Raw genomic sequence first — 57,671 nt, 5'->3', positions numbered from 1 at the left:
CGATAGCTTTGTAAATGAGGACTATCAATCCTATGAAAAAAGCAAGGAAGACCCAAATGTCCTAGTCTTTGTCACATCGCATATTATCCCTGTGGATGCGAGTTTCGTGCAGAATAAAAATCCGCTAATTATCTCCATCCCGCAAGACGCGCTAAATCCTGACACGAACGCGAAAGTGATTTCAAAGGGCATGTATGACAAGGGCAACTACACGATTTTTCGCTCAAATGACGATGGTATCACATTTTACCGCTACACGAAAAATAAGACTAATCAATACGCGCGAATGGCGCCAAATATCTACGAGGTTACGCACTATGGTGGGCAGCTTTATAAAATCGAGCCTACGCCGCCAAATGTGACGGAGTGTTCGCTTATTATTTCGCGCACTTTTGAGGCGGCAAGGACAAGTAGTGCGCAACTTATGCTGAATCTAGATTCAGTGCCAAATCGCGGCATTGCCAAGATTTTACTTGAATGCCCAAAACTGCCTGATTATTAGTAAAAATAATTCTAAAATCTTAACACACTTCTTACATTTCTCCTAAATTTTATATTAGAATCTTCTCTTTAAAAGGGGTGGTGGGTGGGCATTTGGGAAATTTACAAAGCAAAATATAGAATCTAAAACCCAAATTAGATTATGTTAATAAAAAATTATTTGGATTTTAACCTACTTTTTAAGACGTGGGTAGAATCTAGATTCTATAAAATCTTAATCGCCCACCCACCATATCAAAAGGAAGATTCTAACAAAGGAAAGAATATGCGAAGTGATATTATTAAAAAGGGGTATCAAAAAGCCCCGCACAGAAGCCTTTTACGAGCCACAGGGCTAAAGGACGAAGATTTTGATAAGCCCTTTATCGGCGTGGCAAATAGCTATATTGACATAATCCCGGGGCATTTTTTCCTAAATCATTATGCGCGAATTATCAAGGATGAAATTAGAAAAGCGGGCGCTGTGCCTTTTGAGTTTAACACAATCGGCGTGGATGATGGCATAGCGATGGGTCATAATGGTATGCTTTACTCGCTCCCTAGCCGCGAGCTGATTGCGGATTGTATAGAATCTGTGATGAACGCACACGCGCTTGATGCGATGATTTGCCTGCCAAACTGCGATAAAATCGTGCCTGGTATGCTTATGGGTGCGTTGCGTGTGAATGTGCCGACAATCTTTGTAAGTGGCGGTCCTATGCGGGCTGGGAAGCTAGATGATGGCACTATCCTTGATTTAAACTCGGCGTTTGAAGCGGTTGGTGCGTTCGCGGAAGGGAAAATCACAGAATCTAGGCTGCATGAAATCGAGTGCAAAGCCTGTCCGGGCGGGGGCTCTTGTAGTGGAATGTTTACTGCAAACTCTATGAATACGCTCTGTGAAGCAATGGGCGTAGCCTTGCCCGGAAATGGCACGATACCGGCTTTAACGCCAGAGCGTGAAGAATTGCTAAGAAAAGCGGCAAGGCGAATCGTGGAGATTTCGCTAGATTCTAATCTCACTGACAAATTTAGATTCCGTAATATTTTAAATGAAAAAGCCGTGCATAACGCATTTGTGGTTGATATGGCAATGGGCGGTAGCACAAACACGGTGCTACACATGCTAGCCATTGCGCGTGAAGCCGAAGTGCCTTTCAACTTAGAATCTATTAATAAAATCGCGCAAAATGTCGCTCATATCGCTAAAATCGCCCCTGCGTTAAGTAGTGTGCATATGGAAGACATTAATAAAGCAGGTGGCGTAAGTGCCGTTATGAATGAAGTCGCAAAAAGAAATTCGTCATTGCGAGACTTTAGCGAAGCTAAAGGCGTGGCAATCCACAAAGATTCTATATTACACCTTGACGCTTTAACAATCACCGGCGAGACTTTGGGCGATAGAATCAAAAATGCGGACATAAAAGACTCTAGCATTATCCACACAAACGAAAACGCGTATTCGCCCTTTGGCGGCTTAAAGATTCTATATGGCAATATCGCTAAACAGGGTGCGGTGCTAAAAGTCGCGGCTGTGGCAGATTCTATGAAAGAGTTTAAGGGAAGTGCGGTATGTTTCAACTCGCAAGATGAAGCCTTAAAAGGCATCGCAGGGGGCAAGGTCAAAGCTGGAAATGTGGTCGTAATACGCTATGAAGGACCAAAGGGCGGACCTGGAATGCAAGAAATGCTAGCACCCACAAGCTTAATTATGGGAATGGGCTTAGGCGAAAGTGTGGCGTTAATCACAGATGGGCGATTTAGCGGGGCGACAAGGGGTGCGTGCATAGGGCATGTAAGCCCTGAGGCAGCTGAGGGGGGTGACATCGCATTGATTGAAGATGGCGATATGATTGAGATTTCGGTATCAAATGGGAGTTTGGAGTTGCTTGTAGATTCCGCGACTTTAGAATCTAGGCGTAAAAAATGGCAGCCTATAAAAAAAGAGATAAAAAGCAAGTGGCTAAAACGTTATTCGCTTTTAGTAAGTAACGCCGCTAATGGCGCGGTGTTAAAAACGGAATTGTAGAATCTAGATTCTAAAAATAAAAAGGTAACACGGACAAATGGACGCATTTGACTTAATTCTTAGCATATTTATCGTGCTTGTGGCACTTATTATTTCCGCGGTGGGACGCGAGATTATGAGTGGGCTTATGGCTGTGCGATATGGCGATGAGACGCCGCGACTAAATGGTCGCATTACCTTAAATCCGCTGAAGCACATTGATATTTTAGGCTCGATTATTATGCCTCTCACTCTGCTTTTGCTTGGTGCGCCCTTTTTGTTTGGCTATGCAAAGCCTATGCCTGTTGATTTTTCAAATATTGCTAAGGCTAGTGGGTATAAGGGCTGTTTAAAAGTCGCACTGGCTGGGACTTTTTTTAATTTTTTTATGGCGTTTTTGTGCGTTTTAATCCTTAAAATTGCCTTAATGTTTGGAATCTTAACGCAAGGTAACCCCATTTCGCAGTTCATTTTCACGCTTTTTTACACAAATATCGTCCTTGCTATCTTTAATCTTTTGCCTTTGCCGCCCTTAGATGGTGCGAAGATTCTGGCGTATCTTGGGCTAATTTTTAACATTAGCATTTTTGCGAAATGGTATAATAACCTTGAAAAATATGGTATGATTTTGCTTTTACTTGTCGTGCTGCTGCCGCCGACACAGAGCTTTATTGCGAGTAGTATTAAATTTATTAGCATTTTATTTTTGCAGATTTAAAGAAGGGAAGTGTATGATTTTTATTGCAAATGACCACGCGGGTGTGAGTTTGAAAAATGCGATAATTACGCACTTTGGCTCGCGTTTTGAGATGGAAAATTTGGGCGTAGATTCTATAAATAGCGTTGATTATCCTGACATCGCGGCGGCTTTGTGTGAAAAAGTGGCTTTGGATTCTAAAAATCTTGGGATTTTAATTTGTGGTAGCGGAATTGGAATGAGTATTGCTGCTAATCGGCATAAAAATATCCGCGCTGCGTTGTGTCTAAACTCGTTTATGGCGGAGTTTGCAAGACGTCATAATGACGCAAATGTGCTGTGCTTGGGCGAGCGCGTAGTAGGCGTGGGCTTGGCTTTAAGCATTGTGGAGTCTTTTTTAGATTCTAGCTTTGAGGGCGGTCGGCATAAAAGGCGTGTGGATAAGCTTGGTGAGTTATAGATTCTATAACTTTTAGAATCTTTTATTCTAATTATCATAAGGATAAAAAATGTATGAAAGCACTTTTGTAAATTGGTTTTTGGTTACTTGCTTTATTTTATTTTGTTTATTTATGGTCGTCACATCATTTTACTATCGCTCAATGGCGCAAAAAGAAAAAAAAGATAGCGCACACATGAAATACACGCTAGTAGAAACCGAAGTGCTAATCCAAAAGCACCAGCTATCACTGCAGCGAGCACTAGGAAATATCGATATTTTAACAAAAGAGCTAAACACATTAAAAGGCGAGGTCAAAACGCTCAAACAACGCAACTCGCAATATAGAATCGAAACAGATAACTACAAAAGCCGCATAAAAGACTTAGAGCAGAAAATCGAAGCGCTACTATAATGTTAGAATCTAGATTCTATCAACACAGCAAAAAGGCTGGTGGGTGGACGACTAGGCGATTTGAAAATATAGAATCTAACTTTAAATATTTTTTATTTATTTCCATCTCACCACCCTAAATGTTAAAAAATATAGATCTAGATTCTGTAGATTGAGTGAAAATAAATTTAGAATCAAGAATTTTATAAAAGCCTAATTGCTTTCTCAACACCACTTAAGTTTAAAAATATAGAATCCAAATGTATAGAATCAATAAAAATCTATTTATTCTATTTCTTTATAATTATCTATTTCCCCGTTTATAAAGGTTTTTTCTCTTTTTAATTTATTATTTATATATATTTTCTCTACCCAGTTTAGATTGTTTGTAAAATTATATTTCGTGGTTTCTAGTAAGTTGTAGTCGTTATATTGAGCGATTTCGTATTTTATCCAACTGCCTACTTTTTCTTTAGAATCAAACTGCCCTTGTGAATATTTAGCCATTGCTTTGGCTTTATTTTTATAGAATTCTTTTGGTATTTCGGCATTTTCTAGCTCTTTTACGTAAGATTTTACACATTTATTTAGGCTTTTTTCATCATACTCACATCCTAAAAAGTCATATTCGCCATGATAGTCTTCATAAGAAATTATTTTATTATCTTTATAATTGCTAACTACAAGCTTAAGATAATTATCACCTAATTCTTTCAAATTTTGAAATTTATTTATCAAACTACCATTAATATTGCTATTTTTATCAAAAGGTATTTTCGTAATATATAAATGAGTATTAACCACCAAATTATCTCCAAGCCAATTCTCTAAATTACCAACAGGCTTCCCATTTTTAAACTCACCTATAAGACCACCGCCTATATAACCATAATCTGTGTGTTTAATATGATAGATTTTTAGCTTACCATTTAGCTTACCATTTATTATTTCCACTTCATTTAGGAAATCACTCTCATCTATAAATTTACTAATGAATTTCTGTTTGCCATTTAGCCTACCATTAGTGTAGTTTAGCTCTACTAATAATCTACCATCGCTAGAATACATACTTTGCGTGCCGTGATTTTTACCATTTAGACAATTTGATGTGAATACTAGCTTATCTTTTTCATCATATCCTTCCGTTGTGCAGTGCGTATTTTTGCAGGTTGTTTTTTTATTTATCTTGTTAGTCTCATCTTCTGTGTTAGTCTCATCTTCATATCTAATAATAAAGGCTTCATTATACATATTTATAATATTAAATAGCAATGAATCGCTTGGAGTTTTCTGGCATTGCGAGATTTCTATCAGCTCTGGCACTCCATTATCTGCTAAACACTCATAGCTAATATCATCAAGCGAATTTTGTATGCTTTTAATAAATTCATTATCACGCATTTCAAAGTCTCTTTGCAATTCCCATTTGTCAAAATCTATAGGAAATGGGCAGTTTTTTTGCTTTAGATTGTTTGTCCCCGCATTTAAAACACAAAATACTAATATAAAAACTAACACAATTTTTTTCATTTATATGCCTTTGAATTTATAGAATCTAGATTCTATCATAATATTATTTTTAAAAAAAGGGTGGTGGGCGGGCGATAGGATAAAAATTATAGAATCTAGATTCTATAAAATATTTTCTAACCTTAAAGTGCGCGAATAGATAAAAAAATATTTATAAAATCTAGATTCTATTATCTTGCATAATTTTAAGATTCTAAAAATCTTGTTTTAAATTTTTTCTTCGCTTAAATCCTAATCGCCCGCCCACCACCACCCTTTTTAATGGATTTTATAGAATCTTTTATAAAATCTACACAAAATATTTGTAGAATCTTAACATTTTATTTAAAGGTGGAGAATGGAAATCTAGGCTATACTTTTAAGTTTCACAAGCCCATTGATGGTGGCATTAGCGGCGAGCTAGCCCTTTATTGCGAAGTGTTATAGATGGTAGTAGGAATTTAGAATCTAGTCCCCATCGTAAATTCAAAATAGCTTGGGTAGTTTGTTAGATAGTTGCCAGATGCGCGGATATTTCCAGCTGTGCCATAGCTAAAGATTTTATTTGGTCCTATGCCCTGCGGGTCAGTTGGTCCATACCACACCATAGGGAAAACTATGACAATCGGTCCCATAGGGCTAACCCACTCAATTGCAAAGCCAGCCGCGCCGCGTTGCAAAATGCTAGTTTGCCCGCCAAATGTGCCATACGCTTTGAAATTTGCCTGATTATTACCGCCATGATAGGTTAAGATTCCATAATCGATATAAAAACTAACGCGCATTTTCGCACTAGGAATAAGCCCATAACTAAGCTCAATTGAATTTGTAAAAAGTCCATCGCCCCCAACACGCAGTCCATCGCTATCTAGCGGCGTAACTGAATAGCTAGAATATCCACGCAAAGTGCCTACACCCCCCATATAAAATGTATCATTCAAAGGCAGAAAATGTTCGCGATTATAGCGGAAAAGATATCCCCCCTGCACTTTATAGCGGAAGATAAAATCAAGCTTTATCCATTTTTGCAAATCCACATAGAATCCACTTTTGGCATAAAGCTTAGTGTAATACACATCACCGCCTATACCTGCGATATTTAGGCTTAAAGTAGTCGAGTTCCCATTTTTAGGGAAGTAGTAGTCATCTGTGTTATCAAAGACTAGGCTAGGCGTAATGGAGCTTTTAATGGGCGCATTAGTCCAGCCAGAGTAGCTACGATTCCAAAGCCCTTGCGTTTGATAGTAGAAATCTTCTCGCGTGGTGCAGTTTGGCGGCGTTTGATTTGGGGCTAGTGGATTATCCGCACTTGTCCCTTGCCCGGTGCATTGTGTAGGCGTAGTTGCATTTGGATTATAGTTATTATTTGGCAAGGTATAGTCGATATTTCCACTATCATAATACTTTTGATACTGCGGCTGAGATGTGCCGGTATAAAGGTTATAAAAGTTAAAAGTATCTGTTTTATTAATATCATAGCCGACATTAAATCGCAGGGTCGGCAATAATAAACGCCCAACGGTAAAGCCACCGCCGATACTTTGCTGTGTATAAACATAATTTAGATAGCGACTATAATAAATGTTAAGAGATAAGCTCCACTTAGAATCTAAAATACGCGGATTTGTCAAAGTAAGGTTAAACGCCTGTTGCGTTGGTGCAAAAAAGTTAGTCGCCCCACCACGATAATATGAAAAATCCCCCCCAAAGCTAACATTTGCATAAAGACTAGCTCCAAAGCCACTACCAAATAAATTTCGCTCATTAATACTCGCATTTACCATTAGCCCATAAAAGCTACCATACCCCACGCCAAAGCTAAGTTCCCCTGTGCGACCTTCACTGACATTGACTACCAAGTCCATCGCCTCATCGCTTATACGCTTTTCATCAATTCGCACATTCTCAAAATAGCCGATACGTTTCAATGCAATCTCACTTCCTTGAATCTTGCCAAGTGAATACACATCGCCAGGGGCTATTAGAATCTCACGTCTTATGATTCTATCGCCTGTCCTAGTATTCCCTGTTATAAGCACATCATTTATATGCACTTTTTTACCAAAGTCTATGTGATAGATTATCGTTACTTCTTTATTTTCAGCGTCTTTCTTAAGGTCTGGATTTACCGCGACATACGCATATCCTAAGTCGGCGACTTTAAGTTTGATGGTTTGTGAATCATCACGCAAATTTTGCACATTTACTAATTCGCCGATTTTCGCACTTAGATTCTTACGCAGCTGCTCATCGGTAATTAAATCGCGGTGCTCATCATCTATCACAAATTCAATTCCTTTAACCTTATATTGTTCGCCCTCATCTACATTGTAGTATAAAATCGCCTTTTTATTCGTAGGATTGACAGATAATAGCGGATTGCTTACATTTGCGTCCAAAAAGCCATTTCGCATATATGAATCTTGAATACGCAAGGGGTCAAGCTCAAGTTCTGCTAGCATTAGCTTACCAGCATTTAAGCCCGGTAACCAGCCCATAAAGTCGCGTTGTTTATTAGCGGATAAAGATTCAATCTTTCGCTTTTTTAGTTTTGATGCGCCCTCATAGTAGCTTTTTTCTATGATTATAGAATCTCCGCGATTAACATTAAAAGTGATAGCCACAGCGCGACCTTCACTAAGCTCTTTTATCTCAGGCTCAATCACGCTGCCATAATAGCCCTTGTATTCAAGCATTTGCTTTAGCACATCAAGGGCTTTTTCCATTTTTATCTCATCAAAAGTATCGCCCTTTTTAATGCCAAGCTGCCCATAAATCGTATCTTTTTCACTTTGCGTGCCATAGCCTTTTACCTCCACACTAGCCACAGCCGGCTTTTCACTCACATAAAAATTTAAGATTCCATTATCAAAAGTAGCGTAAATATCGCTAAAATAGCCCTGTTTAAAAAGGGCATTTATTCCATTGTCAATTTTTTCAGGATTTAAGCTTTCGCCTGGCTTAATATTTATAATATCAATGGCTAAAGATTCCGACATATAGGTGATATTATGCACTTTTATGGCTTTGATATTCTCGGCATTTAGAATCTGCCCACACAAAAAACTAGCAAAAAGTATAAAAATAAATATTCTCAACTTTAATCCCAAATCATTTAAATTAACTAAAATCGATAATTATATCAAAGAAAGATAATGTTTGTGTAACAAACAGCGTGTAAAAATAAAAATTTATAGAATCTATAAAGCAAAACATTTTGATATTTGTAGTTTGTGGATAATTTGATATTGCAACGTTTTGGAATCTTGTATTTATCTATGCAGGTTTTGGAGCGGCGTTGCCACCACTTGCGATAATTTTTGCGATTTTATCAAAGTCCATGTGCAAGGCGAAATTCTCTTGGAATCCTAAAAAGTGAAAAAACTTATCAGTAGTCGTAAAAATCTGCCCTAAAGTCTGCATTCTATCCTTTCGCATTAGCTCTTCTTTAAAATATTTTTCAACCTCAGGCAAGTTTTTATCAAAGTCATCAGTGCCGGGGAATCTAGCGCCATTTGAGAAAATAAGGCGAATTTTATTGCACTCCACGCCCTTAGTTTTCAACAAATATAAAGATTCTAACCAAGTCGTGCTACTAGGCTCAATTGATAAAAGGCGGATTTTATACTTTAGCAAATCCTTTTCATAATTCGTATTATCCGTTACGATGCCAACTAAGCCCTCTTCTTCATATTCCTTATTAAACTTATCAATTTCCTTATTTATAATGTTTAAAGTTTTATTAATACTATCGCGTTTTACCTTGTATTTTTGCTCCAAACTCAAATCGCTAGTATCTAAAATCGCCTTTGATAACGCCACGTGCAGCCCACATTTATCCTCACGGCAAAAGTCCAAATATCTATAAATATTATTCAAAATATCATCAGTGTGCGTATTCCAGTCAGGTAAATAAAAGGCAAATGGCGCTTCAACTTTTGCTGGATTTTTCAAATAATCTGCCACAATGCTACGCAAATACACATAGCGATAAGAATCAGTCATTCGATATATCGTCTTATCATCGATAGGCACAACCTTATTATACCACTCAGGCTCGACTTTTACCACGCTATTTTCCCACTCCACAGGGCTTTTTACAAAGATTCTATTATGCTTTATAGGACCTGCCACAGAGTTACTCATCTCAATAAAAGGCATCCCCGGGTCGCTAGGCAAATAGCGATAATGCCCATCAAAAGACATGATGTATTCAGGTGTTTGCGAGCAGAAATGCTCAAGCATTTTCTTAAATGGAATCTTGCCCAACACAAATGGCTCAATCTCGGCATAATCGTATTCCACGCTCTCATGTTGCGACAAATATTGCAAAAAAGTCTTTGCAAATAAACTCGTGCTTGCAGATGATAAACATAATAACTTCGTAGCCATCCTAAACTCCCATTCTTAAAATCGTTATAAAAGCGTGTAAAGTCTTAATTATAACATTATTTTTATTATTTTTCATTTAATAATTTTACTTTACAAAAATTTTAATGTTAGCAATTTCATAATATTTTAGAAATTTTATACATTAAATTGTATTTATTACAAAAAGATTCTATAGATTTATCAATTTTTGTAATATATTGCTATAATTCTAGCTTTTAAATATAAAAAATATAGAATCTTTTAGAATCTTTAGGAGAAAAAATGTCTAGCAAGAAAAAAAGTGCCGATTTTTTGATTGATTTACCGATGGTTTTTTCGGTTGTTAGCATTGATGATTTAGTGAAAAGCGCCAATGATTTTTATGGACGAAATATTATTTTACCAAAGGCTGGTAGCGGCTTTGATAATAGGTCTGCAAATGGGCAGTTCCACGAGTTTCATTTATATAAATTAACGATTAATAAGCTAAGTGAGGATGAAAAAAGCTTTAAGAAAAATGTGGGCGGATTTGAGACGATTATGGAAAAAATGGGCGTGTATAACAATTTGTATGATATTATGAATGAAACGCAGTCAGTGACGATATTTTCTAATGTCGATGACGCGGATATTTTCCTAAAAGCATGGCTAAAATTCCACACAGAATCTAAAAGCAAATCCGCATATATTTATAGCGAAAATGAAATCGAAGGCTTAGAAAAGTTATAGATTCTATAATTTAATAAAAAAGGAAAAATATGAAAAAAAGTTATTTGCGAAAGGTTGGCGATGCGGCGGTGCTAGGCGGGGTTAGTGCGGTGCTTGTGACAGGTTTGCTAGGCTGCAGCGATAGTGGTAGCGACAAAAATGCGGCGATAAAAGAGGCTGCAAAACAGCAGGGCGTAATGGTGAAATTGCAGGAGCAAGAGGATGGCAGCTACAAAATCCTTGATGAAATGCCCACAAGTGATGGTAGCACGACTATTGTGGTGCGTAATGTGAATGGCGAGGAGCGCATTTTAAGCAAGGAGGAGGTCGATGCGCTCGTGGCTGAGGAGGCAAAAAAAATTGATAATGGCACTAGCACGCTAACTAGTGGCGATGGCGGTGGGCTAGGCATTGGCGGGGCGATTTTGGCGTCTGCGGCGGGCGCGCTAATCGGTAGCTATATCGGTAATAAGCTGTTTGGTAATTCAAATTTTAAAGCGGCGCAACAACGCGGTTATAGCTCGCCATCTGCCTATCAACGTTCACAAAGTATGGGGGCAAATCGCGCTACTTCAGCTCCTTCTAGCACGGCGCGTAGTGCTACGCCATCAAATGCAAAAAGTGGCTTTTTTGGTGGCTCTAACGCTGGTGGTTCTAGTAGCTCGAGCGCGACTAGCGCTAGTAGTTAGATTTTGATTGTGTAAAAATTTTTGTAAGTTTAAAAATATATAATTTGCTTACCTATCAATTTGTAAGTATACTTAAATGGATAATATTTTGTGTTTAGATTGCTTACGCAAATTTACTAGCCAAATACTCACAAAAGGGGAGTTGCGCGATAACATCATACACATTTTCCTCTTGTATCACCATGCTAATATCAAGTATCAAATCATGGCAAATCTTAGAATCTAGCACAATGATAGGGTTAATAGATTCCACGCCGCACAGGGCATTTCTAAGCTCTAGCTCACGCGCGTAAGTGGGCGGATTTTTTAGCATATCTTTCACGCTCAAAAAGCTAGTATTTAGCAAAAAATTTAGTGTCAAAATATCGATAAACACGCTATCATCGCGTTTGCTATAGCCAATTAAAATTTCGCTATTTTCCCTAAATTCACGCTCTTTCTCACTCAAAAACTCCAAACGTTCCGCTAAATTCAAATCCTGCAACTGCGAATAAAACACCGCGAAAAGATTCTCCAAACTCGGCTTTATCCATAGAATCTCGCCACTTTTTGCCCTTTTTTTGCCCCCACTTCGCGCCACAATGTAGCTAGGAATGACTTCTCTTTGATGCTCTATTTTACCACTCAAAAGCCGCCACACAAGGCTTTTTTGCGTTTTTAGAATGTAGCCGCCACCCTCATTCTCAATTTTATCGCGTTTTGCAAACGTGCTAAGTCGTTGCTCACTGCTTGCTGGCATCACCTGACCGCTCACACTACTTAGCATTTCAAGTGGGATTTTGCCCTGCTTTTCACGCTGTTTAGTAAGTGCAAACTTGCAGCCACAATAGTTTTGCCGATACAAATTATCCTTTTTTGCAAGCTCATTTTGGCGATTTACGCCGCCATTTGCGCGCACATTTATTTTGATAAAATTTAAGCCATAATCACTAGCAATTTTTTCGCCTTGCGCGTATAGAATCTCTTGCTCTTTCATAGGGCTACTAAGCAGCGTTGTGGTAAAGTTTTTTTCTTTTTGCTCTAGTGCGACCTTAGCAGATTCAATCAAACGCACATCAAAGCACACATTGCAGCGCGCCCCCTTTTCAGGCTCATTTTCCAAGCCTTTCACGCTCTCACTCCACGCACAATCATCGTATTTTCCCACAATTAGCGGAATATTTAGCATTTCACAGCTTCGCTTCACATCACTCAAACGCAAGTCATGCTCGGCTTTAGGATGGATATTTGGATTGTAAAAAAAGCCCTTTAATTTCTCGTGTGGGTAAGCCTTTTGCAACTCTTGTAAAAAATAATGACTATCGACACTGCAACAAATATGAACTAACATTTTTATCCTTTTTTAAAATCGAAATTATAGAATCTAAATGTGAATTTATAGAATACAGATTTTATTTTTAATTATAGCGAGACTTGCAACAGCAAGTTGTTTAAAGCTATTTTAAATGATTGTCTCATTGAGTTCAATAAGGTTATAGAATCTAGCCTTTGATTTTGTTTATAATGTTTGTGGTGGATTTAGATTCTATGTAGTCGATTAGTTTTATTTCTTTTGCGTAGGCAGAGCCGGCGATTTCTTTATTTGCATAGTCTGCGCCTTTTACTAGAATGTCTGGGCGGATTTGCTTTATTAGATTTTCTGGTGTTTCATCATTAAAAATAATCACATAGCTTACACACGCTAGACTTGCTAAGATATATGCTCTATCTTGCTCGTTATTGATAGGTCGCGAGTCGCCCTTTAGCATTTTCACAGATGAGTCACTATTTAGCCCGACAATTAGCACATCGCCTAGCTTTCTAGCCTTTTGTAAATAATTTACATGTCCATAGTGTAATATATCAAAACAGCCGTTGGTAAAGACTATTTTTTTATTTTTCATAGAATCTTTTATAGAATCATAGTTTTTTATAATCTTAGATTCTATACTCCTTAGAATCCTTTTTTGCGCTAAGACATCATTTATCTCATCTAAACTAGCGGTAGCAGAGCCAAGTTTGCCGATTACCACAGCAGCAGCCGCATTTGCAAAGGTTGTAGCAGATTCTAAGTTTTCTCCCATTGATAGTTTAAAAGCCAAAGCCGCTATCACGGTATCACCAGCGCCACTTACATCATAGACTTCTTTTGCCTTTGTAGGCTTTTTATGCAAAGTGTCGTTGTCTAAATAGCCGATACCCTCTTCACTTAGCGTAATTAGCGGATATTTCACATCGCAGATTTCACGCAGTTTATGTAAAGATTCTAAAAGCGTCCTATCGTTATAAATATTTATGCCTGTGGCTTGTATCGCTTCCTTTTTATTAGGCGTTAGCAGCGTTGCGCCCTTATATTTGCTATAGTCATTGCCCTTTGGGTCACACAAAATAGGGATATTAAAGCTATTTGCTAACTTTATTAGCTTTTGGCAAAACGCATAGCTTAAAACGCCCTTAAGATAATCGCTTAAAATAACGCAGTTAAACTCGCTAATTTTCCCCTGTATAGAATCAAACATATCTTCATAGATACTAGATTCTAAACTATCACTACTTTCTTTATCAATGCGTAGCATTTGATGTTTTGCCGCCATTATACGCGTTTTAGTCGTAGTAGGGCGATTTGATTTATAGCAGTGCGATTTCACACCCTTATTATTTAGAAAGTCTTGCAGCAACGCACCCTCAGTATCATTCCCTATTACGCCATAAATGCTAACACTAGCACCCAAAGCCACAAGGTTACTAGCCACATTACACGCACCACCAAGGCTGAAACTCTCCTCATTTATTAGCACGACAGGCACAGGCGCCTCAGGGGATAGCTTATTAGCACTTCCCCATATATATCTATCTAGCATTAAATCACCGATAATTAGCACATTTACCATACTTTTCTCCCTTCTTTAATATCATTAAAAATAGATTCTATTGTTGGGATATAATCTTTGATTCCACTCTCTAAATTATACGCGGGTTTATAATTTGGCAAGAAATTTTTAGAATCTGCTAAAGTGTGATTTTGAAAAAAGGCATAATTATTTTTTATAAAACTTACTTCAAAGCCACCTATGTGTTCCTTTAGAATCTTAATAATATCATTAAAACTTCTAGCTTCGCCATAGCCTACATTATATATAGCACCGCTCTTTAGCCAAGTAGCCATTAGATTTTTAGCTAGATTTTTAAAATCTGCACCATAAATTTTACGCAAAATGCTCTCATGCAATGGCGGCTCTTTAGGCATAGATGCGTCATTAAAGACTTTGTGAATCTTTTGCCACTCTAAGCGATGCTTTTCATCATCATTTGCACCATAAGTTAGATAAATCAATTCTAAGGCTTTAAGATTAGCCTGAATCACATCTTCTATATATACAAAATCACGCATTTGCTCGCCAAATTCAAATAGCTTTACTTCCTTATTTAAAAAGGCTTGAATGGCAAGCTGCAATATCATAGACGCCGTTTTTCCTTTATAAAACTCGTTGCGTCCATAAACATTAAAATAACGCAGCCCGATTAGCCCTGTGCCACTATCTTGCAGCTCGGCTTGTGCGCGTGCATTTTCCCTATCCATACATAGCTTTGAGTAGCCATAGATATTTGCTGGATTTTCATTTATACCAACGCTATTTGGCGGCTCGCTTAGTCCATAAGTGGCAGCGCTACTAGCATAAATGATATGTGCTTCATGCCGCACGGCTAATCTTATAAGCTCTCTAAAAGTGCTAAGATTCACATTCATTACAAGATTCATATTATCACAAGTCGTATCGCTAATAGCGGCATTATGGAAAATATAATCGATTTTGCCATATTGATAAAAGACCTTTCTTAAATCATTTGTATTTGCTATCGAAATGGGTATCACTTCGACATTTTTGTATAGCTTAAGGTTGTTAAAATGCCCTAAACTGCTTGGATTTCCGTTGTTGAATGTGCTCCCATCGCGAAAACTATCAAGGGCTAAAATATTGCAATTTGGATGATAAGTAGCAAAATAATCCACTAAATTACTACCGATAAATCCCGCCGCCCCTGTAATCAAAATACTTTTATGATTTAAATTCAAACTATCATATTTTGGCTGCTGTGCGGTGTTGTTTTTTGGCTGTGTAGTGTTGTTAGAATCTTTAGAGTCCATTTTTATGCCTTTATTATGTTTTAAGATGATTATTTTACTTTAAATTTATGATTTTAAAATTTAGATTCTATAAAAATATCTTTTCACATTAAGGGTAATTTGGATAAAAAGACAATAAAAATATTTAAAAATTAACCTTAGATTCCATATTCAATTTTCTAATAGTTCGACCATCGTCCTTTTTTAAAATTATAGAATCTAGTTTATATACCTTATCGAAAATACCTTTCGTTTATGTAAAAAAAAAAAAAACTAAATATAGTTTATAGAATCCTTAGAATCCAGATTCTAAGATTTTACCAAAATGTTACTATATTACACAAGATTCTAAGAATGTTTTAGAATCTAAACGTTTAAAATCGTAGTATTTTTTAGATTTTTAAGTGATATTTTTATAAAAATATCTAAAAACTTATAAAAAATGTTACAATTATAGATACACTTAATTTAGGTTAGCATTTAGGACACGCAATGACTGAAATGGAATTGAAATTAATCAAGATGGACACAAGCCACTACTACAAGAAAATCATGGGTCTTGGGCAAAAGATTACTTATGGTGGTAGAATCTTTTATGATAAATTTGAGCGTGTAAATTCTATGCTAACATCGCAGATTATGCAGCAGCATTTTCGCAAGGAAATCACGGTCGCACACTCGCTTATCCTGCGTGGGAATAAGGTTGAAAACATCGTCTTTGACTACAATGGCAGGGACCCGCAGCGATTCTATCATAGGGCGCAGTTGCTTTTGCGTGATGAGGGTTTTATCAATTTCACGGCTTATACGTCTAAGACGCCTGGGCACTTGCACCTTTACATTCACAAAGGGCACACGGACTTAGAAGAGGGTAAAAAGTTGGCTAAGACTTTATCGATGAAGCTAGCGTCAAAATGCCCGATTGAATGGCGAATGTTCCCAAATAACGACTTTCCGCCGAATTTTAACATCCTTGCCCTGCCTTATGAAGTGTATGCGAAAGAGCGTGGCGTCTGGGCGAAGTATATGTAGATTCTGTGTTTGTGTGCCTGTTGCATTGCTTTATTAAATTCAACAAATTACTTAAGTGCTAGTGTATATTTAGAAAGTGGAATATAAATTTAATTTTAAGATAGGAGAAAAAGTGAATATGAAAAAACCATATAATTTCGACACAAACGCCATTCATGTAAGTGAAAGCCCAAATTTAAGCGGAGAGACAAGCAGCGATGTAGTCGCGCCCATCCACCTAAGCAGCACTTTTGCCAAGCCAAACTTTACTGACACAATCAAAGGTCATGGCTACTCACGCCTATCAAACCCCACTCGCGAAGTTATGGAATCTAAGCTAAACACGCTAGAGAGCGCAAAACACACGATATGCTACGCCAGCGGTCAAGCCGCAGAGAGCGCCGTCATTTTAAGCTATTTGAAAAGCGGCGATGAAATTATATGCTTTGATGATATTTATGGTGGGACGCGGCGGCTGCTTGCGGGTGTGTTTGATAGATTCAATATCAAAACGCATTTTGTGGATATGCGCGATTTAAAAAATGTGGAAAATGCGATAAATAAAAACACGAAAATGCTATGGGCTGAGAGCCCAACCAACCCATTTTTGACGCTTTGCGACATCGAAAAACTCGCAAAAATTGCTAAAAAACACAAGATTTTAAGCGTGATTGATAACACTTTTGCCACGCCATATATCCAAAAGCCGCTAGAGATGGGCATCGACATAGTCGTGCATAGCATGACAAAATACATAAATGGGCATAGCGATAGCATAGCCGGTGCGGTCTGCGTTGGCAGTGAGAGCCTATATGAGCCACTGAGATATGTGAGTAACTCGACTGGTATGGTGCTTTCCCCTATGGATAGCTATCTAAATATTCGTGGTGTCAAAACGCTAGGAGTGCGTATGGAGCGGCATTGTAGTAACGCGATGGAAGTAGCAAAGTTTTTAGAATCTCATCCAAAAGTTGAACGCGTTTTTTATCCCGGGCTAAAATCTTTTCCGCAATTTGAGCTGGCTAAAAAGCAAATGAAAGGCGGCTTTGGCGGGATGGTGAGCGTCTATCTTAAGGCAGATTCTAAAGGTATGCAAAAGTTTGCGAAAAACTTGGAGCTTTTTACTTTGGCTGAATCTTTAGGCGGCGTAGAAAGCCTGTATGGTGCGCCTTTTTATATGAGTCATGGCAGCGTGGATGCCGAAATTAAAAAGCAGATGAATATCACGGAAAATCTTTTGCGTTTAAGCATAGGCTTGGAAAATGCTAATGATTTAAAAACCGCGCTAGACAACGCATTGAAAGTTATATAGAATCTGTAAATTTCACAATTAAAATTTAAGGTCAAAAGTTATGGAATCTAGAATTTATCTTTGCTCTTTTGCTAGTCTTGATTTATCTATTTCAATGTTTAGATTCTATAAACAAGCCCAAAATATGGGCATTTTTGATGGGATTTTTATCTTTAATGAAAGCAGTCTAAATCTAGATTTTAAAACTCATTTTGCTCCTTTGATGTATAAGGATTTTCCAAAAGATTCTATAGAATCTAGCTGTAAAAACGGGGGGGGGGGGTAAATGCTACTTTAAATATTTTAGATTCTAAAAACATAGAATCTAAGGGCTTTAACAAACTAGATTCTATAGAATCTAACAAAGACGTCATTTTGAGCGAAGCGAAAAATCTAATTAAGAATAAAACAGATTCTATAGAATCTAAAGCCCTAACGCCCGCCCACCACCCTATTAAAAAACTAGATTCTATAGAATCTAAACCCCCTAAAATGCGTAGTTTCGAGCCTACGCGTGGCTTTGGCTATTGGACTTGGAAGCCGCAGGTGATATTGCAGAGCTTAAGTCAAATTGAGCAAAATGACATTTTGATTTACACTGATATTGGGTGTAATTTTTTACCTGAATTTGCTAATAATTTGCTAAAAAAGTTAGAAATTTTAGAATCTCAATCTATGATAGCATTCGAGCTAGAGCATATTGCAAAGGCTTATACAAAGGCTGATACATTCGCATTTTTTGATGTTTTAGATGATAAAAGTTATACAAATACGAACTTAATAAAAGCCGGCGTGATTTTTATGAAAAAATGTGAAAAAACGCAAATCATTATGCAAGAGTGGTTAGAATCTATGTGGCAGGATTTTCACATCGTAGATGATTCTAAGTCAAAAATAAAAAACTTCCCTGAGTTTAAGGCACATCGCCACGACCAAAGCGTCTTTAGCATTATCGCTAAAAAGCACAAGGTTTTCACCCTGCCTGATTATCATAACGCGTGTGAGAGCGAGTTTGCCCTGAGTGATAGCCGCGATAAATTTAGTCTTGATATGGTTGATTCTAGCACGTATAAGCTTTTAAATGTGCTAGGGAAAATCTATCCTGTTAAAAAAGTGCGAAAAAACTTGCGAAAAATCATGCGCTTTTTAAAAGTATTTGCTCCAAAATAAACTTTATGTAACACAAATTGTAATAAATATGTCATAAATCTTAGAAATTCCCTTGTGTTAAACATTTATTAAAAGCTTTTTTCTAAAATTTTACGCGAAAAATACACAAAAGGACACAAAATGTATTCCACAAAGCACGAGCAGAGAGTGTTTTTAGGTAAATTATTAGCCCCTGTGATTTTTGGCTTTATCGTGTGGATTTTACCACGAATAATTATCGGGGAAGCAGCACCGCATGGTTGCTCGGCAAATGCGTGGCTATATTTATCAATCTTTTTAGGACTTATTGTCGGGCTAATCTTAGAGCCTATCCCACCCGCATTAATCGGCGTTATCGCTATTATAATAGCCGTAATTTTTAGAATCGGTCCAAAAGGCTCTGGAGATTCTGAAGCGGTAATAAAAGCTGCTGACGCGATAAACTGGGGCTTAAGCGGCTTTTCAAACTCTGTTGTTTGGCTAATTTTTGCCGCTTTTACCATCGGCTTAGGATTCTCAAAAACGGGGCTAGGCGAGAGAATGGCGCTCTGGCTTGTGTGTAAGCTTGGCAAACGCACATTAGGGTTAGGATACGCCATCGCATTAGTCGATTTGATTCTAGCGCCCTTTATCCCTAGCAATGCCGCTCGTAGCGGCGGCTCAGTCTATCCTATCGTAACAAATATCGCAAATATGTTTGATAGCCATCCTGACAAAGACCCGCGAAAAATCGGGGCGTATTTGATATGGGTGGGCTTGGCGTCCGCGTGTGTGTCTAGCTCAATTTTTTTAACAGGACAAGCGCCAAATCCACTAGCTTTAACGCAAATAGAAAAAGGTGGCGTGGGCGTGGTAGATTGGACTAGCTGGTTTATTGCGTTTTTACCTGTGGGCGTGATTTTATTTTTGATAACGCCGCTTTTAGCCTATGTGATATATCCGCCGCAAGTTAAAGGTAGCCCTGAAGTCGTCAAATGGGCGAAGGAAAAATACGCCGCACTAGGACCTATGCCAAAGGAGCAAAAGTATATGATTTTTGTCGCTTTAATCGGGCTTTTCCTTTGGGTGGGGGCTAGTTTTTTCCCGGCAACCGCCTTTTATAACTTGAGTGCTACGACTACGGCTATGCTTATGATTGTGCTAATGATTGGCTTTAATACGATTACTTGGCAGGATTTTTTAGGGAATAAACCCGCGTGGAATACATTTGTGTGGTTTGCGACTCTTGTAGCGATGGCGGGTGGCTTAAGCAATGTAGGCTTTATTAGCTGGCTTGCAAAGCTTTTCAATGGGCTTTTTGATGGTATGTCAGTTACGATTGCAACTATCGGCTTAATCTTGGCGTTTAGTTGGCTTAGATATTTCTTTGCGAGTGGAACGGCGTATGTGACGGCTGTAATGCTTGTGTTTGTAACTATCGTTCAAGCGATTCCTGGCATTGATGTGCATAAAACGTTATTGCTTTTAATCTTGCCGATGGGCTTTATGGGGATTATTACGCCTTATGGCACGGGATGTTCGCCTTTGTGGTTTGGAGCGCACTTTATAAAAGGACCGCAATTTTTCCTATTAGGTGGAATCTTTGCTGCGGTGTATATGATAATCTACCTAGTCGTTGGCATCCCGTGGGTTAATTTCATCATGCCACATTTGAGTTTTCATTAGGATTTATCCACTTAGTGTTTTTTGTTAAATTTATATAGAATCTAACCTTTCCATATATTCACTCAAAAGCCTTTTTGCCACGTCAATATCCATATTAGAATCTAACATCAAAGGCTCGGCGATATAATAATCAATGCGGCTAAAAGGCTTAGGAATGCAAAACTTATCCCACGTCCTAAGCTGCCAAAAGCGACTAGGTTTCACGCGACAGCCACAGATTGCCACGCCACTTTTAAGCGACATAAGCAAAATGCCATTTGCAATACTTTTTGCCGGACCCTTAGGACCATCAGGTGTGACAGCGATGTCGCGTCCATCGCGTAGCTCGCGGATAGCCTGCATTAACGCACGCGCCCCGCCCTTTCGCACACTAGTGCTACCGCGAATGCTTTTCAAGCCAAAGTGCGCAAAATATCGCTCCACCATCACGCCATCTTCGTGCGCGCTCGTTACAAGGCTCATTTTGGGCGGATTTCGCACTTTCGCATACAAGTAGGGCATCATAAGGAAATTGCCATGCCAAAGGCACGCAATAAAGGGCTTTTCGCGCACATAATCGCAAATATGATAACGATTGCGACACGTAAAATAAGCCAAAGAAGCCAAAAACCGCATAAAAATATCGCCATATTTCACACGCAGCTGCTTTTGCTTATCCCTATTCATAAATTTATCGAAAATTGAGCCCATATTTTTCCATTTTTGTGCGAAATTATGTTAAAAAATGTAGAAATTATAATAAAATTTAGCGAAAATTTAGTTTTTGTGGTATCTATATGACTTTTTATTATTTTCAAAATGCGGAATCTACGCAGGTTTTTTTATTTAATTTGCTAAAAGATTCTATTATTTCTAATAAAATTAAAAAAAATCAAACGCCTATTTTAGTCTTAGCAAAAGAGCAGAGTAGGGGAGTAGGCTCGCGTGGGAATGCTTGGAGTAGCGTTAAAAGCGGACTTTATTTTTCTTTTTTGTTGCATAAATCGCTTTTGCCAAATGATATTCCACCGCAGTCACTTTCAATTTATTTTGGCTGTATTTTTTTGCGTTTTTTTCAATCTTTAAATAAGAATCTTTGGCTAAAATGGCCTAATGATTTTTATTTAGATTCTATAGAATCTAGTGCGGATTCTAGTAATAAAGTCGGTGGAATCATTACACAAATTTATAAAGATTTTATTATTTTTGGTATAGGATTAAATCTTGTGGATAATAATTTTAAAGGCATATTAGATTATATAGATTCTATAACTTATAAAAATATTATATTAAAATTATTAGAATTTTTAGGTTTTAAAATTAGTGATTTTGATATTAATAAAAATGCTGAAATTATAGAATCTAATTTGCCATTTAGCCTTTTTTTAGAAAATAAATGGAGCGATATTTTTGAACTTTACAAAAAGCAATATTATAAAAATCATAACTTTAAAGTCCATATTGATAATAAAATCATAAGTCTAAAAGATTCTATATTACAAAATGATGGCAGCATAAAAATTAATGATAAGATTTTTTATAGCTTGAGATAGCTAAAATAAGTGCCATATTAGAGACTATTATGTATTTAGTTCTACTGGCTATCCTGAAAGTCTTGCAGGGTTTCTAGGTTTAGGCGCATTTCCTCAATCATATTGCGGATGGTCTCGCTGTTTTTCACATTTTTAGATTCTAGCTTCTCAAAGTGAGATTCTAGCTCGTCCAAATAGTCCTGAATCTGCCCAATAATCGTGGAAATGTCCTCTTTGACAATATCATCCATAACTCTCTCCTTATGAAAAAATAAAAAACTATATCAAACCTACCAAAGTTTTCGCCCTTTCGTAAGTTTGTCGTGCGATTTCTCTCACACTTTCTTCATGCTCAAAAATCACTCTTTCAATATAACCTTTTTCATTTTTAAGCCGCAAAAATTCGCTCTGTATCGGCTCTAGCTCAGCAAAAATGCACTCTGCTACCGCCATTTTAAAATCGCCATAGCCAACATTTTCAAACTCTTTTTCAATACTTTCGCGGCTTTTTCCGCTAATGCACTCATAAATACTTAGCAAATTATACACGCCCGGACGCTCGACATTAAAGAGAATTTCATTAAAACTATCCGTTGTAGCACGTTTCATTTTGCGAATGATTACATCTTTAGAATCTAAAAGATAAATAATCCCATTTTCACTACTACTACTTTTACTCATCTTAGAATCTACTTTATCAAGCGACATAATTTTCGCGCCAACATCCGCAATTAAGGGCTTTGGCACGACAAAACACTCGCCAAAACGCTCATTAAATCGCGCCGCCACTTCTCGCGTCAATTCCAAATGCTGCCGCTGGTCTTCACCCACAGGCACTAAATCGCTTTGATATAGCAAAATATCCGCCGCCATAAGCGCTGGGTAGTTAAAAAGCCCGACATTAATATTCTTTGGATTTTTCGCACTTTTGTCCTTAAACTGCGTCATACGGCTCATATCGCCCATCGGGATATTGCAATCTAAAATCCAAGCTAACGCTGGATGATAGTCAATGCGGCTTTGAATAAATAGCTTAGAGTGCTTAGAATCAAGCCCACACGCAATCAAAAGGGCGAATAAATCAAGCGTTTTTTCGTGCAATTCACGCGGATTTTGATAAATCGTAATTGCGTGCGAATTGACAACGCAGTAAATATTCTCATTTTCCTTTTGATATTTCACCCAATTCTTAATTGCACCAAGATAATTGCCTAGATGCAAGGCTCCTGTGGGCTGAATGCCGGAAAAAACTCTATTTTTTACCTTTTTACTCATTTGTAAAAATGCCTTAAATCCTAAAGTTTATTTTTTATTTTTAGAATCTAAATCACTTTTTTATTTTTTCTTAGAATCTAGATTCTATCACGCAAACAAATGCTCTTTCATCACAAAACAGATTCCATACTGCGACAAAAAATCACTTATTTTCTGCGTTTTCAAAGTAGCAATATTACCATTTTCTATCAAAAAAGCTACAAATAGATTTGATTTTTTTGAAATTTTCTGCAAATCTATGTTATTTTTGCTTAGAAAGTCCGCTAGATTCGGCATTTCGCCTTCATGTGTAAAATCGTAACACCTTGTATTATACTCTGCATTTTGTGAATCATTTGGGGCGAAAAATGAGAACTCTACATTATTAATAGGGCGGTGAGTGACGTTTAGGATAGAATCTATAGAATCTAGATTCTGTGTTTTACTAATAGGGTGGTGAGTGGGCGTTTGGGCTAAATCTTTAGAATCTAGATTCTGTATTTCATTAATAGGGTGGTGAGCGGCGTTTAGGATAGAATCTAAATTATCTAACTTTTTATTAAAATTATTAGAAATATTAGAATTTATAGAATCTTGCAAGTTAGATTCTATAATATTATTAGATTCTATAAAATGTGGAAAAACCAAAATAATTTTCCCAACCCTTAAGCCATTTGAAATCTTAGAATCTGCGTAACGTAGGGCATCCAAAGCGCACGAACCAAAGCCTACAATATCAAATTTATTAAGCTTAAAATTAAATCTTTGCAAGAATTTCAAAATAGATTCCATAAACGCCCTTAAAATATAGAATCTAGCCTACAAATAAAACGCAAGTTTTGCCAAAACCGCGATTGACAAGCCTAAAATTAAGGCTAGTGGATGAATGTATTTGCCAAAAGGCAGCGGCTTTTTAAAGACAAATTTTGAAAGAATAGAACTAGCCACAAAAAAAACGATAATAGCGGCAAACGCCACTTTTAGCCACAAAAGTCGCTGCAAAGTAGTATCAAAAAACCCCGCATCTCGCGAAATATACTGCGTAATCATCGCCCCACCCGTAATCACAAGCAAAATAACGCAAATAGGCATAATTTTCACCCCACGGCTAACAATCGCGGATTTTATTTTATCTGCCATCTCACTCCCAAATTTCTTTTCCAAAACGCTAAGTAGCACCACATCGGTAAATAAAAATCCCACAAAAATAATAGCGCAAATCAAATGAATAGTCAAAAAATACGGATACAAACTCGCCATTTCAACACTCCTATTTTTTATTTTTTAGAATCTAGATTCTCATATTGAGCCTTTAGGCAAAACATCTATGTTATTTAAGGTAGAATTTTGCTTCGCTTAATATGACATAAAATCATAGAATCTAATTTTCCAACCACAAAATCTTACCCAAAATCCCAAAAATTTTATTGATTTATGTTTAGATTCTAAAAATAAGAGATTCTAAAATATCGGCTTATCATACACCTTAAATTTTTCGCCAAGTTTTGCCACTTCCGCCTTTATAGAATCTTGCAAAGCAGTGTTATTTATATCTTTCAAAATACGTGCTATCCACTCGCCGATTTGCTCAAATTCTGCTTCTTTCATACCACGCGCTGTAAGAGCCGGGCTACCGATTCTAACGCCACTTGTTACAAATGGAGAACGTTTTTCACCTGGCACCGTGTTTTTATTGACCGTGATTCCAGCATTGCCAAGTGCGATGTCAGCGTCCTTTCCGCTAAACTCATTATTTAAAAAACTCATTAAAATCAAATGATTATCACTCCCCCCGCTAACTAGGTCAAAGCCCTGTCCTACAAGCACTTTTGCCAACGCCTTAATATTTTTTTTGACCTGAATGGCGTAGTCTTTCCACTCAGGCTTAAGATTTTCTTTAAAACCCACAGCCTTAGCGGCAATCACGTGCATTAGCGGACCGCCCTGCATACCGGGGAAAACCATCTTATCAATTTTTGTAGCAAGCTCCTCATTATTAGTCAAAATCACGCCGCCACGCGGACCACGCAAGGTCTTATGCGTAGTAGTCGTCACGACATCACAATGCGGAAAGGGATTAGGATACTCACCAGCGACCACCAAGCCCGCTACGTGTGCAATATCTGCCATCAAAATCGCCTTCACACTATCAGCAATCTCTCTAAACTTAGCAAAATCAAGCTCCCTAGTATAAGCCGAAAAGCCGCACACAATGATATTTGGCTTTACCACACGCGCATATTCGGCGACCTTATCGTAGTTTATACGCCCATCAAGCTCCACGCCATAAAAAAAACTTTGATAAGTTTTCCCCGTGATACTCACTTTCGCCCCATGCGTAAGATGCCCGCCGTGGCTTAAATCCATTCCTAGAATCTTATCATAAGGCTTAAGCAACGCACCATAAACCGCGCCATTTGCCTGCGAGCCAGAGTGCGGCTGCACATTTGCATAATTGCAATTAAATAGCTTTTTAGCGCGCTCAATGGCAATAGATTCTATCCCATCGACATACTCGCAGCCCCCATAATAACGCTTGTGCGGATACCCTTCAGCGTATTTATTTGTTAGCACACTGCCCATTGCTTCCATTACCGCTGGGAAAGTATAATTCTCACTTGCAATCATCTCCAAATGCGTATTTTGCCGCACAAGCTCCTTATTTATCAGCTCAAAAATCTCACTATCTTCATTTTGCATAACATACATTTTCTATCTCTCCTACATTGAAAATAAGAGAATATTGTAGCTGAAAAGTTTGTGATTATAGAATCTAAAACTTCCCATTGTGGATATTGCTTAAGAATTCCACGGTTTTGGGGTCCGCGTGGTTTAGAAATAGCGTTTTGTTGCTATCTAATCCAGCGATAGTTTTCATATCAGCAGAATCTAGTTTGAAATCAAACACATTGAAATTCTCAATCATTCGCTCTTTTTTCGTAGTCTTTGGAATGACGATAATGCCACGCTGTGTAAGCCATCGCAAAGTCACTTGCGCGATGCTTTTGCCGTGTTTTTTAGCAATTTTTGCCAAAGTAGGATTTTTAAAAAAGTCATTGCGACCTTCCGCAAAAGACGCCCACGACTGCATCGCCACATTTAGTTTTTGCATTTGCTCTTGCTCTGCAAATTTAGCAAAAAATGGATGGCACTCCACTTGATTTACCGCGGGCGTAATCTCGTTGTGCAGGCAAAAGTCAAGCAGCCTATCAGGGTAAAAATTACTAACACCAATCGCTTTTATACGACCATCTTTTAGCAGCCTGCTCATCGCACGCCACGCGCCATACGTGTCGTTGTAAGGCTGGTGGATGAGATACAAGTCAAGGTAGTCAAGCCCTAGATTTTTAAGGCTTCGCTCAAACGCCTTTAACGCCTTGCTTTCAGTCGCCTCGTTAATCCAAAGCTTTGTAGTGATAAACAAATCGGCACGTTTCACGCTACTTTGTGCGTTTTTTAGTGCTGCGCCAATGCCACTTTCATTAAAATACGCCGCAGCGGTATCAATGCTACGATAGCCCACGCTAATGGCGTCCTCCACGCACTTTTGCACATCTTTATTATCGATTTGATATGTGCCATAGCCAAGTAGCGGCATTTTTACGCCATTATTCAATGTGATATATTCCATATTTCCTAACTTTGTAATAGGATTAGTGCTAGATTCTGTAGTTTTTGTATTTTTGGTTTTTGTGTTGTCGGCTAGTTTTATTTCTTTAGAATCTTGCGCTTGTTTTAAATCGCTGTTAGATTCTATGTTTTGCGTTGTAAAATTCTCGTTAGATTCTATGTTTTTGCCTTTGAAATTCGTGCTAGATTCTATGTTTTTAGAATCTTTAGCGTTGAAATTTGTGCCATTTTTAGAATCTTTTGTATCCGCATTTATGCCATTTTTAGAATCTTTAGCATTAAGAAACGCACTAAAACTAATCGCGCTAAGCGCCCCAAAACTCGCCATTTTACTAGAAACTTTCAAAAACTCTCGCCTATTTTTAGAATCTAAATTCTTAGATTCCATATCATTTAAACCCTGCATATTTTCTCCTTAAAAATTAATCATAAAATTATAAGGGAAAAAAGTAAAAATCACTTAATAACTTTAGTGGTATTTTTTATAAAACATAATATCTATCAAGCCAAAACAAATTACATACTAAATAATTTTTCTGCATTTTGGCTTGTGATTTCGCAGACTTTTTCTTGCGTGATGTTTAGAATTTGGGAGATTTTTTCTGCGACATGGACTAGATATTTTGGCTCATTGCGTTTGCCGCGGTGTGGGATGGGCGCTAAAAAGGGCGCATCTGTCTCTAGCAAGATTCTATTCTCTGGGATTTTTGGCAGGATTTCGACTAGATTTTGCGCGTTTTTGAAGGTCAAAATGCCGCCTATTCCATAATAGAATCTATCGCTAAATGCTAGCAATTTGGGGTTTGCATTAAAGCAGTGGAAAACGCCGCGTAAGTTATTAAATTTATAATATTCTTGCAAAATAGTTACGATATTTGTAGTGGCTTCATCATTTTCTTTACTATCTCTAACATGCAAAATTAAGGGCAGATTATATTCTAGGGCAATTTCAATTTGGGCTTTGAAAATGGCAATTTGCATTGCCTTAATCGCCTTAATCTGCGTAGAATCTAAGCTATCCAAACGATAAAAATCAAGCCCACATTCGCCCACCGCCACGCATTTTTTAGATTCTATAAAAGGCTTAAAAAGTTCTAAAATATGTAACTTTATGGAATCTTTATTTATGGATTCTGTAATATGATGAATTTTAGAATTTCCGTGCGTTTTAGATTCTATAAAATCATCGCGGTTTTTAGATTCTATGAAATTTTTAGAATCTTCACGCACTTTAGATTCTATAAATTCTTTATTGTCCTTAGATTCTATAGAATCTTTAGAATCTTTAAGCGGCAAAATCTCATCAATATCGCACGGATGAATGCCCACAGCAAAGTAAATCTCAGCGTGATTACTTGCCAAATCATAAGCATTTTGCAAGGTTTTTAAACTCGCCCCGGGAATTAAAAATTTCCCCACACCACAAAGCTTAGAATCACCTAAGATTCTATGCAAATCAGGCTCAAAATCACTAAAATCCAAATGCACATGCGTATCGATAATCTGGCTCATTTTGTTTCCTTATAATTTATTTTTGCTAACATTTCTGCGATTTTTAAGTCGTTTGGTGTGTCGATGTCCCATGCGTTTTGTATTTCTAAGGCGTGGCTAGATTCTCCTAAAAGGGGGATTTCTTGCAAAAAGCTTTTGGCAAAACCTAAGTAAAACTGCCCTGCATCGTTATAAGTTTTTTTTAAATCTTGGGAGCGAGTATTCATAAATTCTTTAAAAATAAAATTGATTTTAGAATCTTCAAGCGTAAAAGAACGCATAACCTTAGCATTTTCAATCACAGGCACGATATATGCTACATTTTTACTCATTAAAAGTTCTAAGGCTTCAAAAATGTTACTTTTAGTAGCAAACATCGCGGTGGGATAAAGGCAAAGCACGGATTTATTAGATTCTATATTGCAACGATTTATCGTATCAATAATCACAGGCAAAGTCGGTGTAAAATCATCAGCCAAGCTTTTTTCACGCTCTAAAATATCCACCTTAAGATTTTTAGCAAAATTCAAAATTTTAGAATCTTCACTACTAATAATTACATTTTTACTAACTTCTTTAGCGAGATTTATAGCGATTTCAAGCATGGGTTTGCCATTAAAAAGGGCAAGATTTTTATGTGGGATGCGTTTGCTGCCACCGCGTGCTGGAATAACGACGTAGTCGATATAGTTTTTTTTATTCATCCTTAGCCTTTATGATTTTAGGAGTTTAGGGATTTGCCCCAGATTTTGCTTAAATCTTTGTGGGTTTCAAAAATGCGGGATTTTGGCTGTGCGTTTGTTATGGCATCGCTTAGTTTTTCATCTTTGCTTTGAGATTGCTCTTGCATTTCTTGCGTGTCGAAATTAAATTCTGGTGTTTGGTTAGTTTGTTCTTTAGAATCTGTTGTGTTTTCACTAGATTCTAAATCGCCAAAGTCTAAATCAAGTGGGCTATTCTCGCTGCTATTCTCACTGCTATCTAAGGAAAAATCAAGGCTGGAATCTGCGTTTAAATCTGCATTAAAATCAAGTGAAATATTTTCGTCTAATGTGGAATCTAAATCGCTAGAATCTAAGGTAATATCTAGGCTTGAATCTTGGTTTAAATCTTGGTTTAAATCTTGTGAAAAGTCGATATTAGATTCTATATTTTCACTAGATTCTATGGTGGAATCTAAGCTTAAATCTAAGCTTGAATCTGTGGCTAAATCATTAGATTCTATATTTAAATCTATGTTTAAATCGGCTGAATCTGTGCTAGTTTCTAAAGAAGATTCTATATTAGAATCTAAGCTAGAATCTTGGGCTAAGTCGCTAGATTCTAAAGTAGATTCTATGCTAGATTCTAAGTTTAAATCGGCGGAATCTATGTTGGAATCTTGGGTAGATTCTAAAGATAAGTCGCTTGAATCTAAAGTGGAATCTAAGATAGAATCTTGGGTGGATTCTATGCTGGAATCTAGTATAGAATCTTGAGATAAATCGCCTAAATCTAAAGAAGATTCTATGTTTGAATCTAAGGTGGATTCTATAGAATCTTGGCTAGATTCTAAAGCTAAATCGGCTGAATCTAAGCTTGAATCTAATATAGAATCTTTTGCTAAATCGTTAGAATCTAAAGTGGATTCTATGTTGGAATCTATATTAGAATCTTGGGTAGATTCTAAGGTTAAATCGGTTGAATCTAAGTTAGAATCTAAGGCAGATTCTATCTTTAAGTTTGTGGAATCTAAAGTGGATTCTATGGTGGAATCTAGGTTTAAATCGGTGGAATCTAAATTAGATTCTATGGTGGAATCTTGGGGGGATTCTATATTTAAATCTAAGTTTAAATCGGTTGAATCTGTGTTAGATTCTAAGCTAGATTCTATATTAAAATCTATGTTTGAATCTTGGGCTAAATCGTTAGAATCTTGGGCGGATTCTATGTTTGAATCTTGGCTTAAATCGGTGGAATCTTGTGAAAAGTCGCTATTAGATTCTATATTTTCGCTAGATTCTATGGTGGAATCTTGGGGGGATTCTAAGCTAGATTCTATGGTGGAATCTTGTGTGGATTCTAAGGATTCTAATGGAGAATCTAAGTTGGTAAAGTCTAAGTCTTGCTCGAGTGTGTCAAGGTGGAGTTTGTCCTCTAAGTCGCAGTAGTCGCCGATTTCATATTCGTCCGCGTCCATTGTATCAAGGCTGTCTTTTAACAAGGCGTCTTGAAACATATCCGCGATGATGTCGGCGTCTGTCTTGCTAAGGCTAGATTCTGCGTTGGCTTTTGTGGATTCTATGTTTAAATCTTGTGAAAAGTCGCTATTGTCGCTGTCAAGTTCGCTTAATGTTGAATCTAGGTTGCTGTCGCTGCTATCAATTTCGCTTTTAGATTCTATGTCGCTATCTAGTGTGTCTAGCGTGGAATCTAGGTTGCTATCAGTGGCGTTAATTTCTAGGGTTTCGCTTTTGGTGGTTGTGTCGATGGATTCTTCGCTGGTAGGTGTTTCACTCTGTGGCTTTGTTTCTTGGGTTTCAATGTTATCTGCTGACGCGTTAGAATCTTTGTCTAAAAATGAGAAATCTAAGTCGTTTTGCCCTGCTAATTCGCTTTGCAATTCTTTGGCTAAGTTGATTTTTTCATCTGTTTTTATGGCTAATTCGCTTTTAGATTCTATGTTTTGTGTGTTAGAATCTTGCTTTGCAGATTCTATATTAGATTCTATAGAATCTTCTTTTGGGTTTTCTTGCTCTTTTTCTTGCTCCTTTGGGGCAGATTCTATATTAGATTCTATGTTTTCGTTTTCAGTGGTTTGCTCGGTGGTTTCATTAGATTCTATATTTTCGTTTTCGGCGATGGGTTCGCTTTTAGATTCTATGTTTTCAATATTAGAATCTTTTGGGTCTAAAAACTCAAGTAGTGAAAAATGGCTTTTGTTTAGGTGTTTCTTTTCTTCACTTTTTGCATTTTTAGAATCTAAAAAGTGTAACAAATCGTAATGGTTAGAATCTGTTTTTGGTTTAGATTCTATTAAAGGCTCTGGCGTTGGTTCAAAAGATTCTAAGTTGTCGCTAGATTCTATATTTTCGTTAGTAGATGTTTCGCTTTCGCTCAACATGACAGATTCTAAGTTTTCGCTAGATTCTATATTTTCGTTTTGGATTGCTTCGCTACCGCTCACAATGACGGAGTCGGCGGCTTCTATAACGTCGGCTGGTTTATTAGATTCTATAATTTCAGTCGTTTCTATGGTTTCAGTTGGCTTATTAGATTCTATAGAATCTTGTTTTGTTTCAATATTTTCAAAGGTTTTTTCAAGGTCGGCTTCGTCTATTGAATCTATTGAATCTAATTCGCTAGATTCTAAGTTAGTAGATGTTTCGCCTTGCGGCTCAAGACTATCTATATTTTCATTTGAGACGTCGTCTGGCTGCTTAGATTCTATATCACTAATCGTATCTTGTATTACATTTTTTAGATTCTGCTCTTTTTCATTATTATCGATTGTCTCCTGGATAGAATCTATTTGCTCGAAAATCTCCTCTATCTCGTTATTTACCTCTTCTATTAGCTCCTCGCCCTCTAAGTCCTCAAGGCTTAAATCATCAGTAATTTGCTCCTTAGATTCCACTTTGGGCGAACTCTCAGGGACAACATTGCTAACAGCCGAGTCAATAAACTTTATCCCCTCATGCGCAATGTCTTCTAAATCGCTCTTAAACTCCTCAGGGTGAATTTTAAAGCTAGAATCAACACTAGAATCATTAGAATCTAATGCCGCAATCTCAAAAGGATACTTCGCCCTGCTTTGCATAGAATCTATTTCACTTTGCAAAAACTCACGCCACGCATCTTTACAAAGGCGTTTTGCCGTGATAAAAATGTCCTTATCACCGCGACCGCTAACATTTACGACAATGATTTTATTACTCATTTTTTTGGTAAGATTTATTACACCACTCAAAGCGTGGCTAGATTCTAAAGCAGCTAGTATGCCCTCATGACGCGCGAAAAACTGCATAGCACTTAACGCCTCTTTATCACTTGCTGCTATAAATTCCACACGCCCTATGTCGTGCAAATGCGCTAATTGTGGGCTTACACCAGCATAATCTAGCCCAGCGGATATAGAATGCGTTGGCGCAATCTGTCCGTTAGAATCTTGTAAGAAAAAGCTTTTATAACCATGTGCTATGCCCACACGTGCTTTACTTTGCGGACTTAAACGCATAGCATTTTTACCCTCGATAAAGTCCTCGCCACCAGCCTCCACACCGATAAGCCGCACCTCTTTATCCTCCAAAAACGCACTAAACGCGCCCATAGCGTTACTTCCACCGCCCACACACGCGATTACATAATGTGGCAGCACGCCGATTGCTTTTCTAATCTGCTTTTTTATTTCCTTGCCGATAATGCTTTGTGCGTCCCGCACGATGTCTGGATATGGATAAGGACCTAACGCACTGCCTAGCACATAAAAGCTAGTATCTGGCGTTTTGCTCCACTCACGCAAGGCTTCATTTACTGCGTCTTTAAGCGTCTTAGAGCCACTTTTAACTGCGATTACTTCCGCGCCAAACTGCTCCATTATAAAGACATTTGGACGTTGCCTTGCGATGTCAATTTCACCCATAAATATTTTGCAAGGAAGCTTTAAAAATGCGCAAACTGCGGCAGTTGCAAGTCCGTGCTGTCCAGCGCCTGTCTCTGCAATAATATGGCTTTTTCCCATTTTTTTAGCGAGTAAGGCTTGAGCCAACGCGTTATTTATCTTGTGCGCGCCTGTGTTTGCCAAGCCTTCAAATTTTAAATAGATTTCATTTCCTAGCATTTCGCTTACATTTTTTGCGTAAATTAAGGGCGTGGGGCGACCTACGAAGCTTTTGTAATAGCCTTTTAATTCTTTTTTAAATTCTTTGCTTTTGAAAATTTCTTTGTATGCTTTTTGCAAGTCTTTTATCGCGCTATAAAGCGTTTCAGGGATAAAGCAGCCGCCAAACTTAGAATCTTCCTCGCCAAAATATCCATTTTTGCTCTCTAAAAACATTTTTTTCATATTTTAACCTTAAAGTTTGCTTAAATTCTTATTGATTTTTACGCAAGATTTTATACAAAATTTTTTATACAAAATAATTGCAAAATTTTATCATATTTCGTTTTTTATTGCGTATTTTTTTTGAATCATTTTTGTCTTAAAAAGCCTTTATTTTGCTAGAATTTTGAATCTGTTTTTAAAAAAGGGCGGTGGGTGGGCGATAGGTTATTAGAATCCTGTGTGTTTTTAGAATCTAGATTCTATAAAATGTTATAATCTTAAGTTTTTAAGGGCGTGTGAAAATGTATATTTTAATTAGAATCTTTTTAAGGGCGTTTTATGTGGATTTTAATTAGACTGCCAAACTGGCTTGGCGATTGCATTATGTTTAGCCCAACGTTAGATTTTTTACATCGGCAATTTCCACAGGCAAAATTTGTTTTGGTCGGCAATAAACTCACCGCAAATGTATTCAAAGAAAATGATTTTATAGTGAAAATTTTTACCGACAACACAAAAGAACTCGCAAACAGGAAAGATTCTATAGAATCTAATTCGCAAAGAGAAACCAAAAACATAGATTCTAAAATAACACAGAATCTAGATTCTAAAAACCAAATGCCCACCCACCACCCTATTAAAAAAACTTCCAAAAAACCTAACTTTTTTGTTAAAATATTCAAAAGATTCAAAGCCACAAAAAATCTAGCTTATGAAATAAACCTATTTTTAAAAGAAAATAAAATATCACAATTTGACTACGCCATTACTACGCAAAATAACTTTTTTTCGGCGTATTTTCTAAGTAAAATCTATGCAAAATACACAATCGGCTTTAGTGATAAGCACTTTTTTGGAGTGCGTAATTTTTTGCTTAGCACGTTAGTAAAGTATAAAAATCATCACAGCCCCATTGCTACGCATCAAGTGCTAAGTTATATAAATTTGACGTTGCCACTTTTAAAAGTTAGTGATTTTGAAACTTTTATCGCTAAAAATGGCGGAAATGCGTTTTTACAAAATTATATAAATTCAACTCGCTATAATAAAAATGCAAGTTTAACGCAGAATCTACTTTATTTACAAGCAAGAGATTTAACTTTATTCAAAGAAGATTCTAAAAAGCCTAACTTTAAAAGGGAAAAAGTTATAGCTTTTTGCACTGGAGCAAGTTTTGGTGAATCTAAAATGTGGCTTTTGCAGTATTTTGTCGAAACGATTATTGCCCTGCTAAAAAAGGGCTATAAAGTCCGCATTTTTGGGAGTCCAGCCGAAGTGGAGCGAAACGCGACAATTAGCCAAAATGTGCTAAATATCGTTGGCAATGAATATGACAAAATGTTGCAAGATTTAAGCGGTCGCACAAGTATCGCTGAACTTATAGAATCTATGAGCGAATGCGCCCTTTATATCGGCAATGATAGCGGCGTTACGCACATCGCGCGCGCCCTAAATATCCCTAGCATTATCATTTTTGGTCCTATGCCATTTAGCTGGTGTAGCCCGTGGGTGGCGATTGATTTAGATTCTATAAAAACGCAATCTGTCGTCACGAACGAAACTTCTACTTTAGATTCTAAAATAACAAATCCGCACGTCATTGCGAGCGTTAGCGAAGCAATCCATAAAACACAGAATCTAGATTCTAATAATATTGCAGAATCTAACGACAAAGATTCTAAAAAAACGTATCCCCCCCTCCCTTGCGGAGAGGACACTACATTTAGCCCCCCTCCCTTGCGGAGGGGGGTTGGGGGGTGGGTCAAAAAAGGGTGGGTCAAAAAAGGGTGGGTAAAAAACCACGATAACCCAAAAAAAGATTCTATAAAAAATACTGAATCTAATAACAATAAAAAAGACTTTATTCTAAATGGCGTAATAAAAAAGGGAGAATATTACTATATCGCTAACTGCATAGCAGTGCAAAAAGATTTACCCTGCGTGCCTTGTAAGAAAAAAACCTGCCCACTAAAACACCACAACTGCATGAGACTAATCACCCCAGATGAAATCCTAAACCTAATCCACTCCCATCTCCAAAAACAATAAAATCTAAAATCTATAGAAAATTAAGATTTAATATGCTAATTGACTTTATGAAATACCTAGAAATTATAATTGCTTTAGCCATTTTTGCAGGGTTTTTATTTGCTGTTTGGTTTCTTTTGGGGCGGTGCCTCCTTTGCTAGTTCTACGTTTCATACTTTCGTTTAAATCAAGGACTTTTTTTAGAGTTTTAGAATCTAGTATAGAATCTAAATTCGTTTTTTTAGAATCTTTAGAAACCACATTAGAATCTAGATTCTGTAAAGTCGCCGAAAACTTAGAATCTTTAGAATCTAAAGCTCTAGATTCTACAATTTCCTTACGTAAAAAAGGTAGTAGCACCGAAATATCAATCACACTCAAATCAACGCCACGAGATTCCGCAAATGCTACGCAACTACCCACAATGTGGTGTGCCACGCGAAAAGGAATGCCAACTTCTGTCACCAAAAAGTCCGCCAAATCAGTCGCCACCAAATGCCCTTTTTGACACATTTTTAGCATATTTTGCGTATTAATTTTTAGCTCTTTCAAACTCGCATTTAGAATCTTAAGGCTGATGAAGCTTGTATTTATCGAGTCAAAAACGCCCTCTTTATCCTCTTGCATATCCTTATTATAGGCGTAGGGCAGGGCTTTCATCGTGGTTAGCAACGCCATCAAATTCCCAAAAGTGCGACCACTTTTCCCACGCAAAAGCTCGGCTACATCCGGGTTTTTTTTCTGCGGCATAATGCTACTTCCCGTGCTAAAAGTGTCACTAAAAGTAACAAAATTAAACTCAGCACTACTCCAAATAATTAGCTCTTCAGCCACGCGCGAAATATGCAGCATCACCATCGCGATATTGTAAAGCAAATCAAGGGCAAAATCCCGGCTACCCACGCTATCCATCGCATTTAAACTAGCACACTTAAAGCCCAACTCACGCGCTAGATTCTCACGCTCATTGTTATAAGGCGTCCCAGCCAAAGCCGCACTACCCAAAGGGCATTCACTGCTTAAATCATAGCTATTTTGCAGGCGAATTATATCGCGTTTAAAACCCGCACACCACGCTACTAAATGATAGCCAAAGCTAATGGGCTGGGCGTGCTGCAGGTGCGTCATCCCTGGCATTAGCGTGGCTGTGTGTTGCTCGGCGATGTTTAAAAGCGTTGTCATTAATTCTTTCAAAAGCCCTTGCAAGATAAGGTTTTGATTGCGACAATAAAGCGTGAAATCGAGTGCGACTTGGTCATTGCGACTACGCGCGGTATGCAGGCGTTTTCCAGCCTCTCCTATGCGTTCGCTTAAGCTAGATTCTATAGCCATGTGAATATCTTCATTTTGCGTTACAAAGCCCTTAAACTCGCCATTTTCAATCTCTTTATAAATGCTATCAAGCCCTTTTTGTATGGAATCTAGGTCATTTTTACTCAAAATCCCTATTGCGTGCAGCATTTTTGCGTGTTCCTTGCTACCCAAAATATCCTCACGCCAAAGATTTTTATCAAACTCAATACTTGCGTTAAACTCATCAAGCAACTCGTTAGTATTTGCGCTAAATCGCCCCGACCAAAGTTTCATTTTTCACCTTTGTTATTTACCAAAATCTAATTTCAATATCTGTTTTTTTAAAGTAAGCCTACTTTCTCATAAAAAGTGTGGTGGAATTATCCTCGTTGAAATACTTTTTTGCAGTCTCTAAAATAGTGGTAGAATCTAGTGAATCTAGGTTTTTTTCATACTCCAAAAGCGGCTTAATATCCCCACGCACAAGATATGAGCCAAAAAGCCCAGCAACTGAGCTAGCAGATTCTAAACTATAAATAAATGACGCGCGAGTATTGATTTTGACCTTATCCAAAGCCTCTTGCTTTATGGGCGTTTTTTTTAGCCGCTCAAGCTCTTTTATAATCTCATGTTTCAAGCTATCTGCCTTTACGCCCGGGTTTCCTGTGGCAATAATGATAAAGATTCCAGAATCTACCAAGTCCATATTATACGCGGTTACGCTACTTGCAAGCTTTAATTTATCCGTTAGCAAAGCCGGTAAAATCGCACTTTTGCCCCCCGCTAAAATTTCAGCTAAAGATTCTAAAGCAATTTGGTCTTTGTCATTAAATTTTGATGTTTTAAAGCCCATCATCACCCATTCTATGCCACCTGTTTCTTTTTTTATAATGCCCTCACGTGCGCCATCTTGCTTTGGCTCTTGCATTTTCACAGGCGGGATTTCACCGCGATTTTTGATATGTGCGAAGTGCTTTTGCGCCCCACTAAACACATCTTTAGAATCTACATCCCCAGCGACCACAATTATCGCATTTTGCGGCTGATAATAAGTGCTATGAAACGCGCGAATATCCGCAACTTCCCAGCTTTGAATGTCATTCATAAAGCCAATGGGCGTCCAGTGATACGGATGGTAGGTATAAGCGGTGTTAAAAAAGCGGAAAAATAGATAGCCAGATGGCGAATTATCCGTGCGCCACAGCCGCTCTTGGGCGACTACATCACGCTCGCTAGCAAACTCGCTATCTTTGAAATCAAGATTTTCCATTAGCTCAGCGAAAAGTTTTAGGCTTGTATCAAGATTTTCTTTGCTTGAGCGGATATAGTAGCGCGTGTAGTCAAAGCTTGTCGCGGCATTATCGCTGCCGCCCATCTTTTTAACGATTTCATCAAACTCACCAGCTTTCAAATTTTTGGTGCTTTTGAAGTTTAGATGCTCTAGCATGTGTGCCATACCGCTTTTACCCATCGTCTCATTTCGCGAGCCAACCTTGTAAAACACATTCGTCTCAATCACTTTGCTATTATTTTTTAGTGGAATCACAACGACTTGCAGCCCATTTTCTAGAATCTTGCTTTCATATTTTGGCAGCACGGACGCACTTTTCGCATTCACAATAGAACTCATAAGAAACACTCCAAAGATAAGAATTTTAAGGGGTTTTAGCATTTTTTGCCTTTTTGCAACTTCAAATAAATGGAATTTTATCATTTAAGTTTTAGTTTTGTGTATCTTGCACAAAAATAAATTTAATAAAATATTTTTATTATAATTATCAAATAATATTTATCATTTTAAGTATAAAATGATAATATATTTATGTAATATTCAATATAATTATATAATTTGGTGTTTTTTATAAATATTAAAAGATAATTTATAATATTTATAAGATAATATATTATGATATATATTATTTTTGTTTATAAAATATTTTAATTTTATAGAGTCTAAAAAGTCTATAAAAATTAAAAAATACAGAAATGTTAAAAAAATTTTACATTTTACTTGACAAGTAAACTAAAAATTTGTAGAATTTCAAAGTGCTTTAAGGAAACTTAAGCACAAGTTATGATGAGGTTACCCCCTCCAATTCCCTACATCATAACTTTCAGAATCTTTTGCTCACCCCACAGGCAAAGATTTTGTTACTCTCCACTCCTTTTAATGTAACTCCTTGATATTAAAGTAAGTATTTTGGAGATTTAAATTTTTCATTTTACTCCTTTGTTTTATTTTAAAACTTAGTTCCTTTGATATATCACTGACGCTATCAAAGGGTTTTGTTCTATTTGAGATTTTATCCAACGTTGTTAGTCTTTTTTGTTTTGTAATCTATTAAGTATATAGAATGCTATAATACGATTTGAATTATATAATATAGATTCTAAAATTACAAATTTTATAGTTTTATAAAGGAAAAGTTATGACAATTTATACAAATTTAAATGTTTTTTATAGAATCTTAATTAGCTTTTTTTTGGGGCTTGTTATTGGATTTATCGGCTGTATTATTCGGCTTGGCTGGGAGGTTTTATTCCCTAATTTACAAGGTTTTAGCATCAATGCAGATTCTATAGCGGCTAGTATTTTTGCGTTTTTAAATGTTACGCCTGAGCTTTTAGTGCAAAAAATCGTGTTTTCTAGTGGATATGAGTGGAGTGTATTTTATATTGTGACTAATATTATGATTTCTATAACTTTTGGGGTGATTTATAGCGTAATTGTAGAATTTTGTCTTAAAATGAAGTTCGCACAAGGCTTACTTTTTGCGTTTTTAATGTGGGTAGTTTTTTTCCTTATAATTTTGCCACTTTTTGGCTTTATACATAACTTTTATGCCGATTTTAAGGTAGATTTTCTTTTTTTATTTAACACATTATGCGAGTGCTTATTAATGTTTTGGATTATGGAATTATCTAGGCGAGATTTGCGAAATCGCTTAACAAGTGAGCGTGACCCTATTTAGATTCTATAAAATTATAAAAAGGATAACTTTTGAGTAAAAAAAGTAAGCAAAAAAATAAGTTTTTGGATGGTTCGGCTAGTAAGGCTAAAATAGATTCTAAAAATATGGAATCTAAGAATACTAAAATCTCAAAAAATAACTTTTTGATAGCGCGCCTAAAGGCTTTTATCACCGATATGTTCTTAATAAATATGCCCATTTTGTATTTCACAACTTATGTGATTGTGGGCGATAAAAATAGCTTTCAGGCTAATCAAATTGCGATTTTGTGCTGTGGGTTGAGTTACGCATTTATCTTGGTTTTATTTTTTTATTTTAGTGGGCAGACGCCGGGCTTTCGATATGCGGAGATTATGCTAGTAAAAGATTCTAAAAATACTAATAATATAGAATCTAAGTTAGGAAATTTAGAAGATTCTAAAAAATCCACACAAGATTCTAAAAATATAGAATCTAATCACACACAAGATTCTAAAAAATCCATACAAGATTCTAAAAACATAGAATCTAATCACACAATTACTATGAAAGATTCTAAAAATACAGAATCTAAACCGCAAAAACCAAGCTTTTTACAATGCGTAATTTTTGTATTTTCATGGCTAGTTGAAATCACATTTTTTTTATGGGTTTTCGCACTTTTACGCAAGGACAAAAAGACCTTACACGAGCTACTTTCAGGCACAAAAATAATTTATAAAAAAAATACTAGAAAACAGCCTACTTAAACATGCAATTTTAACCCAAAATGCAAATATGTTAATCTTACTTTCAATGTTTTTGTTATAATTCCAACTTTATAAAAATTATAAATTTTAAAAGGTGCTTTTTATGGATGGGCAAATTATTTCTTTAGATGTGGCAAAAAAGCAAGGGCAGGTGCAGCAATTCGTTACAGAGCGTGTTTTCCCATTTGATTTTAAGGTTTATGATGGCGAGGAAAAGGAGCTAAAAATCGAGCTTGAAGTCGAGTTTAGCGTGGAAAATCGCGTTGTTTCAAAGATGAGCCGCAAGATTTCCGTGCAAGAGCAGGATGCTATCCCTGTGACAAAGAGCGCGACTGACTGCGTTAATGAGTATTTTGCGCGTGAAAATGGCATTTTGGTCGAGCATCAAGAGTTTGTCGATAATAATCCAGAGCTTGATTTTATGCGGATGAGACGCTTCCTTTTTACTGCGTATAATGATTTGTGCGACTTAGATTCTATGCTTGAAAATAAGGAGCTAAGGGCTGTAAAGCACGAGGTGGCTTCACTTTATCGCGATTATGAGGAGTATATTAAAAAAACGCAGTATCCGCTGCCTTATTGTTTTGAGCAAATTTTCATTCGTAGGCAAGTTGAATACACGCATTTAGAGCAGCATATCGAGGATATAAAAATCGCTATGAATGGCGCAAAAGGCGAGGTAGAAGTGCTAGGACGAAGACTTGAAGAAGAGGAGAAAAATCTAAAATTTATCGCGGATAAAAAAAGTGCTGAATTTTTAGAGCAAGAAAAGGAAGTAAAGGCGTTGAGGCGGCGTTATGTGGATTTGATTGACTACATTGCAAGGCAAAAAGATGTTATTGCCTATGAAACAGAGCGGATGAAAGTGTTTCGCGAGACGCATTTAGCCGAGTTTGCCGAAACTTTTGAGCCGATGACTGCTAGCATTAAGACGAAGTTTATAAAACTGCTAAATACAAAGGGCTATGGGCTTGATAAAGAGATGTGGGCGCGCGCAAAGACTAATCAGTATGTAAAAAAGTTTTTTCGCGATGCGGACATTCACGGGGGGTATAATTCGGTCACATATTTGCGATATTTCTTAAAAGGCTTGGATAAAAATAAGGTTAGTAGCCCCGCTACAAAGGAGCTTTTTAACCTTTTGAAAACTTTGGAGGATAGCAGCCGCCGAAATATTATGGTGCTGCAAGAGAATGACACGAAAACCTTTAAATCGCGGCAATTGATTGAGCGTGTGGATAAGGGCTTAAAGATTACCACATCTCACGACCCATTTGATGCGCTAGGCAAGCTTGCAAGTAGTCCGCAAGACATCGTAGTGCTTGACTACAAAATAAATGGGCTGCTTGCCTTTGATTTTATCCGTGAGTATCGCGACTCGCCCAAATTTAACAAACGCACATCTTTTATAGTCGTCACGCCAAATCAGCTAGAATACGATAAAATCGAAGAGGGCAGAGGACTAGGCGTAGAATATTTTGTCATTGCAAATGATGGCGAAGCCTTTAGTGACGCAGTCCGCATGGCGATATAACACGCATTATAGAATCTAGAATGCTAGAAACTTGCTAGAAATATAAATATAAACGCCCACTTTGATAAGCAATATTTTTGTATATTTGCTATAACTATTCAAGCCTAATGAGATACAATTATGCAATTAATTTTAAAGGACATAGAGCGAAATGGTGAAACTTATTGTAAAAAACAAAGCCTAAATCTTCTTACACATAAGGCTAGTGAAATCATTGTTGCAGGGCATTGCAACGAGCATAATGATTCTAACATAAGAGTATTTCACCTTGCTACAAAAGAGCTAGGAAAAGATAGGAGTAAAATGGATGACAAATGGAAAAAGGCTAATAATGACGCTATTTTCGCGCTCTTAGATGTGGATAGTGAAAGCAGTTTATATCACATAAAAAACCCTTTTATAGCATTTGAGGATTACAAAGGTGGCGATTTACCAACGCAGTTTTTTGTGATTAATATGAAAAGTGAATTTAATTTGGATTTCCATCACATTGTTTTGGATGGTTATTTTTATGTCGATAATACTCCACTTTATAGCGGAAATATTGATTTTTTAGATAAATCTGGTGAGGTGCAATATGATGATATGGGAGAAGGAATAGAAAATATACATTATTTAACGCTAGATTATATCGATACAAAATATATCGAATTGATAAAATATATGAAGTAGTCCATATTTTATATTTAAGATTCTATTCAAAATCGCCGTTATTTTGTGCGTCAGAATCTAGCATAAATAGCGCGTTTTTCGCCACAATTTCGCCCACTTCTAGCCCATCTATAATCTCAAAAAAATCACTCCCTAAGATTCTTTTAGCCTCAATTTCTTGCACGAGAAACTCATCATCACTTGCTACAAAGACATAGTTTTTTTTATTTTTCTGCAAAATTGCAGACTTTGGCAAGATTAAACGCTCTTTTGGAACGCTCTCAATTACCACTTTTGCAAACATATTTGGGAAAAATTCGGCATTTTTATTATCCAAAATAAAACGAACCTGCACAAAATTATTAGTCACATTTGGGTAAATTATATCAAATTTTATGGGAATTTTAGTTTTAAAGCTATCCAAAATTACATAACTTTTTATAGCATTTTGTTCTAAATTTTCTAACTTTTTAGAATCTAAAGTTTGGATAAAACCTAAATCCTCTTGATTAATATTTGCCACAACCCAAAGGCTATCCAAATTCACAATTTTAAAAATCTCATCGCCCTTTTTTACGCCACTTCCAGCATTAAAATTTTTAGAGAAAATCACGCCATCAATAGGCGAGTAAAAAGTTACCTCATTTAGAATCTTACCCTTGTTTAACTTAGCAATTTCCTTATTATTTACCCCTAAAAGTTCTAATTTTTGTCGTGCTAAATGTCCGTGATTATAACGTGATGTAACCAAATATTCACTTTGAGCATCAATTAATTCAGGCGAATAAAATGTGAATAAAGCTTCATTTTTCCTAACTTTTTCATAAATTTGTGAGACAAAAAGCTGCTGTAAAAAGCCATCGGTGCGCGTTACGATACTAAAAATTTGGCTTTGGTCTGCCTCTAATTTTGCGTAATAGCTTTTGCTTTCGCTTATTTTTTCTTTTTTTACCGAGACAACAGGGATTTTGAAATTTTTAGATTCTATAAAGTTAGTGTTTTTAGAACTTTTTTTGCTTTTAGATTCTATTTTGCTCGAATCTAAATTCATAGAATCTTTAGAATCTTGCAAATTAGATTCTATATTTTTAGAATCTTGCCCTAACAAAATAGCTATAAAAATTATAAATATACTAAGTTTTTTCAAATGGATTTCCTTATTTAGATTCTATATTTCCTAACAAATTCTAGGTAAAAGTTCGCCTTGCGGGTATTCCAAAAATCTCTTGCTGCCATATTTTGTAAAAAGAACCACTTTTTGAAAATAGATTCTATCAAGCGGCTTTTCTTTTGTATCGCGAGTTTTGCTAGATTTTATAGAATCTTTTTTCATAGAATCTTGCAAATTAGATTCTATAGAATCCACAAAATCCTTTCGCACACGACCGATAATCGCGGCATTTTTCCCCAAAGGATGCGACTTTAGAATCTCCAGCACTTTTTTAGCACTCTTCTCTTTGAGTGCTAAAACGCACACACCCTCATTTGCCAGCTCAAAGCTCTCAAGCCCTAGCATTTCGCACATTCCTTGCACCTCATTATCCACGCCCACGCTATTTTCATCAATCTCAATGCACGCACCACTAGTAATCGCCCACTCATTCAGCACCGCGGATAAGCCCCCACGCGTGGCATCACGCAAGGCATGCAAGCCCAAATCACGCGCAAAAAGCGGTTTTAACATAGGATACAACGCAGCGCAATCACTGCTAATGTCACTATCAATTTGCATATTATTCTGCTCTAAAAAAATCCTAGCCCCGTGGCTACCGATATTTCCGCTTATTATGATTACATCATTATGAGAAAGATTTTTAGCACTCAAACCCTCCTTTTGCAAAGTGCCGATACAAGTCGTGTTTATAAAAAGATTCTTATTTTGCGTAGAATCTTTGTTAGATTCTATAGAATCTTTTGGCACATTAGTCGAAAAAGTAGGCAAAACTTTAGTATCAGCACTAAGGATTCTTAAGTCTAATTTATCACATTCCTTGCGTATAGATTCTACAATTTTCTTTAGTGTATTTATATCAAAGCCCTCTTCGATGATAAAGCCGATATTAAGAAATCGTGGCTTCCCACCCATCATCGCCACATCATTACTGCTACCACACACGCAAAGTTTGCCTATATCGCCCCCCTTAAAAAAAAGCGGATACACGATATATGAATCCGTGCTAACCACGCCTTTAAGGCAATTATTTTTTTTATTGATAGAATCTGCATTATTAGATTCTGTAATTTCTTTAGAATTACTAGAATTTTTAGATTCTATATTTCCTAACTTTTTATTATTTTTATTCTTAGATTCAATAGAATCTTTATCCAAAATATTACTAGATTCTATAAAATCATTAGAATTTTTATTGATAAATTCACTAGATTCTATAATTTTTTTAGAATCTTTAGTTTTAAAATCCATAGGTTTATTAGATTTAATAGAATTTTTAGAATCTAACTTTTTTGCCTCTTTAGTTTCCATAGAATTTTTGCTAGATTCCAAAAAATCATTAGAAACTAAACTAAAAACCCCGCCATCTTCGCCCCCAAAATCCATAATCTCGCCCAAAATCGGCATAAAAACATTCTCAATTAACTCATGGCTTTTCGCCCCACCACTACCATGCGACAAAGTAATAATATTATTCATATTTTCCCTTTTTATAGCAAATTAAAACAAAATTATACATATTTATTTTATAATTATTTTTAACATAAGTTATTGATTTTATAATGTAGATTTATTTTAAGTATCATTGCATTTCATACAACAAAACACTACCCCTTTGGTATCTTAGCACTTTGCTCCTCAAATTTCTTTATTTGTGCGTCAAAAACTTTTATTAAATTTGGTAGGTTTTTTTGTATTCTTTTTAGGGCGGATAGGTGGGCTTTCAGCGGATTTCCCCACACAGGATTTGGGCGGCTAACGCTATCAATTTGCTTTTGACACGCATCAATAGCCTTATTTAGCCCACCAGATAGCAAACGAAGCGATGATAAATAATCCTTGCTCTCCTTTACACGCGCACTAACATCACTTTTAAAGTTACCCAAAGCACTATCCACACGCTCTTTTACCACCTGCAAATCTCGCTCTTTTTCTTTCACTTCCTCTAGCTTAGATTCTAAAATATCGCGTGTGCTTTTTAGCTTTTCTTCAAGCCCTGCGCGCGCCTTTTTTAGCTCATCCTCTAATTTCAATCGCGCCTCTGTAAATTGCGCCTCTTGCGCCTTTATTTCAGCAATTTGAGACTCCAAGCCCTCTCGCTGCTCTTTAATCTTAGAATCTTTATACTTCGCCTCCAAGTTTTCTCGCTGCTCTTTAAACTCATGCTCTTTTGCACTTGCAATTTTAATTTTTGCCTTGATTCCATCCTCGACAGGCTTAAATGCCGAACGCTTTAGCTGGACTTGTGCTAACTGGCTTTCTTTCAATTCCATTTCCTCCAACTGCGCATCTTTTAGAATCTTTTCTTTTTCTTTCAATAATTTCAAATCATCCTCTAAATCGCTAGAATTTCCCTGCGTATTAAGATTTTGATACTGCGTATAAAACTGATTTAACCGCACAAAAATATCGTTTTGCGGCTTATTTGGCGCACTAGAATATGGCACATAAAACATAAACTCCACATTTGGAATGAGATTATGCTCACTCTCGTATTTCTTAGCAAACTCTTCTTTACAATTTCGCTCATAGTCCTCATCGTGATACACAAATGTCGGTAAATCCTCCGTGCTAAGGCTGCTACATATCGTATTTTCAAGGTATTTCACCCCATCATGCCACTCGCGCATACAATAATAAAACATCCCAAAATCAATAGGACTAATCGTATTTCTATCATTCATAATGATATTTACCGCCAAAATGTGCAAAAAGTCCTTAAAACGCTTGTCGCTAATGTTGCTAAGCTCCTTTGCAATGCTATTTTCATCATCTTTAGAATCTAGATTGCTGCCTGTAGGATTTGCATTTATCACCAAAGATTCTATAAAATTTATAGCGTGATTTTTATTCTCATCATTCCAAAATTGCCTAAAATTATAGCTATCAAAAAATTTTTTAAGTTTTTGGGCTTCAGGTGAAACCTGCTTTAATGTCTCAAAAACAGCGGTATTTTTCTGCGTAAAAAGATATTGATATAAAAATTCAGTATTGCTATGGTTGCCTAACTCACAATACGCGGTGTATTTATCAAACTTGCGGGTGTGCTTTTTTGAGACGCTAAGCTTCGCAGTTATCGGCACTTCGCCAAAGAGCGTTTGAAAACGAGAAAGTATATCAAGGGCGTCATCATGCCCATAAAGCAAAAGATTTTTGTTACTAAGCACGCAAAGGAGCGCCAACCGCACCTCCTCTTCGCGTCCATAAAGCCCTTGATTAAGGATAGATTCTAATTTAGTAATAGCATCTTTCATCACTTCTCCTTATTTTCTAAACATTTTAACTCGCAGATTCTATAAATTTTAGGTTACACAAACACAAATAAAAATATATAAAAACATATAAAAATAAATACAAAAGTAAAAATATAGCAAAAAACCACTTATAAAATGCTGAATCTTTGAAAGAAATCGCTTAGATTCTATAGAATCTACATTGTTTTTAGAATCTATTCACTTTGTCCCCAGCCGAATTTGTCACGCAGACGCATAAAGTAGGAATTTGTGTTAAATTCAACTAGCATAGCGCCATATTTTGCGACTTTTATATGCACGATTTTACCCTTAGAAATAGGGATACTTTGCTGTCCATCGGCTATCAAAATGCCAGAAGTGCAGAACTTAAAACGCATATCAAACTCATCATTTAGGATAATCGGGCGTTGCGTGAGTGCGTGCGGACAAACAGGCGTAAGCAGCACATTGCGACAGCTAGGGAAAACAAGCGAGCCGCCAGCTGATATATTATACGCACTCGAACCTGTGGGTGTCGCCACAAGCAGCCCATCCAAGCGATAGTGATTAAACAACTCGCCATCAATAAAGGCTTCAAGCTCAAGCATACCGCCTAAATCATCGCGAGAAAGCAAAAATTCATTTAAGGCGAAAAAGTGCGTATTTTGCCACTCGTTTTTTTTATTTTTAGAATCTTTGGTGTTGATTTTGTTGATTAGATTTTTGGTTTTTTTGGGATTTTCTGTGTTAAAAGTGGGCGTTTGGTTTTTAGAATCTACAAAAGTAGGGTGGTGGATGGGCGATAGCTTAGAATCTTTTGTGTTAGATTCTATGTTTTTCTTAGAATCTTTTCTATCGTCATGTTGAGCGTTAAGCGAAACATCTGCGTTTTTAGATTCTATGGAATCTAGTTTTTGTTGGTTGATATTTTTCAATATAACGTCTCTTTGATTTTCATTTACACTTTGCGCAAAAAAGCGCAAATCCCCCTCCCCGCTCCCCCTTTGCGAAAAAAAGCAGCCGCTTTTTTGTCTTAAAGGGGGAGAGCCCCGCTCTTCTGTCGCTTGCGAAAAAGCGGACGCACGCACTTCTGCGTGCGTTGTTTCCGCTTTTTGCGCACCACGCGACAGGCGGGACTCACAAGGTTGCGTGCTACGCACGTTTTCATTAATTGTCAAGCTATCGCTTGACGACTTTTTATCTTTTGTGTTTTGGTTTTTAGAATCTAGATTCTGTGTTTCCTTAGAATCTTGAATGAAACCTTCAAGCATAAGGTGTTCGCGGATGATATACTCGCCCTTTTTTATACGCTCTATCACATTATCAATTTCGCTAGGTGAAGCGATTGTAAGATAGCCTAGCCGTCCGCTATTTATGCCTAAAATCGGCACTTCGCTACCATAACTAGCCCTTGCCACCGAGAGCAGCGTCCCATCGCCACCGATACTAAAAAGCATATCAACTTTATTGCAAATGTAGGAAATATCGCGTATGGCAAGGTTTTGCAAAATCTTAGAATCTTTTTTGTCATGTTGAGCGTTAAGCGAAACATCTACGTTTTTAGATTCTATAGAATCTATATTTTCGTTTGCTTTAGAATCTAAATTAGATTCCATATTTTTAGAATCTTTTTTCTTAGAATCTTTCCCTTTAGATTCCATAGATTGCTTCGTTTCACTCGCAATGACGCAATTCCCAAAAATCATCTCCGCGCTATTACTCTCCAAAATACACGAAATCTTAGCCTTTTGCAATTTCTCTAAAATATCTAAAAATATCGGCTTTATATGTGGCGAATTTGGTCGCAAAACTATTCCAACTTTGCTAACTTTCTTAGCCATAAACTTATGAAAATTAGAACTTCGCAATGGCATTAGTGCGCCTTTAAACCAGAATGTTTTATACGCTTATAAGCTTCTGTTATTTGATGGAATCTTGTTGTATAATTTGATATTTCGCTCTCACTTTCACCATAAAAATTATCAGGGTGATATTCTTTTGCCAGCTTCAAATATCGCTTTTTAACTAGCTCAAAATCATCGCCAAATTGAGAATCTAAAGTCGCATAACACTGCCTTAACTTTCGCTCCTCTGCGGTTAAAAAAGAAAAATCATCGCTGTTAAAATCGCTATATTCAAAGCTTAAAACGACATTATGTATCACTTTATTACCCAAAAATGTGACGACTTTTTCCCAAAAATATTCATTGTTGCTTTGCAAATAGATTTCATTTTGAGAAATGCCTATGTAGTTGTTGCCAAACATCGTTTTTATGTAACGCTCGGCGACTTTGTTGCGTTTGCTTAGTGTCAAAATTATGCGTGATGTGCCTAGCATTTGCACTTTTACGCGGATTTTTTCTAGTATTTCTTTTGATTTGATAATTTTTATGCGGATGGGTAAATCGCTGTGGGCTAGGGCATCTTGCAAGATTTTTTCATCTTCTTCGCTATGACTTAAAGAGTGAAAGCACCAGTTTATAAGATAGTTTTTTTTCACCACTTCGCCATCGTCCAAAATCAGCACGGAGCTAGAAAGTCGGTAGTTTTTGCTAAAGTGTTTTTCCGCGTAAGCAAGGACTTTTTTTAGCAAGTTGCTATCTTGGATAAGTTTGATTTGCACATATTTATCGCAACAAGAAATCATTTGCCACACGCCTTTTCAACACATTTTCACTCTTAGAATCCACCGCTTTTCAACATTCCGCATTATAGCAAAAATACTTTAAGATTAGAATCTATATATTTTTAATAAATCAAGTCTTTATAAAATAAATTGTTTTGAGATTCCAAAAATACTTAATTTATATTATAGAATCTTGGAATTTTTAATTAGGATAAATGGATAATATGGAATCTTTATATATAAATCATCTATGTATAGCATGTGATGCATGTCGTGAAGTCTGCCCTACAAGTGCAATAAGTGTGCAAGAACCTATTTATCATATAGAATCTAATCTTTGCATAATGTGCAATGGATACTCATCACAACCTTTATGTATTGAAGTTTGTCCCGTAGATGCCATTATTATTAAGAATTATTAAGAATATACAATATGCTACCTTGTAGATTCTATAGAATCTAAAACAAATAATCAAACATGATAAAGGCGTGGGAGCGGTCATCAGTGCGAGCAGCGCTCAAAGGCGTGCCACCAAGTGCGGCGCCCGGATTATACCCTGCCTTTGTCGTATCTCTAAACCACTCAAGCTTCAAACCTAAGCCTATGTTGTTTTTAAAGGCGTGTTTGATTGTTAAAGCCACGCTTTCTTCATCACTTCTAGGACTTCTAGTAATTCGCGCTAGTATATCCCAGCTAAAAGTGCCATACTTAAGATTATAGCTACCACCACCGCTCAAATAGCCAGTGATTGCCTCACGATTTATCACATCGCTAATGCTAGGACCTATATCATACACGCTACCAGTCCAAAAGTCAAAGCCCATCGGATTCCCATACGTCCCAAAGTGCGAGTTACCAGAGCCAAAGTTTTTATACAAGCCAAAACGCGCATTATAGTTATACATAAAAACTTGCAAAATGGCGTTTATATTGCCAGATTCCGCATCGACTACTGAATCATATCGCCTATTATTTCCGCCAACATACTCGTCATGCACGTGTAAAAAGAAGCCCTGCAATGTCGCCTTATACCCAAAGCCATTGCCAAAATGGTCTTCATACACGGCTTTAAGCCCGATAGATTCATAAAGTCCGGGGTAGAAATAGATAAATGGGCGGATTAATAATGCGCTGCCCGCTCTCTCTCCGCTATCGCTCTCGCCTACGCCGCCATAGGAGTAGTCTAAGCCTAGTGCGTGGATGCCTAAGTGTATTTTTTTGCCATTTATTAGCGTGGATTTTGGCGCAAAGTAGTCATATAGCCACTCAGGGTCTATAAGTGCTCGCCCCCATGAGCTAAACCACCAAATTTTCACATAGTTTGCCTCATTTTCATCCGTGTCGCCATAGCCAAATTTTAAGTCAAGGTTAAACCCTTGCGTATGTCCGCTGTGATATTCCATACTTGAAGCGTAGCGTCCAGCTTTTAAGCCCAAGATTAAATCGTGTCCGGCTACAATGCCATCGCCAAGCTTGCTCTCAAAGTCGATATTTGCGTCCTGCACGACAAAGTAGCGATTATGCTTATATGGATAAGATACGCCAGGCAAGTCGAATGTAAAGCCCTGCCAGCCGCCGATATAGTTATTATTTAGTCCGCTGCCGCTACTTAAGCCGCTCTCTGCAAAGGGCGCGCCATCACGCAATGTGCTATCTAGTATTAGCCCAGCAGCCGAAGCGCCCACATTGATATTAAGCCGCGTAATGTAGTCATTTTCGATAAATTTTAGGAAATTATAATGCGTATTAAACTGCCCAAAAATCGTGGCAAAAGATTCAGTAGGATAAATGCCACGAGCTAAATCTACCCTTGCTTGATTAAATCCAGCCTTTACAAAGCTACTTAGCTGTCCGCTAAATGTGAAAAACTTTAGACTTTCTCTATCATCACCATCGCTTTCATAGCTATCAGCGTAGTTAAATTCATTGTCATTTGCTGCTAGTTTTATGGAATCTTGGTTGTTAGATTCTATGTTTTTAGATTCTAAACTCGCTAGGGTTATAGAATCTTGGTTGCTGGTTTCTATGCTTTGTTTTCCCTTAAAGGTTTGGCGGGTGAAGCCCCCCTCCATTGCGGAGGGGGGTTGGGGGGTGGGTAATTGAACGTTTTTAGATTCTAAACTCGCTAGTTTTATAAAATCCTCACTTGCGTCATTGCGAGACTTTGGCAAAGCCAAAGGCGTGGCAATCTCATTTTGTATAGAATCTTTAGAATCTAGATTCTGTGATTTTATAGAATCTATATTTTTAGATTCTATGCTTTGTTTTCCCTTAAAAGTTTGGCGGGTGAAGCCCCCCTCCATTGCGGAGGGGGGTTGGGGGGTGGGTAATTGAACGTTTTTAGATTCTAAACTCGCTAGTTTTATAAAATCCTCACTTGCGTCATTGCGAGACTTTGGCAAAGCCAAAGGCGTGGCAATCTCATTTTGTATAGAATCTTTGGAATCTAGATTCTGTGTTTTTATAGAATCTATATTTTCATCCGTCATATTGAGCGAAAGCGAAACATCTACTTTGTTTTTTATAGAATCTACTTTAGAATCTAGATTCTGTAATTGTGTAGAATCTTCCCATTTAGATTCTATAAATTTAGCATTTTGTGTAGAATCTAAACTCGCTAGTTTTATAGAATCTTTTTTATTAGATTCCACATTGTTTATAGAATCTAAACTCTTAGCAAAACTAAAAATAGGCAACACACTCGCCACGACAATAGAAACTAAAGAATTGAACTTTAATTTTTTATCACTTACATTTTTCATAATATTCTCCTTAAATAAATTAGATTCTATAAAACCATAACATTTTTACAATTTCAATATTAAGAATTTATAAAAAATCTATCAATATAATACACAAAATAATAATACTTTGTCAAGTAATTTATAGGAATTTAAGAAATATTTTAGCCCTACAAGATTATAGAATCTAAACTAATCTTAAAATTTTTCGTGATTTTATTATTTTTAAACATTAGATTTATGGTGTTGTTAAAGTGCTTCAAAATATTACAAATTTTATTGCTTTTTTTGGCTTAAAATTATATAATTCGAGCGTGAAAATTTAACTCAAAAATACCCATATTTTGATAATCATTTAAAGGAAGAAAAATGCAACCTTCAGTAACTTTAGATTCTAATATAGAATCTAAAAACGCGACAGATTCTATAAAAACAGATTCTAATAATGCGAAAAACACAGAATCTACAACGCAAGATTCTATAAACAAAACAGAATCTAACAACGCAAAACCAAAAGAAAAGAAAAAAATAACCCCCATTCCACCGCTGCATTTCCATAGGAAACGTTATTTTGTGTATGCGATTATTACGATTGTTGTGATGATTATGCCTTTCATTCGGCTAGGCGATGGTGGGCATCACTTGTTTTTGCTAAGTTTCGACCACAAAGTCCTGCATTTAGGCGGCGTGGAGTATAGCATTCAGGAGTTTTATGTGATGCCCTTTATGCTAATCATCCTTTTTGTTGGAATCTTTTTGATGACATCAATGGGTGGGCGCGTGTGGTGTGGCTGGGGCTGTCCGCAGACGCTTTTTCGTATGATTTACCGCGATATTATCCAAACGCATTTATTGAAACTGCGTAAAAAAGTAAGCAACAAGCAAGAAGTTTTAGTGCTAGATTCCGCTAGTAAGTGGGCTAGATTTATCGTAGGCTTGGCGATTTTCACGGCTTTAGCACTCATTGCAGCGGCAAACTTTCTATTCTTTTTTGTGCCACCTGAGGACTTTTTTGCCTACATTAGCGATGTGGGAAATCATCAAATGTTGCTTGGCTTTTGGCTTGTGATTGCTGGGCTTATGACCTTTGAGGTGTGCTTTATTGCCGAGAAATTCTGCATTTATATGTGCCCTTATGCGCGCGTGCAAAGCGTGCTTTTTGATGATAATACGCTAATGTCAATCTATAATGTCGAACGTGGCGGGGCGGTCTATCGTCCAAATGGCGAGGCTATCGGCATCGCGCCAAAGAAGCAAAATCCAGCGAATGAATGCACAAACTGCCTGCACTGCGTTAAGGTCTGCCCTACGCACATTGATATTAGAAAGGGCGTGCAGCTTGAGTGCGTGAACTGCCTTGAGTGCGTGGATGCCTGCTCTGAGGTGATGGGCAAGCTTGGTCGCCCTAGTCTTGTGACATGGAGCTCGCCAAATGCGATAGCACAGCACAATAAAGTGAAATTGTTTAGGGCGAAAACTATCGGCTATATCGTGCTTTTGTGTATTGTATTTGCCGCGCTTTTAGTCGTTAGCAATATTCGCAAGTCAATGCTATTAAACATCAATCGTGACGCGCAGCTTTATATGATACGCGATAGCGGTGCGGTCGATAATGCGTATAAGTTTTTGATACAAAATAAGGATAGCAAAGAGCATAGATTTAGCTTTGAGATTCTAGGTGATATGGCAAAAGATTTTGAGATAAAGGTGCTAGACCACGAAGGTGAGAAGGACTTCCTAATCCATCCAAATGGTGATAAACGTCTAACCGTGCTAATTAGGGCTAAGCAGTCGCTAAATGATTCTATGAATGAGGATAGAAATATCCCATTAATTATCCGCGCCTTTGCAGTCGATGATAAAGAGAATATAAACATTACCTACACGACATTCTTTATGTATCCTAGCCAAAAGGCAATCAATGCAAAGCTTGGGAAGTAAATATTTACAATAAAGCCTAGAACTATGTAAGGATTATTTCACTTGAAAGATAGTTAGCTTTAAATATTATATGTTTCATTGTGGTCTTTAATTGCCTTATAAATTATCGGTCCTATGCGGCGCAGATTTTTTTCCTCTCCTAATTCTCTAGCTTTTATGTGTGTATTTACGCTAATTGCGGAATCTAGCTTGCTATCGCCCTTGCAACTAAAAAAGCGAAAGTCAATCCTAAAATTATCACTAAGAGCCTCATCAAAGCCCACAAATAGCGCACTTTTCGCATTAGAATCAAGTGTGATAAATTTATCAATTTCACTTAAGGTAATACTTGCAATACGCGGATTTAAGCCTACAGAATCTGCGTTTGTGATAACATTATATCGCGGTTTATTATTCGCTATTTTCTCATAATCATTTAATTTTTCCGCGTTAAAACTTGCATTTTTGCTAATAATTTGATACAAATTCACATCGCGTTTGTATTCTCTTAAAACCTTTTTAAACTTCTCAAATGTGCTAAAACTAGGCGTCCCACACTCTTGTAATATAGAATCTAGCACACTTTCACTAGCATTTAGCCGCGTAAATATAGAATCTTGTAGGATATTTTTATCCACGCGCACTTGCGCCTGGTAAATGTTACCTTTTTTCACATTTTTGACAACTTCGATACTTGGCAAATCTTTGATTTGAGATTCTAAGGCGATGTTAGAATAGCCTGTAGTGCTTAGTTTGTCGTTATTTTGCCTTGTGTTATCCACCGCGTTATATTTTACACTCACTTGCAAATTTGTGCTTAAATCCTTGATGGCTTCAGCTTTTGCCACTTCAAAGCTACTGCCACTGCCTTGCCCGTAAAGATATTGCGGCGTCTTAGAATCTTTTTTAACCCCACTAATAGCCCCCCCACAGCCCACAAAACACACCATTAAAACGCACAAAATAGCCCTAAAAACACGCATAAATCACCCTTAAATCGCACAAAATATAGCCAAAATTATATCAAATTTGTTTAATTTTATTAGAAATTTATATGTTAGAATCTTGGTTTTTATTTTGATTTTCAAAGGAATTAACATGGAAATTATTAGCACAAATGACGCGCCACAGGCTATTGGTCCGTATTCTCAAGCAATTGCGATTGACAAACTCATTTTCACAAGTGGGCAGATTCCGCTTTTGCCAAATGGCGATTTTTTGCTCGGCGATATTAAGGAGCAAACAAAGCAGGTGTGCGAGAATTTGCGCGCGGTGCTGATTGCGGCAGGGAGCGACTTAGAGCATGTGATAAAGACGAATGTGTATCTTAGCGATATGTCGCTATTTGCGGAGTTTAACGAAGTTTATGGCGGATATTTCGCGCACAAGCCAGCTCGTAGCACCGTGGCGGTAAAAGAGTTGCCACGTGGTAGCAAAGTCGAAGTTGAATGCGTCGCGATTAGGAAAAATTAAATTCTCTCCACCAAAATGCCCTTAGATTCTAAGTAATTTATAGAATCTTGTATTTGCAAAGCACTGCCGATAAATTGCACAAAAAGAAAGCCCAGCTCTGCCTTATTTAACGCCTCGATATTGCCCGCCAAAATATTCACATCAATATCAAATTTTTTAATCACTTGCGAGATTAACGCATCGTGGATATACTTGCCCTTGAAAGATAGCTTGTAGGCGTTTTTACCCGCATTTCGCAAAATCTCCTCACTTGAAAAGGCTGGTAGAAAGCTCAAAAGTTCGCGAGTAATTGCATGTTGCGGCTTCTCAAACACACTCTCCACGTTGCCACGCTCCACAATCTGCCCACCACTCATCACGCACATATTATTGCAAATCTTTTGCACGACCTCGATTTGATGCGTGATTAGCACGATTGTAAGGTTAAATCGCGCCTGCAAATCCTTTAGCAAATCCAAAATCGAATGCGTAGTCTTAGAATCTAAAGCCGATGTCGCCTCATCGCAAAGCAAAATCTTAGGATTATTCGCCAAAGCCCTTGCAATCGCTACTCGCTGCTTTTGCCCGCCGCTTAATTGACTTGGATAAAACGCTGCCTTTTCACTCAAGCCCACTAGCTCTAAAAGCTCATCCACACGCACTTTTATACAATCTTTTTTCCACCCGGCTATCTCTAAACAAAACGCCACATTGCCAAAGACATTTCTAGATTCTAAAAGGTTAAAATGCTGGAAAATCATACCGATTTTTTGCCGCTCTTTTTGCAGCTGCTTTTGGCTTAAGGCAAGCATATCCACATTTTCTATTGTAAGCTGCCCGCTTGTTGGCTCTTCTAGGCGATTTATGATGCGAATAAGTGTGCTTTTCCCAGCGCCAGAATAGCCGATAATGCCCATAATATCACCCTTTTGCACATCTAAATCCACACCCTTAATAGCCTCAAATCCATTTGGATAAATTTTTGTAATATTTGTTAGTTTTATCATATTTTGCCTTGTAAATTTATGTTGCAACTCTAATGCAATAATTTTTCAATAAAAAAGTTATAAGATTCCATACTTTTTTAAATTTTATAGAATCTAAATAGTTAAATTTGTAATATTTTAGCATAAAAATAATGGTTTATAGAATCTAGATTCTGTAAAATTTTCTAACCTTAAATGGTGGTTTCTTTGCGAACAAACATAAAATTAGATTCTATGTTTTGATTAAAAATATTTTGCTTAAACTTTAATGCTAAAATTACGCTTTTAAACTGTAAGATTTTTAGAATCTAAAAAGGGCAGAATAGAATGTATAGCGATAAAATTAGCGAGTTAGAAGTAATTAAAAATGTTGAAAATGATTTTTTCAAAAGCTCAAAAAATGGAAAAGATTTAAATTGCAATAAAATGCTAGGAAATATCGATTTTTGCGTTAGTTATACGATACAAAGCCTTTATCATAATATTAATTTTTTATGGGCGGAAGCAAAAAAAGGAAATGATAAAGATATTATAGAATCTTTAATCCAGCTGATTTTAACGATAGGCAAGGAAAAAACTTACAGCGATGAGTTGCCCCCTGCGTTTTTGGGTGCGTTTGATTGCGAAAAAATAGCATTTATTGAATATCACGAGATACAGCATATTTTCAGCCAAAATGATTTTAATTGGAATGTAGCACCTAGTAACCACGAAAGCAAGGAATTTAAGCAACTTTACAGCGAACTACAAAGCCTTTTAGATTCTAAAAAAATGTTATTTTATTACGAGGCAGATTCTAAGATTCTAAAAGAATTTATAGAATCTAATTTTGTAATTACAAATAAAAACCTTAAAAAGATTCAAATTGATAAGAATAATTTTATTGCGATTTTTAGGCGATGGCTAGAAG

At 36.9% G+C, this 57,671-nt stretch carries 48 protein-coding genes and 1 pseudogene (1 of these 49 running past the window's edge); 23 read left to right on the top strand and 26 right to left on the bottom strand.

All coding sequences use genetic code 11. The features are described 5' to 3' along the window. The 5 genes from LS64_RS04205 to LS64_RS04185 all read left to right on the top strand — a co-directional run. Positions 1-502, top strand: the 3' portion of a protein-coding gene (locus LS64_RS04205; protein WP_052062564.1) for a hypothetical protein. It extends 50 nt beyond the left edge of the window; 502 of the gene's 552 nt are visible here — the last part of the coding sequence; its start codon lies beyond the left edge, outside the window; its stop codon occupies positions 500-502. Between the two features lie 264 nt (positions 503-766). After that, complete coding sequence (gene ilvD, locus LS64_RS04200) at positions 767-2,509, top strand: dihydroxy-acid dehydratase (RefSeq protein ID WP_034574674.1); 1,743 nt, start codon at positions 767-769, stop codon at positions 2,507-2,509. A gap of 37 nt (positions 2,510-2,546) precedes the next feature. Then, positions 2,547-3,206 (top strand): site-2 protease family protein, encoded by a 660-nt coding sequence (locus tag LS64_RS04195; RefSeq protein WP_034572705.1) that lies wholly within the window; start codon positions 2,547-2,549, stop codon positions 3,204-3,206. A 13-nt stretch (positions 3,207-3,219) separates the two neighbouring features. Beyond that, the gene (gene rpiB, locus LS64_RS04190; RefSeq protein WP_034572701.1) at positions 3,220-3,645 is read left to right on the top strand and encodes a ribose 5-phosphate isomerase B; all 426 of its coding nucleotides are present in this window, start codon (positions 3,220-3,222) and stop codon (positions 3,643-3,645) included. A 112-nt stretch (positions 3,646-3,757) separates the two neighbouring features. Beyond that, entirely contained in the window at positions 3,758-4,039 is a 282-nt protein-coding gene (locus tag LS64_RS04185) for a hypothetical protein (protein WP_419880000.1), read from the top strand. Positions 4,040-4,303: 264 nt separating this feature from the next. Here the strand turns inward: LS64_RS04185 and LS64_RS04180 are convergent, their stop codons facing one another. Then, positions 4,304-5,548, bottom strand: coding sequence for a toxin-antitoxin system YwqK family antitoxin (locus LS64_RS04180; protein WP_034572694.1), 1,245 nt, complete (start codon positions 5,546-5,548; stop codon positions 4,304-4,306). Positions 5,549-5,809: 261 nt separating this feature from the next. Between LS64_RS04180 and LS64_RS12345 the strand changes: the two genes are divergently transcribed. Next, entirely contained in the window at positions 5,810-5,974 is a 165-nt protein-coding gene (locus tag LS64_RS12345) for a hypothetical protein (protein ID WP_160659377.1), read from the top strand. 14 nt (positions 5,975-5,988) lie between these two features. Here LS64_RS12345 and bamA read toward each other — a convergent pair whose 3' ends face one another. Together bamA and LS64_RS04170 are read right to left on the bottom strand one after the other, a co-directional pair. Beyond that, positions 5,989-8,625 carry an outer membrane protein assembly factor BamA gene (gene bamA / locus LS64_RS04175; protein ID WP_237416272.1) on the bottom strand — a complete coding sequence of 879 codons (2,637 nt, stop codon included), beginning with the start codon at positions 8,623-8,625 and terminating at the stop codon, positions 5,989-5,991. A 178-nt stretch (positions 8,626-8,803) separates the two neighbouring features. Further along, positions 8,804-9,919, bottom strand: coding sequence for a hypothetical protein (locus LS64_RS04170; protein WP_118949345.1), 1,116 nt, complete (start codon positions 9,917-9,919; stop codon positions 8,804-8,806). Between the two features lie 261 nt (positions 9,920-10,180). Between LS64_RS04170 and LS64_RS04165 the strand changes: the two genes are divergently transcribed. Further along, positions 10,181-10,627 carry a hypothetical protein gene (locus tag LS64_RS04165; RefSeq protein WP_034571085.1) on the top strand — a complete coding sequence of 149 codons (447 nt, stop codon included), beginning with the start codon at positions 10,181-10,183 and terminating at the stop codon, positions 10,625-10,627. 29 nt (positions 10,628-10,656) lie between these two features. Continuing rightward, on the top strand, positions 10,657-11,295 hold the full coding sequence (locus tag LS64_RS04160; RefSeq protein ID WP_034571089.1) for a UPF0323 family lipoprotein: 639 nt from the start codon (positions 10,657-10,659) through the stop codon (positions 11,293-11,295). Between the two features lie 103 nt (positions 11,296-11,398). On the opposite strand, the gene LS64_RS04155 is transcribed toward LS64_RS04160, so the two are convergent. The 3 genes from LS64_RS04155 to LS64_RS04145 all read right to left on the bottom strand — a co-directional run bounded on the left by LS64_RS04155 (position 11,399) and on the right by LS64_RS04145 (position 15,421). Next, positions 11,399-12,625, bottom strand: a complete 1,227-nt coding sequence (locus LS64_RS04155) for an epoxyqueuosine reductase QueH (RefSeq protein ID WP_052062405.1) — start codon at positions 12,623-12,625, stop codon at positions 11,399-11,401. A gap of 151 nt (positions 12,626-12,776) precedes the next feature. Next, positions 12,777-14,165: a D-glycero-beta-D-manno-heptose-7-phosphate kinase gene (gene rfaE1, locus LS64_RS04150; protein WP_034571092.1), complete on the bottom strand. Its 1,389-nt coding sequence runs from the start codon at positions 14,163-14,165 to the stop codon at positions 12,777-12,779. After that, positions 14,159-15,421 carry an NAD-dependent epimerase/dehydratase family protein gene (locus tag LS64_RS04145; RefSeq protein ID WP_052062406.1) on the bottom strand — a complete coding sequence of 421 codons (1,263 nt, stop codon included), beginning with the start codon at positions 15,419-15,421 and terminating at the stop codon, positions 14,159-14,161. Before LS64_RS04145 ends, rfaE1 begins: the two co-directional genes overlap by 7 nt. Positions 15,422-15,892: 471 nt before the next feature. On the opposite strand from LS64_RS04145, the gene LS64_RS04140 reads away from it, so the two are divergent. From LS64_RS04140 to LS64_RS04120, 5 genes are all read left to right on the top strand, one after another. Further along, the gene (locus LS64_RS04140) at positions 15,893-16,432 is read left to right on the top strand and encodes a DUF1882 domain-containing protein (protein ID WP_034571095.1); all 540 of its coding nucleotides are present in this window, start codon (positions 15,893-15,895) and stop codon (positions 16,430-16,432) included. A 118-nt stretch (positions 16,433-16,550) separates the two neighbouring features. Next, positions 16,551-17,723 (top strand): trans-sulfuration enzyme family protein, encoded by a 1,173-nt coding sequence (locus tag LS64_RS04135; RefSeq protein WP_034574086.1) that lies wholly within the window; start codon positions 16,551-16,553, stop codon positions 17,721-17,723. Positions 17,724-17,763: 40 nt separating this feature from the next. Next, entirely contained in the window at positions 17,764-17,988 is a 225-nt protein-coding gene (locus LS64_RS04130) for a hypothetical protein (RefSeq protein ID WP_118988436.1), read from the top strand. 89 nt (positions 17,989-18,077) lie between these two features. Beyond that, entirely contained in the window at positions 18,078-18,872 is a 795-nt protein-coding gene (locus tag LS64_RS04125) for a hypothetical protein (protein ID WP_118977183.1), read from the top strand. Between the two features lie 120 nt (positions 18,873-18,992). After that, positions 18,993-20,516, top strand: a complete 1,524-nt coding sequence (locus tag LS64_RS04120) for a DASS family sodium-coupled anion symporter (protein WP_052062628.1) — start codon at positions 18,993-18,995, stop codon at positions 20,514-20,516. 30 nt (positions 20,517-20,546) lie between these two features. On the opposite strand, the gene LS64_RS04115 is transcribed toward LS64_RS04120, so the two are convergent. Then, positions 20,547-21,206, bottom strand: a complete 660-nt coding sequence (locus tag LS64_RS04115; protein WP_034573127.1) for a lysophospholipid acyltransferase family protein — start codon at positions 21,204-21,206, stop codon at positions 20,547-20,549. Between the two features lie 86 nt (positions 21,207-21,292). Here LS64_RS04115 and LS64_RS04110 point away from each other — a divergent pair, with 86 nt between their 5' ends. Further along, on the top strand, positions 21,293-22,048 hold the full coding sequence (locus LS64_RS04110; RefSeq protein ID WP_034573129.1) for a biotin--[acetyl-CoA-carboxylase] ligase: 756 nt from the start codon (positions 21,293-21,295) through the stop codon (positions 22,046-22,048). 41 nt (positions 22,049-22,089) lie between these two features. Here the strand turns inward: LS64_RS04110 and LS64_RS04105 are convergent, their stop codons facing one another. The 9 genes from LS64_RS04105 to trpB all read right to left on the bottom strand — a co-directional run bounded on the left by LS64_RS04105 (position 22,090) and on the right by trpB (position 33,446). Beyond that, positions 22,090-22,278: a hypothetical protein gene (locus LS64_RS04105; protein WP_034573131.1), complete on the bottom strand. Its 189-nt coding sequence runs from the start codon at positions 22,276-22,278 to the stop codon at positions 22,090-22,092. Between the two features lie 28 nt (positions 22,279-22,306). Next, positions 22,307-23,302: a tryptophan--tRNA ligase gene (gene trpS, locus LS64_RS04100; protein ID WP_034573133.1), complete on the bottom strand. Its 996-nt coding sequence runs from the start codon at positions 23,300-23,302 to the stop codon at positions 22,307-22,309. An 87-nt stretch (positions 23,303-23,389) separates the two neighbouring features. Next, entirely contained in the window at positions 23,390-24,073 is a 684-nt protein-coding gene (locus LS64_RS04095; RefSeq protein WP_034573135.1) for a hypothetical protein, read from the bottom strand. A gap of 27 nt (positions 24,074-24,100) precedes the next feature. Next, positions 24,101-24,541 carry a copper resistance protein CopD gene (locus LS64_RS04090; protein ID WP_034573137.1) on the bottom strand — a complete coding sequence of 147 codons (441 nt, stop codon included), beginning with the start codon at positions 24,539-24,541 and terminating at the stop codon, positions 24,101-24,103. Positions 24,542-24,742: 201 nt separating this feature from the next. Further along, a complete protein-coding gene (locus tag LS64_RS04085) occupies positions 24,743-25,990 on the bottom strand; it encodes a serine hydroxymethyltransferase (RefSeq protein WP_034573139.1) in 1,248 nt (415 codons plus the stop codon). Positions 25,991-26,054: 64 nt separating this feature from the next. Continuing rightward, positions 26,055-27,317: an aldo/keto reductase gene (locus LS64_RS04080; RefSeq protein ID WP_337190589.1), complete on the bottom strand. Its 1,263-nt coding sequence runs from the start codon at positions 27,315-27,317 to the stop codon at positions 26,055-26,057. A 110-nt stretch (positions 27,318-27,427) separates the two neighbouring features. Next, on the bottom strand, positions 27,428-28,423 hold the full coding sequence (locus tag LS64_RS04075) for a TatD family hydrolase (protein WP_052062629.1): 996 nt from the start codon (positions 28,421-28,423) through the stop codon (positions 27,428-27,430). Next, the gene (locus tag LS64_RS04070) at positions 28,420-29,106 is read right to left on the bottom strand and encodes a cytidylyltransferase domain-containing protein (RefSeq protein ID WP_034573141.1); all 687 of its coding nucleotides are present in this window, start codon (positions 29,104-29,106) and stop codon (positions 28,420-28,422) included. Before LS64_RS04070 ends, LS64_RS04075 begins: the two co-directional genes overlap by 4 nt. Before the next feature lie 17 nt (positions 29,107-29,123). After that, complete coding sequence (trpB, locus tag LS64_RS13920) at positions 29,124-33,446, bottom strand: tryptophan synthase subunit beta (RefSeq protein WP_064773732.1); 4,323 nt, start codon at positions 33,444-33,446, stop codon at positions 29,124-29,126. A 318-nt stretch (positions 33,447-33,764) separates the two neighbouring features. On the opposite strand from trpB, the gene LS64_RS04060 reads away from it, so the two are divergent. Further along, positions 33,765-35,474: a glycosyltransferase family 9 protein gene (locus LS64_RS04060; protein WP_034573144.1), complete on the top strand. Its 1,710-nt coding sequence runs from the start codon at positions 33,765-33,767 to the stop codon at positions 35,472-35,474. 63 nt (positions 35,475-35,537) lie between these two features. On the opposite strand, the gene argH is transcribed toward LS64_RS04060, so the two are convergent. Then, positions 35,538-37,040 carry an argininosuccinate lyase gene (gene argH, locus LS64_RS04055; RefSeq protein ID WP_034573146.1) on the bottom strand — a complete coding sequence of 501 codons (1,503 nt, stop codon included), beginning with the start codon at positions 37,038-37,040 and terminating at the stop codon, positions 35,538-35,540. A gap of 58 nt (positions 37,041-37,098) precedes the next feature. After that, the gene (locus tag LS64_RS04050; RefSeq protein ID WP_034574876.1) at positions 37,099-38,376 is read right to left on the bottom strand and encodes a M16 family metallopeptidase; all 1,278 of its coding nucleotides are present in this window, start codon (positions 38,374-38,376) and stop codon (positions 37,099-37,101) included. A 799-nt stretch (positions 38,377-39,175) separates the two neighbouring features. On the opposite strand from LS64_RS04050, the gene LS64_RS04045 reads away from it, so the two are divergent. The 4 genes from LS64_RS04045 to LS64_RS04030 all read left to right on the top strand — a co-directional run bounded on the left by LS64_RS04045 (position 39,176) and on the right by LS64_RS04030 (position 42,652). Continuing rightward, the gene (locus tag LS64_RS04045) at positions 39,176-39,718 is read left to right on the top strand and encodes a DUF1440 domain-containing protein (protein ID WP_034573148.1); all 543 of its coding nucleotides are present in this window, start codon (positions 39,176-39,178) and stop codon (positions 39,716-39,718) included. A gap of 29 nt (positions 39,719-39,747) precedes the next feature. Next, positions 39,748-40,446 carry an RDD family protein gene (locus LS64_RS04040; RefSeq protein ID WP_034573150.1) on the top strand — a complete coding sequence of 233 codons (699 nt, stop codon included), beginning with the start codon at positions 39,748-39,750 and terminating at the stop codon, positions 40,444-40,446. Positions 40,447-40,549: 103 nt separating this feature from the next. Further along, positions 40,550-41,980 carry a response regulator gene (locus LS64_RS04035; protein WP_034573152.1) on the top strand — a complete coding sequence of 477 codons (1,431 nt, stop codon included), beginning with the start codon at positions 40,550-40,552 and terminating at the stop codon, positions 41,978-41,980. A gap of 120 nt (positions 41,981-42,100) precedes the next feature. Beyond that, positions 42,101-42,652, top strand: a complete 552-nt coding sequence (locus tag LS64_RS04030; protein WP_034573154.1) for a hypothetical protein — start codon at positions 42,101-42,103, stop codon at positions 42,650-42,652. Positions 42,653-42,674: 22 nt separating this feature from the next. On the opposite strand, the gene LS64_RS04025 is transcribed toward LS64_RS04030, so the two are convergent. From LS64_RS04025 to LS64_RS04000, 5 genes are all read right to left on the bottom strand, one after another. After that, positions 42,675-43,778: an efflux RND transporter periplasmic adaptor subunit gene (locus LS64_RS04025; RefSeq protein ID WP_118949341.1), complete on the bottom strand. Its 1,104-nt coding sequence runs from the start codon at positions 43,776-43,778 to the stop codon at positions 42,675-42,677. 30 nt (positions 43,779-43,808) lie between these two features. Further along, a complete protein-coding gene (gene hypE / locus LS64_RS04020; RefSeq protein ID WP_052062690.1) occupies positions 43,809-45,281 on the bottom strand; it encodes a hydrogenase expression/formation protein HypE in 1,473 nt (490 codons plus the stop codon). A 128-nt stretch (positions 45,282-45,409) separates the two neighbouring features. Then, positions 45,410-47,056 (bottom strand): hypothetical protein, encoded by a 1,647-nt coding sequence (locus tag LS64_RS04015; protein WP_034573628.1) that lies wholly within the window; start codon positions 47,054-47,056, stop codon positions 45,410-45,412. 194 nt (positions 47,057-47,250) lie between these two features. After that, entirely contained in the window at positions 47,251-48,909 is a 1,659-nt protein-coding gene (locus LS64_RS13115; RefSeq protein ID WP_118988437.1) for an NAD(+)/NADH kinase, read from the bottom strand. Next, a complete protein-coding gene (locus LS64_RS04000) occupies positions 48,909-49,682 on the bottom strand; it encodes a J domain-containing protein (RefSeq protein ID WP_034573445.1) in 774 nt (257 codons plus the stop codon). Before LS64_RS04000 ends, LS64_RS13115 begins: the two co-directional genes overlap by 1 nt. 194 nt (positions 49,683-49,876) lie before the next feature. Here LS64_RS04000 and LS64_RS03995 point away from each other — a divergent pair, with 194 nt between their 5' ends. Continuing rightward, entirely contained in the window at positions 49,877-50,083 is a 207-nt protein-coding gene (locus LS64_RS03995) for a DUF362 domain-containing protein (protein WP_337190725.1), read from the top strand. Between the two features lie 37 nt (positions 50,084-50,120). On the opposite strand, the gene LS64_RS03990 is transcribed toward LS64_RS03995, so the two are convergent. Further along, complete coding sequence (locus LS64_RS03990; protein WP_118962090.1) at positions 50,121-52,424, bottom strand: outer membrane family protein; 2,304 nt, start codon at positions 52,422-52,424, stop codon at positions 50,121-50,123. 348 nt (positions 52,425-52,772) lie between these two features. Here LS64_RS03990 and ccoG point away from each other — a divergent pair, with 348 nt between their 5' ends. Continuing rightward, positions 52,773-54,344 carry a cytochrome c oxidase accessory protein CcoG gene (ccoG, locus tag LS64_RS03985; RefSeq protein ID WP_081948301.1) on the top strand — a complete coding sequence of 524 codons (1,572 nt, stop codon included), beginning with the start codon at positions 52,773-52,775 and terminating at the stop codon, positions 54,342-54,344. Positions 54,345-54,403: 59 nt separating this feature from the next. Here the strand turns inward: ccoG and LS64_RS03980 are convergent, their stop codons facing one another. Beyond that, positions 54,404-55,306, bottom strand: coding sequence for an LPP20 family lipoprotein (locus tag LS64_RS03980; protein WP_034571390.1), 903 nt, complete (start codon positions 55,304-55,306; stop codon positions 54,404-54,406). Positions 55,307-55,421: 115 nt separating this feature from the next. Here LS64_RS03980 and LS64_RS03975 point away from each other — a divergent pair, with 115 nt between their 5' ends. Continuing rightward, positions 55,422-55,796, top strand: a complete 375-nt coding sequence (locus LS64_RS03975) for a RidA family protein (RefSeq protein WP_034571393.1) — start codon at positions 55,422-55,424, stop codon at positions 55,794-55,796. On the opposite strand, the gene LS64_RS03970 is transcribed toward LS64_RS03975, so the two are convergent. Then, complete coding sequence (locus LS64_RS03970; protein ID WP_034571396.1) at positions 55,793-56,782, bottom strand: methionine ABC transporter ATP-binding protein; 990 nt, start codon at positions 56,780-56,782, stop codon at positions 55,793-55,795. The genes LS64_RS03975 and LS64_RS03970 overlap by 4 nt on opposite strands. A gap of 306 nt (positions 56,783-57,088) precedes the next feature. Between LS64_RS03970 and LS64_RS03965 the strand changes: the two are divergent. Beyond that, a pseudogene (locus tag LS64_RS03965) lies at positions 57,089-57,671 on the top strand (hypothetical protein); the annotation flags it as partial.

The organism is Helicobacter saguini, assembly GCF_000762875.2.
GTDB classification, from domain to species: Bacteria; Campylobacterota; Campylobacteria; order Campylobacterales; family Helicobacteraceae; genus Helicobacter_A; species Helicobacter_A saguini.
This window is presented reverse-complemented; position numbering and strand designations above follow the sequence as displayed.

What these genes read in the sequence shown, in the direction of transcription:
- LS64_RS03980 (WP_034571390.1), bottom strand. Translation starts at nt 55,306, where the DNA reads ATGCGTGTTTTTAGGGCTATTTTGTGCGTTTTAATGGTGTGTTTTGTG.
- LS64_RS04035 (WP_034573152.1), top strand. Translation starts at nt 40,550, where the DNA reads ATGGATGGGCAAATTATTTCTTTAGATGTGGCAAAAAAGCAAGGGCAG.
- LS64_RS04115 (WP_034573127.1), bottom strand. Translation starts at nt 21,206, where the DNA reads ATGGGCTCAATTTTCGATAAATTTATGAATAGGGATAAGCAAAAGCAG.
- LS64_RS04105 (WP_034573131.1), bottom strand. Translation starts at nt 22,278, where the DNA reads ATGGATGATATTGTCAAAGAGGACATTTCCACGATTATTGGGCAGATT.
- LS64_RS03995 (WP_337190725.1), top strand. Translation starts at nt 49,877, where the DNA reads ATGGATAATATGGAATCTTTATATATAAATCATCTATGTATAGCATGT.
- LS64_RS04085 (WP_034573139.1), bottom strand. Translation starts at nt 25,990, where the DNA reads ATGTATGTTATGCAAAATGAAGATAGTGAGATTTTTGAGCTGATAAAT.
- LS64_RS04165 (WP_034571085.1), top strand. Translation starts at nt 10,181, where the DNA reads ATGTCTAGCAAGAAAAAAAGTGCCGATTTTTTGATTGATTTACCGATG.
- LS64_RS13115 (WP_118988437.1), bottom strand. Translation starts at nt 48,909, where the DNA reads ATGCCATTGCGAAGTTCTAATTTTCATAAGTTTATGGCTAAGAAAGTT.
- ccoG (WP_081948301.1), top strand. Translation starts at nt 52,773, where the DNA reads ATGCAACCTTCAGTAACTTTAGATTCTAATATAGAATCTAAAAACGCG.
- rfaE1 (WP_034571092.1), bottom strand. Translation starts at nt 14,165, where the DNA reads ATGGTAAATGTGCTAATTATCGGTGATTTAATGCTAGATAGATATATA.
- LS64_RS04045 (WP_034573148.1), top strand. Translation starts at nt 39,176, where the DNA reads ATGACAATTTATACAAATTTAAATGTTTTTTATAGAATCTTAATTAGC.
- argH (WP_034573146.1), bottom strand. Translation starts at nt 37,040, where the DNA reads ATGAAACTTTGGTCGGGGCGATTTAGCGCAAATACTAACGAGTTGCTT.
- LS64_RS04120 (WP_052062628.1), top strand. Translation starts at nt 18,993, where the DNA reads ATGTATTCCACAAAGCACGAGCAGAGAGTGTTTTTAGGTAAATTATTA.
- LS64_RS04050 (WP_034574876.1), bottom strand. Translation starts at nt 38,376, where the DNA reads ATGAGTTCTATTGTGAATGCGAAAAGTGCGTCCGTGCTGCCAAAATAT.
- LS64_RS04145 (WP_052062406.1), bottom strand. Translation starts at nt 15,421, where the DNA reads ATGGACTCTAAAGATTCTAACAACACTACACAGCCAAAAAACAACACC.
- LS64_RS04140 (WP_034571095.1), top strand. Translation starts at nt 15,893, where the DNA reads ATGACTGAAATGGAATTGAAATTAATCAAGATGGACACAAGCCACTAC.
- LS64_RS04080 (WP_337190589.1), bottom strand. Translation starts at nt 27,317, where the DNA reads ATGCAGGGTTTAAATGATATGGAATCTAAGAATTTAGATTCTAAAAAT.
- LS64_RS03975 (WP_034571393.1), top strand. Translation starts at nt 55,422, where the DNA reads ATGGAAATTATTAGCACAAATGACGCGCCACAGGCTATTGGTCCGTAT.
- LS64_RS04110 (WP_034573129.1), top strand. Translation starts at nt 21,293, where the DNA reads ATGACTTTTTATTATTTTCAAAATGCGGAATCTACGCAGGTTTTTTTA.
- LS64_RS04060 (WP_034573144.1), top strand. Translation starts at nt 33,765, where the DNA reads ATGTGGATTTTAATTAGACTGCCAAACTGGCTTGGCGATTGCATTATG.
- LS64_RS04095 (WP_034573135.1), bottom strand. Translation starts at nt 24,073, where the DNA reads ATGGAATCTATTTTGAAATTCTTGCAAAGATTTAATTTTAAGCTTAAT.
- LS64_RS04195 (WP_034572705.1), top strand. Translation starts at nt 2,547, where the DNA reads ATGGACGCATTTGACTTAATTCTTAGCATATTTATCGTGCTTGTGGCA.
- ilvD (WP_034574674.1), top strand. Translation starts at nt 767, where the DNA reads ATGCGAAGTGATATTATTAAAAAGGGGTATCAAAAAGCCCCGCACAGA.
- LS64_RS04170 (WP_118949345.1), bottom strand. Translation starts at nt 9,919, where the DNA reads ATGGCTACGAAGTTATTATGTTTATCATCTGCAAGCACGAGTTTATTT.
- LS64_RS04070 (WP_034573141.1), bottom strand. Translation starts at nt 29,106, where the DNA reads ATGAATAAAAAAAACTATATCGACTACGTCGTTATTCCAGCACGCGGT.
- hypE (WP_052062690.1), bottom strand. Translation starts at nt 45,281, where the DNA reads ATGAATAATATTATTACTTTGTCGCATGGTAGTGGTGGGGCGAAAAGC.
- LS64_RS04090 (WP_034573137.1), bottom strand. Translation starts at nt 24,541, where the DNA reads ATGGCGAGTTTGTATCCGTATTTTTTGACTATTCATTTGATTTGCGCT.
- LS64_RS03970 (WP_034571396.1), bottom strand. Translation starts at nt 56,782, where the DNA reads ATGATAAAACTAACAAATATTACAAAAATTTATCCAAATGGATTTGAG.
- LS64_RS04160 (WP_034571089.1), top strand. Translation starts at nt 10,657, where the DNA reads ATGAAAAAAAGTTATTTGCGAAAGGTTGGCGATGCGGCGGTGCTAGGC.
- LS64_RS04155 (WP_052062405.1), bottom strand. Translation starts at nt 12,625, where the DNA reads ATGTTAGTTCATATTTGTTGCAGTGTCGATAGTCATTATTTTTTACAA.
- LS64_RS04030 (WP_034573154.1), top strand. Translation starts at nt 42,101, where the DNA reads ATGCAATTAATTTTAAAGGACATAGAGCGAAATGGTGAAACTTATTGT.
- LS64_RS04075 (WP_052062629.1), bottom strand. Translation starts at nt 28,423, where the DNA reads ATGAGCCAGATTATCGATACGCATGTGCATTTGGATTTTAGTGATTTT.
- LS64_RS04130 (WP_118988436.1), top strand. Translation starts at nt 17,764, where the DNA reads ATGGAATCTAGAATTTATCTTTGCTCTTTTGCTAGTCTTGATTTATCT.
- LS64_RS12345 (WP_160659377.1), top strand. Translation starts at nt 5,810, where the DNA reads ATGGATTTTATAGAATCTTTTATAAAATCTACACAAAATATTTGTAGA.
- LS64_RS04000 (WP_034573445.1), bottom strand. Translation starts at nt 49,682, where the DNA reads ATGATTTCTTGTTGCGATAAATATGTGCAAATCAAACTTATCCAAGAT.
- LS64_RS04135 (WP_034574086.1), top strand. Translation starts at nt 16,551, where the DNA reads ATGAAAAAACCATATAATTTCGACACAAACGCCATTCATGTAAGTGAA.
- trpB (WP_064773732.1), bottom strand. Translation starts at nt 33,446, where the DNA reads ATGAAAAAAATGTTTTTAGAGAGCAAAAATGGATATTTTGGCGAGGAA.
- LS64_RS04015 (WP_034573628.1), bottom strand. Translation starts at nt 47,056, where the DNA reads ATGAAAGATGCTATTACTAAATTAGAATCTATCCTTAATCAAGGGCTT.
- LS64_RS04180 (WP_034572694.1), bottom strand. Translation starts at nt 5,548, where the DNA reads ATGAAAAAAATTGTGTTAGTTTTTATATTAGTATTTTGTGTTTTAAAT.
- LS64_RS03990 (WP_118962090.1), bottom strand. Translation starts at nt 52,424, where the DNA reads ATGAAAAATGTAAGTGATAAAAAATTAAAGTTCAATTCTTTAGTTTCT.
- LS64_RS04185 (WP_419880000.1), top strand. Translation starts at nt 3,758, where the DNA reads ATGGTCGTCACATCATTTTACTATCGCTCAATGGCGCAAAAAGAAAAA.
- rpiB (WP_034572701.1), top strand. Translation starts at nt 3,220, where the DNA reads ATGATTTTTATTGCAAATGACCACGCGGGTGTGAGTTTGAAAAATGCG.
- trpS (WP_034573133.1), bottom strand. Translation starts at nt 23,302, where the DNA reads ATGAGTAAAAAGGTAAAAAATAGAGTTTTTTCCGGCATTCAGCCCACA.